Origin of the sequence: Streptoverticillium olivoreticuli subsp. olivoreticuli (genome assembly GCF_003391135.1) — a bacterium.
Lineage (GTDB): Bacteria > Actinomycetota > Actinomycetes > Streptomycetales > Streptomycetaceae > Streptomyces > Streptomyces blastmyceticus.
This window is the reverse complement of record NZ_CP031455.1, coordinates 1,256,875-1,313,314: the sequence shown is the minus strand read 5'-3', so window position 1 is coordinate 1,313,314 and position 56,440 is coordinate 1,256,875. Positions and strand designations below refer to the sequence as shown.

Here is a 56,440-nt window from a genome sequence, read left to right as displayed (position 1 = left end):
GGGACGTCACCTTCGACCTCCACCCCCAGGTGCTCCAGGCGGCGGGGCTCGCGGCCGCGCTGGAGGCCGTCGGCGAGCGCCTCGCCCGCCGGGGCGGCTTCACCGTCCACTACGACCTGCGGCTGACCGGCCGGGTACCGGGCGAGGCCCTGCTCTACTCGACCGCGCGGGAGCTCCTGAACAACGTGGTGAAACACGCCGGGGCGAAGCACGTCTGGGTGTCCCTGGCACGCGAGGAGAACGACACCGTGCTGATCGTGCGCGACGACGGCAAGGGCTTCGACAAGGAGATCATCCAGCAGCGGCTGCGCGCCGGACACATCGGTCTGGCCAGCCACTACGTACGGGTCGAGAGCGCCGGAGGCCGCTTCTCGGTGGACAGCGCGCCGGGCCGCTCGACCACGGTGGAGGTGCGGCTGCCGTACGCCCATGTGGACCGGTGACGGCCCGCCGTCACGTCGCGGTGGAATCCTCTGCCGCCCCGCCCGTGGCTCCCCGCGTATGGCCGCCGCCGCTGCATGCCTGGTCGAACTCGGCCGTGTCGTACCTGATGCCGGTGAGCCAGGCTTCGAGGTCGGCGACGAGCAGCACGGCGGAGGCGGGGGTGTCCGTGGTGTGCCGGGTGACGGCACTCAACGGACCTGATTCATCAGCCCGGTAGGGGCCCGGGTCCCCGGGCGCGACTGCTCCGCCACGGCGGACGGACTCGGCCGAACGCCGGCAGCCTTCCGCCACGCGTTCGGCCAGGGCGGCCAGTCGGGCCGTGGCCTCCGCGGGCAGGGGAGTGGTGTCGCGGCTGTGACCGGAGAGCAGGAGTTCTCCTCCGCCGATGGTGCTGTAGCCCGGTGCCATCGCCAGTTCCCAGGGTGGTTCGGGCGTCTGCGGGGAGGCTCGCTCGGTGCGGTGCTGGGCGTAGGCCGCCTGGGCCAGCTGCATCGCGCGCCGGGCCGGGTCGAGCGTGGTGGTGCCGTCGGCGCGGCGGTGGCTCAGCCCGTCGGTGACGGCGCTGACGCCCTGCGCGCTGAGGTCCATGAAGTCGGCGACCGAGCGCCGCAGTTCGCCCTGGGCGCCCCGGGGCCAGGCGAGCAGGCTGGCGGCCGCGCCGAGGGAACCTCCGATGACGACGTCCAGGAACCGCCAGGTGGGGATCTGCAGGTCCGGCGGCTCGATCTGGGCGAAGACCACGACGAGGGTGATGGTCAGCGCGCCCTGCACCCAGGCGGGGCCGAGCACAGGGCCCACGCCGAAGCCGAGGACGAGGACGACGGGGGCCACCGCGATGTAGAAGGCGGGGACATCGCCGACGGCGACGACCAGCACTGCCGCGACGGCCGCGCCCAGGGCCGTTCCGAGGAAGGCGGGCAGGAGCGCGCCCCGTGTGTCCGACGCGGAGGTGCGCAGCAGGCTCAGGGTCGCGAGCAGTACCCAGAAGCCGTGCGGCAGGTCGAGGGCGCCGACGACCAGCCGGGCGCCGGCCAGGGCGACGGCGCTGCGCAGGGCGTTCTGCAGGAGCACCGAGCGCGGTGTCAGATGGACCCGCAACCGCCGCCACCAGCGGGCGGGCGCGCTCATCGTCGCGTACCGGAACGGTCCGCCGGGGCGGCGCCACCGGGCGCCGAGCGGCGCGCCGAAGGCGATCCGGGCGCCTTCGCCGACGAGCCGGGTGGCTTCGGCCGTGCCGATGGCGATGGCGTGCTGCCGCAGCTGCAGTGCCGAGGCGTCGGCGGCGATCCGGGTGCGCTCCGCGGCGAAGACGTCCAGTGCCTCGGCCAGGGGGTCGGCCGCGGTGGGCGCCGGGTCCTCCGTACGCAGGGTCTGCGCGGCCTGCCGCAGCGCCGTCGCGGTCCGCTCCAGCAGCCGCGCAGTGGCGGGATCCGGGCTGTGGGCTCGCGCGGCCAGCCGGTCCAGCTGGTTGCCGACGTGCCGCAGGGTCGCGCGGGTGTCGTAGAGGGCGCGGGCGCGCAGCGACGCCGCGGTTGGCCGCTCGGGCGGCGCCACGTGGGACATCCGGGTCGCGACCAGCGTTTGCGCCACCCGCTCCTGGTCGTGCGACATGTCGGCGGCATCCCCGGCGGTGAGGCGCCCCACCGCGGCGCAGTAGCCGGCCATCGCCTCCACCGCGTCGGCGAGCAGGAGCCGGTACGAGGCCGGTCGCGGGCCCGCCCACAGCAGCCGGTCGACGAGGGCGCTCAGCAGGATGCCGACGGCCAGCCCGGTCAGCCGGTGGCCGAGCGTCTCGGGGGCGTACGGCGGGAAGCAGGGGAGCAGGTAGTAGAGCTGGAAGGACGTGGCCAGTCCGCCAAGGCCCGGGCCGCCGACGCCGAGGTAGGAGGTCACGAAGGCCACGGCGAACATGCCGCAGGCGGCGCTCCAGGAGTGCGCGGCGAGCAGGGTCCCGGCGGTGACGAGGACCAGGCCGACCGGCAGCACCGCGAGGAGCGCGCGGGTGCGCTGCCGGGCGGTGCCCGGAATCTGTGAGAACAAGGTCAGGGGGATGGCGCCGAACAGGGCGTAGAGCGCCATGTCCCGCTGCCCGAACCCGTACCGCAGCGCGTAGAAGGCCCCGAGTCCGGCCAGGGTGCCCCAGAGCGCGCGCCGCAGGTATTGCGGGCCGTCGGGCTGCCGCAGCAGCCACCTCAGCGGGTTGCCGATCGTCATCACGGGATCCGGGGAGGACGCCATGCCGCACACGGTTGGGATGTGATCACTTGATCACTCTAAGTGATGTCCGGGTGGTCGCAACCCGGATCCACGACAGCGCGACGCCCCGCGGGGCACGCCGCGCGGGGCTGGGGCGAGTGGCGCTCACATGGGGCTCACCTGCTGTCGTGCTCGCGGTTCCGGCGGGCGGTCACGAGGATCGCTCCCGCCATGGCGGCGGCACCGGCCGCGCCGACACCCGCGAGGGCCACGTCCTCGTTCAATTCGCTCGTGCCGGACTCGCCGGTGCGGGGAGCTCCCTTCGGGACCGTGCCCTGGTGCTGGGAGGGTGTGGTGGCGGGGGTGTTGTCGCCCGCTGAGGCGCCTCCGCCGTGGCGGTGATGCGCCGGTGCGGCGTCCACCTTGAGTGTTGTGGCGGCCTTGCCGTTGCTGCACACCAGATTCACCTGGTACGTGCCCGCTCCCGCGGTGATGTGCAGTCGGCCCCGGATGTGCTGGGGGTCGTGGTCGGTGAGTGTCACCTCGCCCGCCTGTGAGGCGACCGACTTCACGGTCGCTCCCGGGTAGGGCGCGCAGGAGCCGCTGATCTGCACGGTCTGCCCGGTGCGTGCCTCGCTGGGGTTCACGCTGATCCGGGCTGCGCCCACGACGGGCGCCGGGCTGCTGCTGTGGGTGAGGGAGGGTGAGCCGCCCGGGCCGGGAGTGGAGGCGAAGGCGACGGGTGTCAGGGCCACGGCGCCGCACAGGGCGAGCGCGGGGCCGGCGACGAGGAGAGCGTTGCGCATGGGGATCGACATCCTTCGTTCGACATCGGGGAGTTGGTCTTCCACTTCAACCCTGGGCGAGGACGCGCGGTAACGGTGTCGGGCGGGTGGGGGACGGGTGAGGTGTCGTGCCGTCCCCCGACCGGTGGTCCGCTGTCACCGGTCGGCCCGGTGGCCGGTCAGGGCGGCGTACACGACGATGTTGTCGCGGTAGCCGTGGTCGGCGTCGCGCGGTCCACCGCAGGTGACCAGGCGCAACTCCGGTACGCCGGAGCCCCGGTAGACCTTGTCGGCCGGGAAGTCGGCCTTGGCGTACTCGCGCACCTCGCGCACGGTGAACTCCGCCGTGCTGCCGTCGGCCCGGGTCACGTCGACGTGGGCGCCGGGCTCCAGCCGGCCGGCGTCGAAGAGCACGCCCTTGCCGAACCGGCCGACGGTGGAGTGGCCGAGGACGACCGACGCGCCGGCCTCGCCGGGCGTCGGCGATCCGCTGTACCAGCCCGCCGGGGCGTCGCGTTCGATCGGCGGCACCTCGACGGTGCCGTCCGCCTCCAGGCCGAGCGACACGACGGGCGCCGAGACGCCGAGTGAGGGGATGACCAGCCGCACCGGCTCGGAGCGGCCCATGGGGGCGGCGGCCGGGCCGGGCGAGGAAGGCGCCGAGGCGGCGGAGGCGGGGCCGGGGGGTGGCGGAGAGGGCGAGGGCGTCGCGCAGGTGCCGAGCAGGATCAGGCCGATCCCGAGCAGGAAGAGGGCCAGGCAGACCCCGCCCCACGTGTTCCGCGGCAGAGGCGGGCGCCACGCACGCATCACAGGTGATGAATGCTGTGCAGGGGGCCGTCGGACCAGGCCCGCTTCAGCCACGCTCCCCGGGGTGCCGTCCTGTCGTCCGGCGAGCCGACGGAGGCGGTCGGTGCCGCGGTCCGCTCGGGGCCGTGACCGGCGGAGTCCTCCGGAGGTATGACCAGCACCGGCCCGGGGGCGTGCCGCAGGCAGTAGCGGCTCACCGAGCCCATCAGGAAGCGGTGCACCGCGCTCTGCGAGCCACCGCCCACCACGAGCAGGTCGCCGTCCTCGGCCGCGGCCTCCACCAGCAGCGGGCCCACCTGCCCACGGGCCACCACCGGGTCACAGGGCACGTCGTCCGGCAGACCGCCCGCGCGCTCGCAGGCGCACATCAGGTCGTCGTGTGCCTTGTGTGCCAGTTCCCGCGCCATCTCCGGGTCCGGCGGCCACATCATGTCGATGTAGTCACCTTGAGGGGAGGAGTAGACGAGGACCGGGCGCAGTTCGGCGTGGTGGCGGCGGGCTTCTCCCGCGGCCTGCCGCAGCGCGGAGACGCTGCCTGCCGAACCGTCGACCCCGACTACGACACGACGTACTGAGTTCTGCATTTCCTTATTCCTTTCCGATCCCGTGCGGTCCCGCCGCAGCGGGTGAGTCTGACGTTTTCCACGCTAGGCGCGCGGTTCCCCGTGGTGGATCCCTCGGTCGGTCCACCCGGTGGTGGACGGCCTGTCCACCGATCGGAGGGCCGTACGTCGTCCGCCCCTTCGGCCGTCCGGACCCGCACGCCCCCGAATCCCCGGTGCAGCATGGGATGAGAGCGGCGCCGGCGTCATCGGACCCGTCGGCGCCGCCGTGCGCCCTCTGCCGCCGCCCATCGGGCGTGAGCGGCACATCCTCCGCGCATCCGCATTCTCTGACGCAGTGTCACCTTGACTGAAATCACTGGGAGTTGTCTGTGCTCGGCTCGTACCGCGACCTCTTCGCCACGCCCGGAGCCAAGCCGCTCGCCGCGGCCGGCCTGCTCGCCCGCGCGCCCCGGGCGATGATCGGCCTGGGGATCGTGGGCATGCTCTCCCAGCGGACCGGCGACTACGCGCTCGCCGGCGCCGTCTGCGCCGTCTTCTCGGTGTCCATCGCCGTGCTCGGCCCGATGGTGGCCAGGTGCGTCGACCGCCACGGCCAGCGCCGGGCCGCGCACCCCGCCCTGGCGGTGGCGCTGCTCGGCCTCACCGGGCTCGTGGTGTGCAGCGGTACGGGCAGCACGCCGTGGGCGGACTTCCCGTGTGTGATCGCCGCCGGGGCGATACCCAACATCGGCGCCATGCTCCGCGCGCGGTGGACCGCGATGTACCGGGACGGCCCGAGGCTCCACACCGCCTTCTCCGTCGAGTCGGTGGCCGACGAGGTGACCTTCGTGATCGGTCCGATCCTCGCCCTCACCCTGGCCACGGCCGTCCTCCCCGAGGCGGGGGTGCTGTGCGCCATGGCCTTCGCCCTGGTGGGCACGGTCGCCGTTACCTCGCAGCGCCGCACCGAACCGGCCCCGGCCGAGCGGGACGACGCTCACGGCCCGTCGGTGCTCGGGAACCCGGGCCTGCGGACCCTGACCCTCACCTTCGCCGCCCTGGGCTGCGTCTTCGGCGGCTTCGACCTCACCTGCGTCGCCTTCGCCGCCGAGCACGGGCACAAGGCCGAGGCGTCCGTCGCCCTCGCCTGCCTCGCCGCCACCAGCTGCCTGGCCGGACTGGTGACGGGTGCCGTACGGCTCAACTCCCGTCTGCCGGTGCGGATGCTGGCAGGCATGGGCGCGCTGGCGCTGTGCACGGTGCCGCTGCTGTTCGTCCGCAGCCTGCTCGAACTCGCCGCCGTGCTGATGGTGGTGGGCATGTTCGTCTCACCCAGCATGATCACCGCGAACAGCCTGGTGGAGCGGCTGGTCCCGGCGGCACGGCTCAACGAGGGCTTGACATGGCTGCTGTCCGGGCTCAGCGTCGGGATGTCCTTGGGGGCCCTGCTGGCCGGGTGGGCCGTCGACCGGCTCGGTGCGCACGCCGCCTTCGTGGTGCCCGTCGGCTGCGCGGGCTGCGCCGTCCTGATCGTGCTGTCCGGCCTGCGCCGACTGGGCGCGGTGCGCCAGGAGGAACCCCACCGGGTCGGGGAGCCCGCGCTGAGCGGGGGCGCGGCGGCCGGGCGATGAGCGGTACGGCCTGCGGCCGCCGATCGCCCGAGGCCTGTTGGCCGTCGAACGGGCGCGGCCGGACGCAGCGTGTTGGTCGACAACTGCGTCCGGACCGGCTGGTGTTCCAGGGCGCGGGGTGTTCTGCTCGGGATGCGGTTCACCTCACTGCTTCTTGTTGTTCTCCTCCTGCGCGGGCGGGGTGTCGTTCGTGCCCGGGGTGGGCTTGCCCGGAGCGTCGTGAGGCGCCTTGTCCTGCTTCGGGACCTCCACCTTGGCCGGGGAGAGGAAAACCTTCCCGTTCTGGGCGCCGCACGACGCCTTTTCGGCGTCGGTCATCGGCCGGGTCTTGATGACCACGGCGCTCTTGACGCCGTCCGTGTCATTGGGCGCAGGGCTGGTGACGGTGTCGTCCCAGTACCAGTTGTAGTGGCCCCAGTGCGTGTGCTTGTACCAGAGATCCCACCGACCCTTGACGTCCTGCATGACCTGGGCCCGGGAAATCCAGCCGACCTCACCGGGCTTGACGGTCATGCCCATGTTTCCGCCGTCCGAATGCTCCGTGGTCCAGGAATGCCCGTACTTCGCGGTGACACTGAGGTCGACAAGTCCGGCGATCTTTCCGCCGGCTGTGATCGAGACCTCCGCCGAGTCGGTCGTCCCCACCTTGTCGGACCAGCTCAGGCCCTGCGTGGCATCCGAAGTACTGCAGTTGTAGAGCGTGTCCGACACCTGGTGGAAATTCCCCAGATACGCCTTCTGGATCTCCGGGTTGGTGAAATTGCAGCTGCTGACGTCGTCGCCGCTGGCGCAGGACGCCATGACATCGGCCACGGTGGGGCCGTCAGCAGCCGATGCGGGGAGGGTGGTGGCGCCTATCGCCGTGGCCGCCGCTGCGGCCACCAGCAGAACGCGCCCTCTCTTTCCCATCCGGAAGTTCGCCATATCGTCACCTCTGGCCTTTCAATCGGTCTGGAATGCGGTTCCTTATTCCGCACAGCCACAGTGCCGTGCGCGCTGCTGAAAGGAACACAAAGACCCGGCAAAGGGGTGCGGTTGGTGGTGATTTTCTACAGGGAAATAGAATTCCCCTATCCCGACGTCGGTGCCGGGGAGCAGGCGGGGCAGGTCTCCGGCCGCGTTCCGGGCAGTGATAGCTTCGGGACGTCCGACCTACTGCGTCACGCAACCCGGGTCGGGGTGGCTGTGCCTCGATTACCCCGCCGCCCACCGCCCTTCGACGGCTGTGGGACCCGGCACGACGGCCAGGGCCACCAGGTTCTCCCCGCAAGGTTCCGCATCATGGATCCCGTCCTCGACAGGACCGCGCACGCATCCCCGCCGGATCCCGGCTCCCCCTCGCACCCCGGCGGACTCCCGGTCCCGCACCGCCCGACCTTCGCGGCCCGAGTGGCCGCGTTCGTCGCGCTGACCAAACCGCGGATCATCGAGTTGCTGCTGGTGACCACCATCCCCGTGATGTTCCTGGCCGCCCAGGGCGTCCCCGACCTGGCGCTGGTACTGGCCACTTGCACCGGCGGCTACCTGTCCGCGGGCAGCGCCTGTGCGTTCAACATGTACCTCGACCGGGACATCGACGCGCGGATGGACCGCACCGCGGGCCGACCCCTGGTCACCGGGGTGGTCTCCCCGCGCGAGTGCCTGATCTTCGCCGGCTCGCTCGCCCTCGCCTCGGTCGGCTGGCTCTGGTTCCTGGTCAACCCGCTCTCGGCGCTGCTCGCGTTCGGCGCGCTGCTCTTCTACACGGTGATCTACACCATGCTGCTCAAGCGGCGCACCTCGCAGAACATCGTCTGGGGCGGCATCGCGGGTGGCATGCCGGTCCTGATCGGCTGGTCGGCCGTGACGGACTCGGTGTCCTGGACGGCGGTGGCACTCTGCCTGGTGGTCTTCTTCTGGACCCCGCCGCACTACTGGCCGCTGTCCATGAAGACCCGGGCCGACTACGAGCGCGTGGGTGTACCGATGCTGCCGGTGGTGGCCGGCACCACCGTGGTGACCCGGCAGATCGTGGTGTACAGCTGGCTGATGGTCGCCATGTCGCTCTCGCTGTGGCCGCTCGGCCGGGTGGGCTGGTTCTACACCTGCGTGGCGGTCGGGCTCGGCGGTTGCTGGCTCCGAGAAGCCCACGCGCTCCACGCCCGGGCCGAAGTCGGCCTCCGTGGCGCGAAGTTGAAGGAGATGCGCCTGTTCCACTGGTCGATCAGCTACATCTCCCTGCTGTTCACCGCCGTCGCCGTCGATCCCTTCCTCCGCTGACCGACCGGTGCCCGGCCTTCCACGCCGCGATCAACTCCTGCTGCTTCCGGAACGCCGGAGTGCTGAGAGGCGTGTGACGGCAGGGCCCCGGCGGCGAGTGCCTCGGAGCAGGCGGCCGCGTCGGCGGGCGGGTGCGGAGCGGTGTAGACCGTGATCTCCCGCAGCAGCCGCGGGACCAGAGGGACGGCCGACCGGCGCTGCTCCGCATCGAGCACGTCCCGCGGTACGAGCGCGAGCCCGACGCCCTGTGCCGCGGGTGCCACGGCGGCCTCCGCCTGTGCCACCTCCAAGGCGACCCGCGGCCGGAACCGGCGGCCGCCGCACGCGTCGGCCAGTACGTCCCCCAGGCTCCGGCCGACGCCGCCGTAGCCGATCCACCGCCGGTCGGCCAGGTCCTCCAAGCGGGCCTCGCCCTCGCGCAGCGGGTCGTCGTCGGCGCACACGAGCACGTACTCCTCGGTGCAGAGGGTGTGGATCGTCCCCGTCCAGCCGACCGGGCGCGGCCCGACCCCGAGGTCCACCGTGCCCGCGGCCACGGACTCCTGGAGCGACCGGCTGTCGCCGAACGGACGCAGGGCCAGTGATGTGCCCGGCCGGGACGCCACCCACTGGCGGACCCCCGGCAGCAGCACCCCGGGCAGCCCCGCGCGGACCGTCCCGATCCGCAGGGTCCGGCAGGTGCCCGAGGCGGCCGCGCGCGCCGCCGTGGCGGCCTCGTGGGCGCATCGCAGTGCCGACCGGGCGTACGGCAGGAACGCCTCGCCCGGTCCGGTCGGGCGGACGCCGTCCGGGTGCCGCTCCAGGAGAGGCGTGCCGATGGTCCGCTCAAGGGCCCGCAATTGCTGGGAGATGGTGGGTTCGGTCACGTGCAGCTTTTCGGCGGCCCGCGTCAACCGGCCCTCGCGGGCGACGGTCACCAGGTATTCCAGCTGGCGGAGGGACAGATTTCCCGCGCCGTGATTCGGCTCCATAGAACGTGCCTATCTCTCCTTGGACGAATTCTCCTTGAACTCGTTCTCGTACCGGGGTTGAGTCATTGAGCCAACGCGCGGCCATTTGAGGCCGCGGGCCGGATACGGCCTTTCACCGTGAGGGAAATCCATGAAGTTCTGCGCCCGACACCTGCTCGTACCTCTTCTCGTCACGGGAATCGCCGCCCCGCTGTCCGCGATACCGGCGGCGGCCGCCGGGCCGGGCCCGGCGGACCGGGTTCCACCGGCCCTGACGGCCGCGGACGGTCCGGCCGACAAGGGCGCCGTGACCGTCGTCCGCGGCGGGGCGGACGGCCCCGCCACCGCGGTACCGGTCGGCGACACCCGCCTGACGGGATACGACGAGGCGGGCGGCCACGCGGTCCTGTCCGCCGGCAAGGCGGCCAACGGCGGAGCGACCGCAGCGCAGTTGCGTCCCGGGGACGTCATCGCGAGCCCGGCCACCCCGGTGGCACCCCATGGCGCCCTGGTGAAGGTGGTGGCCACCCGGCCGGCCGCCGACGGCTCGGTGGCCGTGGACACCGCACCGGCGGACCTGGTCGACGCGCTCGGCGACGCCAAGGCCGACCTCCGCACCCCGCTGACCGCCGCCGACCTCAAGGTCAAGCCGCTCACCGAGGGCGGGAGGGCCACCGCCGGGCAAGCCGGCGGCCAGGGCATCCGGCTCGACGTGGACGTGCCTATGCCCGACGGCGTCAAGCCGACGCAGGGCAACTCCTCCGCGCTGTCCGCGTCGATGGAGCTGCACCCCGAGATGCTGTTCTCCTACGAGCGGGCCCACTGGTACGGCTACGCGCCGTCCAAGGCGGAGATCGGCGTGGCCGCGGACTACGGTGCCGGGGTCAAGGTCCACGCCGAGGGATCCGCCTCGTACGACACCGGCCACAAGCCGCTGCACATCCCGGCCGCCGAGGTCGACGTCGACAAGACCGTCTGGCTGGGACCTGTGCCGATCGTGCTCAACCTCAAGGTTGACTACTTCTACGACGTCTCGGCCGACGGGAAGATCACGGTCGACGCCGAGCAGCGCACCGACGGCCGACTGGAGGTCGGTGCCCGCTACGACGCCGACAAGGGCTGGTCCGCGCTGAAGAGCCCCGAACCGACCGCGCAGGGCACCCCGGCCCGGATCCAGGGCGCGGCCACCGCGAAGGCGGGCATCGGCAGCCACGCCCGGCTCGGCCTGTACGGCTCGGTCGGCGTGGAGGCCGACGCCATGCCCTATCTGAAGGCCACGGCCACCGGGTCCGCCGAGGGCACGCCCGGGAAGGACGTGAAGACCGACTGGGGGCTCTACGCGGGGCTGGAGTTGAACGGGTCGTTCTTCGCCCAGCTCCGCGTCTTCGGGGTCAAGGTGATCGACCACAGCTGGGCCTTTCCGGAGGTGAGATACGAGCGGAAGCTGGCGGGCGGCACCGGGCAGTGAGACCGGCGTTCTCGTCGGTCAGCGCTGGGAGTGCGCCGGGACAAGGCGAGGACGGGACTCCGTCCCGCTGTCCGGCACGGCCTCCCCGTCCGTCTCCTCGGAGTGGACGACGAGCACCGGGCAGTGGGCGTGCTTGAGGCAGTGCCGGCTCGCCGAGCCGTGGAAGAAGCGGTGTACGGGGCCGTGGCTGCCCGCCCCCATCACGAGCATGTCGTTCTCGTGGCGGGAACACGCCACCAGCGCCGGACCGGCCTCGGCGCGGACGATTCGGGGGTAGATCTTCAGGCGTCGGCGCGTGTCCGCGTCGAGCGCGTCTTCGCAGGTCTTCATCAGCCGGTTCCGGGCCGCGCGCTCCCAGTGGGCACGGACGTCCGAGGGGGCGGGGTTGACGGCGTCGGCCGCCTCACCGCCCGGCGGGGTCCAGGCGATCACCGGGCACAGGACGGCGTCGTGGCGGGCGGCCTCCTGCGCGGCCTGCCGGAGGGCCGCCACGCTGCCCGCCGAGCCGTTCACGCCGACGACGACGCGCTGCACGATCTCCGACATGTCCTTCACCTTTCTCGGGGCGCCCCTTGGGGTGCCATGGGGGTCTGTGCTCTCGACGCTACGGACCGTGTGTGCCCGTGGGGATCCGGTCGATGGGCGAGGGCCCGGGGGAAGCGCGGGAGCCGATCGGTGGAACGGTCCGGCCACGCCCGGCGGCTCGGATCCGTGCTCAGAGCCGGCTGATGTCCTGGCGTACGGCCGCGCAGGCGATCTCGTCGGCCTGCCTCCTGACCCAGCCGTTCCAGCGGCGAAGCCCCTTGCGGTACTCGCGGGCCAGCTCGGAGGGCGGCACCAGCAGGACCGGACACCGGGCGTGCCGGACGCAGTCGCGGGCCACAGAACCGCCGAACAGATGCGGGCGAAGGCCCGCTGCTCCCGTGCCGATCACCAGGACGTCGTCCTGCCGGTCGGCATGGTCCACCAGCACCCTGTCCGGCCGGCCGAGGGCCACGGCCGCGGTGAAGTCGACGCCGCCGAAGGAGTCGCCGAGGGCCGTCACACACGCCTGGTGGAGGGTGAGGGCCGCGGTCCGGCGCTCCTCGTCCGCCGCCCCGGGCCCGCCCATCCGGCATGGCCCGACGGCCGAGCCCTCGGGCACCCGGTAGGCGATCACGGCGTGCAGCTCCGCGCCGTACCGGCGGGCCTCGTCCAGGGCGCGTCGCAGCACCGGGAGGCTGTCCGGTGACCCCTTCACCCCGACGATCACTCGGCCTGCGGGATTCATCATGATGCTGCCGCCCTTCGGGTTCGGTATGTCGTGATTGCCGACAAAAACCCTAGAAACGACGGCCCTGTGGGGGAGTCCACCGGCCGGTGGACCCACCGGTGGAACGTCATCCGCCCACGGTGCACCGCTCATGTCATCGCTTGCTGACAAGCGTTCCTCCCGTGTGTCATCATTCGATGACATCAATTGATGACTTAGGAGGTGTGGCATGGGAACTCAACTGGCAGCGACCATGCGGCGGCCGCGGACACTGGTGGCCGCCCTGGTCTTCCTCGGCATGGCCGTGGCAGTGGTCAGCAGCCTCGGCGCGCCGCTGATCCCACGGATCGCCGCCGCCGACCACGTGTCGCTCTCCGACGCCCAGTGGTCGCTGACCATCACCCTGCTGGTCGGCGCCGTCGCCACGCCCACCATGGGCAGGCTCGGCGACGGACCCCGGCGGCGAGCGGTCATCCTGGGCGCCGCGGCCGTCATGCTGGCCGGCAGCGTGCTGGCCGCCCTGCCGCTCGGCTTCGGCTCCCTCATCGCGGGACGGGCGCTGCAAGGCGTGGGCGCCGGCCTCACACCGCTGGCCATCGCCACCGCCCGGGACGGCCTGCCGCCGGACCGTTCCCGGCCGGCGGTCGCACTGCTGTCGATCACCACCGTGGCCGGGGTCGGCCTCGGCTACCCACTGACCGGCCTGATAGCCCAGTCCCTCGGCCTTCACGCGGCCTTCTGGTTCGGAGCGGCCGTCAGCGCCGCCGCCCTGGCGGGCGCCGCATACGCGCTGCCGCCGACCCGCCACCTCACGCCGCACCCCCTGGACGTACTCGGCGCCGTGCTCTTCGGTGCCGCACTCGCCGGACTGCTGCTCGTGCTCGGCGAAGGGGGCGCCTGGGGCTGGACCTCGCCGCGCCTGCTCGGCCTGACCGCGGCCTCGCTCGCCGCGCTGGCCTGGTGGACGGTCCACGAACTGCGCACCGCGCACCCGTTGGTGGACCTCCGGCTCGTCAAGGACCGGACCGTACTCACCGCCGACGTGACCATCCTGATCGCCGGCATCGGGATGTACCTGCTGATGTCGCTGGTCACGCGCTTCGCCCAGACCCCCGCCACGGCCGGCTACGGTTTCGGCGCGTCGGTGGCCGTCACCGGCCTGATCCTCCTGCCCTTCTCGGCCGCCAGCATCGCCTCGAGCAAGGTGGTGCCGGTGCTCACGCGGCACACCTCCACCCGGCTCGTACTGCCACTGGGCTGCGCCGTGGCACTCGTTTCGATGCTGAGCTTCGCCTTCGCCCACAGCGGCCTCTGGGAGCTCTTCCTCGCCATGGGCATCGCCGGACTCGGCGTCGGCTGCACCTTCGCCGTCATACCCGGGCTCGTCGTCGGCTCCGTCCCCGCGCGCGAGACCGGCAGCGCCATCAGCTTCAACCAGGTCCTCCGCTGCGTCGGCTACTCCACCGGCAGCGCGCTGAGCGCGACGGTGCTCCAGGCGCACACCTCCGCCGGGCACACGCTCCCCTCCGGCGACGGTTACCTGATCGCCGCCCTCATCGGCTGCGCGATCTGGGCGACCGCGATGATGGTGGCCATCGTCCTGCCGCGACGGCGGGGCGTGGTGACGGACACCCGGACCAGGGACGAGGAGCCGATGGTGGAAGAGAGCAGCCGCGACGCGGCGGCAGCCGAGGCCGGAGCGCTCGCGCCCCGGCCGGTCCCGGGCGATCGGAGCGCACGGTGAAGGCGGAGCGGATCCCGGAGAAGACCACCGGTGCGCCGCCCGGACGCCGACGGGACGCCGGCCGCAGCCGCGAGCTGCTGCTCGACGCCGCGACCGAGCTCTTCGCCGAGCGGGGATTCGAGCGCACCACCACCCGGGACATCGGTGAACGCGCGGGCGTCGACGCGGCATTGATCGCCCGCTACTTCGGGGGCAAGACCCAGCTCTACATCGCGGTCATGCAGGCAGATTCCGGCGATAACGCGCCCGCCGACCTCCTCGACGAGGACAGGCAGCGCGCGCTGCTGGGCAGGACGCCACACCGGGGCCCCGGCCCGGTGGTCCGCGCCGCGCTGGTGCCCCACGACGACCCCGTGGTCCAGGACGCCTCCCGGGAACAGCTGTACGCGCGGCTGGTCACCCCGCTGAGCGAGCGCTTCGCCCGCGAAGGGGTGCCGAAGCCACAACTGCGGGCAGAAGTGGCGGTGGCGGCCTTCACCGGGATCCTCCTCGCACGCGGCTCCGGAGCGCTCACCGAGCTCGCGGCGGCCGACCCGGACGAACTGCTCGACGTCGTACGGGATCTGCTCGACGCCGCGGCCGCTCCCGGGTGAGGCACCGGCGGGTCCTCAGCCGGCGGCGGCCAGCGGCTGCTCGGCCCAGATGGTCTTGCCGTCCGGGGTGAACCGGGTGCCCCACCGCTCGGTGAGCTGCGCGACGAGGAGCAGGCCGCGGCCTCCCTCGTCGAGGATCCGGGCCCGCCGCATCCGCGGTGAGGTACTGCCGGCATCCGAGACCTCGCAGATCAGCGCGCCGCCGCCGCGGATCAGGCGCAGCCGGATCGGGGCGCGGCCGTACCGGATGGCGTTGGTCACCAGCTCGCTGACGACCAGCTCGGTGGTGAAGTCCAGCTCCTCCAGCCCCCAGACGGCCAGTTGCCCGGACGCGCGCCTGCGGGCGTCGGCGACCGCGGCACGGTCGGCGGGCAGTTCCCAGTCGGCGACGCGCGAGGCGTCCAGGACCCGCGTACGGGCGAGCAGCAGCGCGACATCGTCGACCGGCCGCCCGGCCCGGTCGGGCAGCAGCGCGTCGAGCACGGCGTCGCACGTCCGCCCAAGAGGCGCGGCGGGGCCCGAGAGGGCCGCGCTCAGCTTGTCCAGGCCGACGCCGATGTCGTGGTCGTCGCCGCCCTCGACGAGTCCGTCCGTGTAGAGGGCGAGGAGGCTGCCTTCCGGCAGCTCCAGCTCCGTGGCCTCGAAGGGCAGGCCGCCCACGCCGAGCGGCGGCCCGCTGGGCATGTCCAGGTAGCGGGCCGCGCCGTCGGGGGAGACGAGCACGGGGGCCGGATGCCCGGCACGGGCGAGGACACACGTCCGGGACACCGGGTCGTAGACCACGTACAGGCACGTCGCGCCCGTCTCGCGCACCGCCGCCCGCGCACCGTCCGCGCACTCGGCCGCCTGATCCTGTGCCAGCTGGATGACGAGGTCGTCGAGGTGGGTGAGGAGCTCGTCCGGCGGCAGTTCGAGGTCGGCGAGGGTGCGGACGGCCGCGCGGAGCCGGCCCATGACGGCGGACGCCTGGAGGCCGTGGCCCACGACGTCTCCGACGACGAGCGCGACCTGGGCACCGGACAGCGGGATGACGTCGAACCAGTCGCCCCCGACGCCCGCCTGGGCGCAGGCGGGCAGATACCGGGAAGTGACCTCCACCGCGTCCTGCTCCGGCAGCCTGCTGGGGAGCAGGCTGCGCTGGAGGGTGAGGGCGACCGCGCGCTCCTGTGTGTACCTCCGCGCGTTGTCGATGCACACACCGGCTCTGGCCGCGATCTCCCGGGCGGGCAACAGGTCGTTCGCGTCGAACAGCGGGGAGTCCCCCTGGCGTACGAACAGGGCCAGGCCCAGGGCGATACCGCGGGCGCTCAGCGGCACGGCGAGTACGGAGTGGACCCCGCGGGTGCGGACCCGGTCGGGGAGGGCCGGGGTGTCCTTCACCCACTGGCCGAAGCCCGGCTCGCCGATGCGGTGCAGCGACGGCACACCGGAGGCCAGGGCGCGGGCCGTCGGTGAGTGCGGCAGGTAGGAGTGCGTCCCGCCGGTTCCGTACGGCGGCCGGGGCGCGCCGTCGTGGGCGGCGGCCCGGTGGAGCGGGGCTGTGCCGTCGACCCGGCCCGGCTGCGGCTCCTCCCCCTGGACGACGCAGTCCAGCAGGTCGACGCTGACGAAGTCGGCGAACCGTCCGGCCGTGACGTCCACCAACTCCTGGGCGGTGCGGGTCATGTCCAAGGTGGTGCCTATCCGGGCCCCGGCGTCGTTCACCAGCGCCAGGCACTGCTGGGCCCGGTACTGCTCCGTGACGTCGAGAGCGGCGGTGGACACTCCCCGCACCCGCCCGTCCCGGTCCTTGAGCGGATTGAAGAAGGAGGCCCAGGCGCGTTTCCGGGCGTCGCCGGGCGACCGGAAAAAGGTGTCCGTACGCAGAGGTTCCCCGGTGCGCAGCACCTGGTCCATCAGGTCGGCGAAGGTGTCGAACGGGGGCCCGCGATGGATTTCCCCGATGCGCCGCCCCAGCATCTCTTCTTCCGTGATGCCGCCGGAGAGGCGGAGCATTTCGGCGTTGACGCTCGTCAGCCGGTTCTCGTGGTCATAGGTGGAGAGGGCGAACGGCGACTGGTCGTACGTCCATTCCTTGAGGGTCGAGCTCATCACGTCGTGCGGTCCGGCGTCGGCCGTGGCGGCACCCAGAAGAACCCACCGCACAGGGCCGTCTCCGGTCGTGCACGTCTCGATGGTGACGTGCACGGTGCTGCCGTCCTGGTGGCGGGCGGGTACGACGCCTCGCCACGGTGTGGATTCCATCAGCGAGCGCCGGGCCGGTTCGGGCAAGGGCGCGGCGAGCAGGCGGGCGGCGGGGCGTCCGACGATTTCGCCGGACGTGTAGCCGAGCAGTCGCCGGGCCGCGGGGCTCCAGAGAGCGACGGCCCCTTGCGCGTCGACGGCGGCGACAGGAACCGTCGCCGTACGGGGGAGCGTGTGGATATGCGCGTCCATCGGCGGTCATCTCATTCCGGGCGAGCGGTGCGGTGAATGCGCTCCGCCTTCGGTAATTCGGGACGTAGTAATTTTTCCCGGGCGAATTACTTCATAAGCCTTGAATTCGGGTCCTGTTGACTCCACCGATCGGTGGACCGGCCGACCGGCCGGGCAACCCCCTCGACGGGGGATGCCGCCGGCCTGCCCCGGAACCGCACCCTGGGGCGAGCACCCGCGCGCGAAGCGCGGATCCGGCCCCTGGGAGGCAGACGTGGTGAAGCACACCGAACAGCACACCGGTCGGCTCTGGACCGTGCGGATCACCTCGGACTGGTATCCGCGGCCCGGGCCCATGACGCTCCGGTGCTCCGAGCCCGGATGCCGCCCCCGACGGATCCCGCTGCCGTCACCCACGGCAGCCCGCACGGTCGCGGCGGGCCACCTCGCATCCCACGGACACGCGGCCGGGCCGGTGCCACCGGCGACCGAGTGCCGCTGCGGCGAGGAGAACTGCTCGTGGCACGCCTGGTCCATCCCCGGGTGCCAGGGGCGGGCGGTCCACCAAGTGATCACCCACACCTGCGCGGGCCGCGTATGGCGCCTCGCCGAGATGTGCGCGCACTGCGCCAAGGCCGTACCGGACGCCCGCGTGCTGCGCCCTCCGAACGGCCGGGCGGACACCCCGCCCGCCATGGAAGACACGGAGCCGGAAGCCCTGCCGGGAGTCCTGGTCCGGTCCCGGCCGACGCTGCCCACCGTACGGCTGACTCTCGGCGGCACTCCGGCCGAATACCTGCTGGAGGACCCCGAATCCTCCTTGGCGACGCCTCCTCCCGGCGCGCGGTACGACGGGCGCGTGCACGCGGCATGGGTCCTCGGCTGCGAGGGATTCTCCGCACAGTGGCTGGCCCGCACGCTGGACATGCCGTACGAGGACGCGGCTCGCATCCACAGCCGGGCGCATCCCGCACGGCCTCAATGACGCGGGGAATCCTCGGCCGGGGCGGGATCGGTTCCCGGGGCGGCCGGAGGCTCGGGGAAGAGGGCGGCCGCGCGGTCGGCTGTGCGCCGGGCCCAGGGCGTGGTGGCGCATACGCCGAGGAGGGCGACGACGGCGCCGCAGCCGGTCAGGATCCACCAGGCCGGGCGGCCGGCCTCGGCGAACGCGCCCACCGTGGTGTGGGTGGTGTGGTGCAGGCTCGCGGCCAGGACGGCACCGGTGACCGCGACGCCGAGTGACTGGCCGCAGAGACGACTGGTCATGGCGATGGCTCCGGCGACCCCCGCCCGGGCCGCCGGCATGCCGGAGACGATCATGTGGGTGATCGGCGCGGCGACCAGGCTGTAGCCGATGCCGATGAGTACGTATCCGGCGAGGAGCGGGAGGCCGGAGGAGGACTCGGCGTTCAGGACGGTGAACATCAGCCCGCCGGCCGCCGTCGCCACCCCGGCGAGCACGAGGGGCAGCCGCGGCCCGCGGCTGCCCGTGAGCCGCCCGGACAACGGGGCGAACACCATGGTCATGGCCGCCATCGGCAGCAGCCACAAGCCGGTCCGCAGGGCGGAGAACCCACGGGCGTCCTGGAGATAGAGCGTGCTGAGGAAGAGGAACCCCGCGCAGGCGCCCATCGCGCACAGGGCGATGACGGCCGCCATGCTGAAAGGCGCGCTGCGGAAGAACCGGAAGTCGAGCAGAGGCTCGGCACGGCGGCGCTCGTAGGCCACCAGCGCGAGGAGCGAGAGGGCTGCGACTGTGGCGGAGGCAAGGATCGCGGGGTCGCCCCAGCCGCGCCCCGGGGCCTCGATGATCGTGTAGACGAGCGGGGCGAGCAGCGTGACGACCAGCACCTGGCCGATCGGGTCCCCCGGCTGCGGGCGCAGGGCCCGCGACTCGGGTACGCAGCGGCTGGTGAGCACCAGGGCGGCCAGAGCGACGAGCGCGCTGAGCCAGAAGATCGACCGCCAGCCGGCACAGCCGACCAGCACACCGCCGAGCAGCGGCCCGGCGGCCAGGGCGATTCCGGCGACGCCGCTCCACACACCGATGGCACGGGCCCGTTCCCGGTCGTCGGGGAAGGTGTGCGTGATGATCGAGAGGGAGACGGGGCTCAGCACGGCCCCGCCGACGGCCTGGAGGACCCGGAAGGCCACGAGCCACTCCAGGGTGGGGGCCACCGCGCACAGCACCGATCCGACGCTGAAGATCCACAGTCCGGCCTGGAAGGTACGGCGGCGGCCGATCCGGTCACCGGTGGACCCGGCGACCATCTGCAACGAGGCCAGGACGAGCCCGTAGGCGGCGAGCGTCCACTGCAGTCCGGACACCGACGCGTGCAGTTCCCGCTGGACGGTGGGCAGGGCCACGTTCAGGGCGGTGAAGTCCAGCACGACGATCAGGATGCTCATCGAGCAACTGGCCAGCACCAGCCGCCGCTGCCGCCGACCGGGCCCGGCCACGGACCCGTGAGGGGAACTCTTCGGCACCACGTGCTCCTCCAGGCCCGCCCGACGGGCGACGACGACATCAAGGCTCTTGCAGGCCGGAGCCACTTCGCGGCGGCTGTGCGGGCCTGCTGCCAGTACAGCGCGGCAGCCCCCGCTGACGCCGTCCCGCCACCGGCCCGTCCGTCGGCCGGTCCCGCATCCCCCGACCGGGGGACACGGGACCGGCCGGATGAGCAGGAGGGCTCCGAGGCGCACGGGTACCGCCCCGGATGCGTTCTGCCAGGTCCGGACCGACGATGGAGAGGTGGCAGGACATCCGCGCATCGTCGTCCACCCGCCGACACCGTCGGGCGGGCGGCGGGTGACGGTCGGCGCGGAGAATCTCGGTGTGGCGTACGGAGTCGTCGACGTGATCGAGTTCCTGCGGCGGGCGGGGTCCGACCCGGACGAGGTCCGGCTGGACGACCCGTCGGCGATCGAATGGCTCGGTGGCGGCCCCGGCGTCTGGTCGTGATGACGGCTCGCCCCATACGGGAGCCATCCGCCATGAAATGACGCGAGCGGGGATACGAACCCCGCTCGCGTGGCGTTCTCCTCGCCGAATTGCACCTGCGCGCAGGGACGCGCTCGCCCTCACCCGAACAGCCTGCGTCAATTCCTCTGTCCGCCCAGCAGGCTTTGGGATGATGAAGAGTCAGTTGTTCAGCCGGGTGCCACATATGCGGAATCCATTCCGTGGCGCTGGAGACATGCCTCCGCTCAATCCGGCTCCGTCCCTCGAAGGAGCTGCCCTCCATGAGTCACCCGGCGAAAAAGGTGATGCTCGCCGCTGCCGCAATGCTGATGATTTCCACGCTCGGTGGGCCCGCCGGGGCGGCGCCCGTCATGGTCGCCCGTCCTCGCGCCGCAACCTGCTCGACCACACAGATGAGCCACCTGCGTGCCCTCCAAGGGCAGCTCGATCGACTCGCCGTCAACCGGCAGGCCGGCCAGGCGCAGTACTGGTACATCGACCCCGGCCAGTGCAAGGTCTCCATCGCGGTACTGCGCGGCGCTGGCGATGAGTTCACCCGGCAGTTCGTCACCGTCGCGGGGGCCAGCCCCGACCTGACCGCGATCGCCGAGGTCGATCACGCGGTGTCGTCCTGGGTGGCCAGGGTCCCCGCCCCCACATCCACCCCGGAAGGCCGTGCGGCCACAACGTTCCACGGCGGCAGCCCGATTCTCAGCGGTACCGCGGGCAGCGTCTACGAATGCACGGCAGGCTTCAACAACTATCACGCCGGTACGGTGACAACCGCCGGACATTGCGGCGCAGCCGCGCCCATCTGGTACGACGCGGAAGGCACTTTGCTCGGCACCGTCAGCGATCACAGATTCCCCGGATCCGACTGGACCGTCATCACTCCAGCGCCCGGCTGGACCCTGGCCGGCGACGTGGCCGACGGCAGCGGAGGCACCATCCCGATCACCGGCTTCGCCCAACCCCAGCAGGGCCAGTCGGTCTGTGGCACCGGAGCCACCAGTGGCATGCAATGCGGGATGATCCTCGCCACCAACGTCACCGTCAACTACCCGGAAGGCGCCGTCATGGGCCTCGCCGAGAGCAGCCAGAACGGCAACGGCGGCGACTCCGGCGGCCCGGTCTACGCCCCTGCCACCACCACCTCCACCGCCACCGGCGTCGGCCTCATCAGCGGCGGCCCGGCGGGCGGCGGCTCTCCTACTTTTGTCCAGCCACTGAACTTCTGACGGCGCGCGCAGGGTCCATTCGTGACATGGACTGCCCGCTCGCTCGGGGATGCCCCCTTCCCGCTGCTGCTCCACATCGGGCACGAGTGCGACGCCGAGGCGGTGGCCGTGCTCCGGTCGGCGAAACGCGTCGTCGTTGACCTCCAGATCAACTGTGGCTGCCGCCCGACTGCTGCGCAGGCGGCACCGCCAACTGTGCGGGTACGCCGCCTGTTGGTTCACCTCCGCCTGCGCGGAGCGGACGGAGGAACACGGCGGGCGGGCGGGGCCGACGATGGTTCACCTCCGCCTGCGCGGAGCGGACGGTTCGCCACGGCTGAGGAGCTGCTGCAGCAGCGGTTCACCTCCGCCTGCGCGGAGCGGACGCCGGAGCAGTTACGGCACTGCGCCCGAACCGCGGTTCACCTCCGCCTGCGCGGAGCGGACTGTCGAAGGCGTGGCCGTACCCAACACGATCCTGGTTCACCTCCGCCTGCGCGGAGCGGACCGCTTTAGAAGGGGGAGAGCGGTAGAAATTAGCGGTTCACCTCCGCCTGCGCGGAGCGGACCTGCCCGTCGCGCACCGCAGCGCCCTGATCGTCGGTTCACCTCCGCCTGCGCGGAGCGGACGATCCAGATGGCGGCCATGCTGGAAGAGGCGGGGGTTCACCTCCGCCTGCGCGGAGCGGACCACACGTGGCCGCTGGCCGGGTTCACGATCACCGGTTCACCTCCGCCTGCGCGGAGCGGACCGTACGAACTGCACGGGAACGTGGAGGATGAACGGTTCACCTCCGCCTGCGCGGAGCGGACACCATCGTCGAGCTGGCGGCGTTGGCCTGGGCCGGTTCACCTCCGCCTGCGCGGAGCGGACCCTTCGCGACCTGCGGTGTTAGAAGGGGTTTGCCATTTCTTTATCGCTCTCGTCAGGCGGTGGTGGAGCTCTGAAAGCGACCAGGGTGAGGCCGTCGAAGTCGACAGGGGTGCGGCGGTGTCGGCCAGCAGTTCTGAGCATGAATCCTTGTTCGTTGGCTGCTGGGTAGGTGAGTACTGCCACGCCGTCGTCGATGCATGCGCGGACCGCGTCCCAGAGTTCATCGCGTACTTTCGCCGAGACTGTGCCGACGTACAGCTCCGGGGTGACTTCCAGGAGCCAGCGGGTGAGTGCCCCGCGCACGTGGTCCGGTACGGCTGTCGCGGCGAGGGTGATCATTGAGGGCACGGTGTTCCTCCGCGGTCCGTTGTCACAGTTCCCCCGCCCCGTAGTTGACTCCGCCGGGCAGGGCTCCGGAGACGGGGTCCCACAGGTCTACGAGCTGCTCCTCAAGGTCGACCTCGTCGATGTCTGCGGTGGGTTCCAGAAGCTGTTGGACGTCGTTGACGATGCGTGGCATGAGGCGGAAGAGCCGTAGTCCCTCGCGGAAGTTGCGTCTGGCCGCCTGCTCGGGGTGTGTGGAGTTATGGAGGGAGAAGGCCAGTGGGAGGGTCAGCTCTGCTTTGTAGAGGTCGGCCACGTCGTAGACGAAGGCCTGTTGGTTGCCGCTGTGGACGAAGCCGAGGGCGGGGGAGCAGCCCATGGCGAGCAGGGCTGCGTGGACGATGCCGTAAAGGCAGGTGTTGGCGGAGGAGAGGGCGAGGTTGACGGGGTCCTGGGTGTCCCAGGAGTCGGGGTCGTAGGCCCGTTTGAAGCGGCCGATGCGGTATTGCTGGGCAAGGAGTTTGTAGAGGGCTTTGACGCGTTGTCCTTCGAGGCCGCGGAGCTGGGTGAGACTGGTTCCTGGGGCGACGGTGCCCTGGCCGAAGCGTTGTTCGTACATGCGGGTGGCGACGGCGAGGCGTTCGTTGTCGTCGGCCCAGGAGCGGGCTTGGCGTTCCAGCCAGCGGGTGCTGAGGGAGTCGGGTGTCATGGCGGCGTAGGCGCGTACACCGCCGGAGCCCGCTGTGACGACGGTGGTGCCGTGGCGGGCGAGGGTGCTCATGGCGCGGGCGGTGATGCTGGTGCCGGGGCCCAGCAGGACGCAGCTGAGGGCTGCGGTGGGGAGGTAGACGAGTTCGGTGCCGCGTTTTTCGGAGGTGACGACGGCGCAGACGCCGGTGTCGTCCTGCTGGACGCGGACGATGTCCAGGTAGAGGAAGGACAGGGAGTCTCCGATGCGGGGCAGCATGGCAACGGTCGGTGCGGCGAGCTTGCGGCGGGCCGAGGAGTAGGTGCTCATGGTGCCTGCCGGGTGGCGGGCGCGATGCTGAGGAGTCCGCAGCCGTATGCCTTGCCGCGTCCTATGCCGGTCAGGAGGCAGGTTCGGAGGGCGTGGACGTCGGTGATGACGGCGGTGCCTTCGAAGCGGGTGCGGGTGTGTCTGATGCGGGTTTTGTCCTGGCCGCGTTCGCCGCGAGCGGCGTCCAGAGGGGTGGCGTGTGCGCTGATCAGTTTCAGGCCGGCTTTCTCTTCGGCCTGGCGTTGCCACCACTGGTCGGCGGCTGTGCCGGTCAGGGTGATGATGGGGCTGGCTCCCGCCGCGCGGGTGGTGGGGCCGGACTTGCGTACGGCGCTGGCCGCAATGCGGTAGTGGACGGTGAGGCCGTCGCGTAAGACGTCCAGGAGCGGGGCGAGTTCCCGGGTGACGGTGCTGCCGTATCCGGCGGGGAGGCGGTCCGTATCCGGGCGTACCTGGCTCTGGAGCAGGACCTGGGGTGTACGCGGTCCGTGGTGTGCAGCGTCCTCGAGGCGGAAGAGCACCCCCATTTCCCTGCGTGCGGCGTCTTCCGTGCTGTCGGGGAAGAGCATCATCAGCCGGTGGTGCATGCCGACCGCGCTGGCGAGGTCCCGGCGTGCGTCGCGGTGTCGCAGGTCGGGCCGGATAAGGGTGAGCCAGACGCTCATGCGGCAGCTCCTTCGGGGGTGTGGCTGGTCAGGTAGGTGGAGAGGGCGCTGAGGTAGTCGGTGCCGAGGCCGCCGCTCCGTTCCGCGGGCAGGGAGAGGGAGCGTCTGAACAGGGGGCGGGCGCGGTAGGTGCGGCGGTGTGGTGAGAGGTCGACGGGGTCGTCGGTGATCTCACTGGTCGGTGCGGCGCCGTTCATCGTGTCGGGGCCGTGCGGTTCGGGCTCGGCACCGGGGAGCCGGTCCAGGGGTGCGTCGCCGTGGAAGTCCACGCTGAGGGGGTGCGGACCATGCTTCCGCGCGAGCGGAAGGCGGACGAGGTGGTGCAGCGGGTGCGGGAGCAGCCCGATGAGCAGAGGGCCCTCGGGCGGGCAGGAGCGTCGGCCGAGGTAGGGCGGCCAGATGGGGGAGCGGAGGGCCTGGGCACACTGGGAGAGGAGTTCGTGGTCCTCTCCGGTGAGGGCGGCGGTGAAGGCGGCGTCGGCGAGGTAGTAGCGGTGGGAGAGCAGCGTGCCTTGCGCGGGCGGGCGTTTTTTGCCTTCGGCGGTGGTGACCGTGCCTTTGGCTGGTAAGCCGCCGCCGACGGTGTGCAGGTCGCGCAGGAGGGTGCCGGGCCGGTCGGTGCGGGTGGTCAGGGAGAGGCGGGCGAGGTCGTCCAGGGGTTCACCGCGGCGACGTCCGAGGCAGGCGGCGAGCAGTCCGATCACGCCGGAGCGGGTGGGGAAACGGGCGGTGTCGCGCTCGTTGAACCGGCTGTGGGTACCCCAGGACTGCAGTGGTCCGGCGAGGTGCAGCAGCAGGCCCGGTGCGGTGGTGTCGGCCGGGCTCATGCCGCGCTGCCCTCGCCCAGTGCGGTCGTGACGGCTGTGCTGATCAGGTCGTCGAAGGAGTCCATGCGCTCGCCGAGGCCGGGCAGGTCTTTGTCTTCCAGGCTCGCCCAGCCCGAGGTGAGTACGCCGCGTTCGCCCAGGAGCCGGGTCGCGGCGGTGGCGTAGCCGGACAGCGCGTGGCGTGAGGGCTGTGCGTAGCCGCCGCTGCGGTCGGCGCTGACGGGCTTCTCGAAAGCGGCCGCGTACGAGAGCGGCCGGTCGGAGCGTACGGAGAGGTGGACGAGGTCGGGGATGGTGTGGGGGGCGGTCGCGGTCTTCTTCGCCTCGGGCAGGGACAGGACGAAGGCCTCGGCGAAGCCGGTGGCCAGGGTGCGGGCCGCTGCGCGGTCGCCGCCGAGGTTGCGGAGCAGGTCGTCGAGGTCGATGGTGGCGTAGCGGTAGAAGACGCCGGCGCTGAACTCGGCACTGCCCATGTGGGCGCTGCCGGTGGTGTCCTGCCAGTTCGCGGTGATGTCGTCGACGGCGGCGAAGTAGTCGATCTCCACGTCTGTGCTGTGGGTGGTGAGTGCGTGGGCGACCTGTACGGCTCCGTCGACGCCTGCTTCGTCGATTTCGGCGAGCATGCGGCCGAAGAGGTTGATGACGCCGTTGCGTGAACGCAGGACCGCGTCGATCTGCTGCTGGGGCAGGATGCTCTTGCCGCCCTTCTTCATGTCCTTGGCGCCTTCGAGTTTCTCCCGCTGTGCCTCGGCGATGTCGGCCAGTTCCCCTACAGCGGTGGCCGGGACGTAGACCATGGCGTTGGTGCTCCACGCGGGATCGTCGTCCGAGGGCGGGTCGGCCTTGATGCTGCTGCCGGTGGCGATGTGCTGTCCAGCGCGGCGGGCCAGGTCCTGGGGCCATTCCCGCTCGGTGACCAGGAGCTTCTCGACGGCTTCGCCGATCCTGCGGGTGCGCAGTGCCTCCTGGCCGATCGTGCGCTGGAAGTAGCGGCGTACGGCGCGCTTCCAGCACTGGCTGCTGACGCGGGTGCGTTCGCGGTCGCCGTACTGGACGGTCTTCACGGAGTTGGTGTCGTCGCGGTTGAGATTGGCGTAGGGGACGCTCTGCAGGATGTGCAGGTCGATGAAGCGGCCCGGTGCCGATGCGGCGGGAGCTGTGGGTGAGGACGTCATGGCGGTGTTTCTCCTTGAACGTGCGGTGACAACGGGGGTGGTGGGCGAGGCCGGCTGGGCTCGTCAGGGCGTGGGCGTGTTCCTTGCGGGGAGCGCGGAGGCGTCGTCCGTGGCGCGTGCGGCGTCGAGTTCTGCCTGGCGTCGGGCGCGGTAGAAGTCCTGGAGCCATCGGCGGGCGATGTGTTTGCGGTCGCGTGGCCAGGCCCGCAGGTCGACCAGAAGCTTTGCCCAGTCCGGTGGGGTGTTCTTGTCGCACAGCTGCCTTACGGCGGCCGGGAGATGGCGGTGCAGGCCGGAGGCGCTCTGCCGGGTGAGGAGGTTCAGGCGGGTCTCGGCCGCGCTCTCCCGGATACCGTTGCGTGTGCCGCGTGCGACGGCAGCGGCATAGGCGAGACCCAGACTCTCGCCGTACAGGTGACGGCGCTGGGCGGCTGTTGCGGCCGGCATGGGGGAGTGGTCGTCCGTGGTGGTGTCGGCGGCCGGGGGAGTGGCGGGTTCGGGGGAGTGGCCGGTGGTGTCCGGGGGCGTGTCGTCGGGAAGGCCGGCTGTGCCGGCCCCATCCGGTGACCGGCCGGCGCCGGGCTTCTGCGAGGCGAGGAGCGCTGCCACGGTGTAGAAGGCGCGCTGTGCGTCGTCGTCTCCCAGCGCGTGCGTCGGGATCAGGGGAGCGACGATCCGGTGCATCCGGGGGATGTCGTCGAGGCCTTTGCCCAGCCCGCTGCGTAAGGCCGCCCGTGCTCCTGGGTCCCGTGTGCTGATGCGGTCGATGGTGTTCACGAAGTGACGGGCTTCGGCCAGCCAGGCTGAGGGACGTGGTGGCGCCGTGGCTTGTTCGGGAAGTGGGGCCAGGGGATTCGTCATCACTCTTCCGTCTCTGTGCTGTTGTTCCGGCCCGTGGACTTTGCCCCGGCCGGGGTTTTCCGGCGCCCGCCGTACAGTTCGATCCGGGCGTTCTCGCGGGCCCGTGCGCCGCGCATGCTCCCGGCGGCGGTGTCGGTGACCTGGTCGTAGACATGCTCGGCGAGCGTCCGGAAGGCCCGGGCGGCTCCGTCGAAGCGACGGTCCTCCAGACGCCGCCAGAACTCGACTTCCGCTGCGGGCCAGTACCGGGCGGCGGCTTCCGCCGACCAGGCACAGTCCTCGGACCTGCGGGCATTGCTGAACGACGCCCACGCCTGCTTCGTGGCCCGTGCCAGTCGCCCGCCCGCGATCTCGCCACTGAGCCGTAACAGGCCGATCAGACGGGCACGTTCGGGGTCCCGCTCCTGCGCGAGATGCAGTACGGGTGGGGTGGAGGAGGACACCAGCTGGGTGTCCTTGGCCTGGCCCTCCTGGTGGATGCCCAGCGCCTGCACCCGCAGAGGCTTCTCCGAGAGCTCCACGGCGGTGCGGAAGACCGGCGGGCGGGTGGATTCCTGGCCAGGCGGATCGTCCAGAAGCAGCGCGTCCAGGTCCCGCCACAGGGCCCGCTGGGAGTCCGCGTACCGTGCGTAGGCATTGCCCGCCTGGCTGACCTGCCAGATCAGGTAGTCGTCCTCCCGCGGGATCCGCTCCCGGAAGGCCCAAGTGATGTAGGCGTCCCGGACCATCGTTCCGGTGTCGTCGGGAACCAGGAATACCGCGTGCTGGGTACGGGCGGTCAGGCTGGAGAGCGGGCCGGTCACCACGCCCTTCACGGACAGCGGATCCGGCAGTTCGTCGCGCTCCCACGGGCAGAGGTCCGTGTCCGGGTCATAGATGCGGGACGGATCCGGTTCGGCCAGCCCTGCCAGGAGGGTCTCGAAAAGGTTCTCGCCCAGCGGGTGGTACGACAGTGCGGTGCGCAGCGGCCCCGCGGTGGAGTTCGCCTCCTTCACCCCACGGACGCTGCGGGAGGAGCAGCGGCCGGAGGGTCCGTAATAGCGCCACACCAGCAGGTGAAGGAATGCCTCGGCGGGTTCGACCGGGGCGGGGCGGGCGTCTGCCGCGTGCTGGAACCACGAGTGATTTGACCCGGAGGGCCGGGTGGTCACCAACTTGTTCACCCCGGCCGATTTGTCGCACTCGGTGGCGAGACGGGGGTCCTGGAGAAAGGGGCGGTCGGGGTCGAAGAGACGGAACCGGCCTGCCCTGCTGCCGCTGTCGAAGTACGAGCTGACGTCCTGCGGGCTGAACCGGCCCGTGTCGAGAATCGCGTAGCGGTCCTCGTGCCAGTCGTCGGACCTGTCCAGGCGGGTGATCCGCGCGGTCAGGGCGTACAGGACCCGATACAGCGCGGAGAGAGCGGGGGGTAAGGGGATGGCGAGCGCGCTGATGTCGTGGGCGCGCGCAAACAGCTCCCGTAACCCGACGGCGTCGGGCCGCGCGTCCTCGGGGACATGATCGGCCCAACGGACCGGGAAGACCGGCTGGACGAGAAGGTCGTAGGGGTCTGGAGAAGACATGGCACCTCACGGCAGAGACATGGGTAGGCTCGACGAGCGCCCCGCTGAGCGGGGGTGAGCCGAGCGGGGTGGGGGTACTTCCCGAACGGCCGGATTCCTCGCGTAGGCGAGGTACGCGTCCTTCCGCGTGCGGCAACACGCGGAAGGACGGGCTCAATGTAATGAAGAGTGGCGTGGGCGTGTCCTACAAGCGGAAGAATCCGAGGTCGGAGATCGAAATTGATTGATCCCCAACCTGGCATGACCATTCCGTGTCGCTGTCTGCGCGCATCATCCGGAGCACCACCAGCTCCGCAAGCACCGGACGGTCCGCCCAAGCCGGCCACGGCGCATGCTCATCGCCGCGTTGCGCAAGCCAACGCCCGGGCAGCGGAACGCTCTTGTGCATCACCGCCCGCACATTCGCCTCGGACATCCGGCCTTCGTCGCCGCCCGTTCCCGGTACGGGGATCGTGCCCTCAGGATCCAAGGTGACGGCCTCCGCGCCCAGGCCATCGGGACCGCACGGCTGCACGTACACGCACACCGCCCGCATCGAATCCGCACCCAGGCGCGTCGTCACCAGTGCCTCGTCCACCAGCGTGCCACCGTCGTTGCTCAGCTGGGCGAGATCCACCATCCCCACCGGGGGCTTCACCGCCACCATCCGGGCCAGCGACTCCTCCGCCATCACCGCCCCCGCACGCTCGGCATCGAAGCGCTGCAACTCCTCACGCTCGGCAGCCGTGGACAGACGCTCCCCGAAGTCCTCCGCATACACGGCATCAACCAGCCGCTGCACGTCCCCCGGAATCGCGATGCCGTCTGCCGCGCACTCGTGCAGCAGAGCACTGGTACGGCGCAGCAGAGCCGTGTCATAGACCGTCCCCCACGTCCGGGGCGGCTCGACCGCACCGTCCGTACGTACCGGCTCCAGCACCACCAGCCGCGGCTCGTCACCCACCCAGGCCGGGCGACCGCCCTCCTCGGCGGACAGCCCCTTCCGGTCATGCCGCATACAGCGGCCCGCTCGCTGAAGCAACTGCGCCAGGGGAGCCAGATCACTGATGACCAGATCGAAATCCAGGTCCAGTGACTGCTCCACCACCTGCGTCGCCACCAGCACCGACACCGGCGGCCGCGGCTTCCGCACCTCTGGTGGATCACCCGGCCGACCCGGTCTGCCGAAGTCCCGCTCGCACGCATCCGTGATCGCGGCACGCCGGTCGGCCGGATACCGCGAGTGCAGCAGCCGCAGTCCGCCCGGGGTCTCGGCCAGCTCCGGAAACGCCCGCTGCACGAAGCGGTAGGTCCGCTGCGCCTCGGCCACCGTCGTACAGCACACCAGCACGCAGCCGCCCTTGCGTACGAACGGCGCCAGGTGCTCCTTCAACGCCGCGTAACGCCCTCCCGCCTGCGGCCGCGCTCCTGTACCTGCCGGACCCTCCGACACAACAGGCACGGGCTGGACGCGTAGCGTACGTGGCCGGCCACTGGTCACGGGACGGGGGACGGAGACCTCGCCCGTCGCTCCGCTGACGAACAGCCATCCCGGATACACCGGCCGCACCGACGACGGCGCGCGGAAACCGCAGCCCCGTCGGTACGCCTCGACCAGAGAACCAGCCGTACGCCCCGTCAGCGTGGCCGACAGCAGCACCACCGGGGCTCCCATCGCCCCGAGCCACTCCAGCAGACGCACCAGAAGGCTGTGCATCCACGGCCCGTAGGCATGCGCTTCGTCCAGCACCAGAACCTTGCGGGACAGCCCCAGCAGACGCAGCACGTTGTAACGCACCGGCAGCACACCCGTCAGAGCCTGATCGATGGTTCCTGTCGACAACGGTGCCAGCAGGCCACGCTTGCTCCCACGCAGCCACCGCCCGGCCGCGGTGCTCGACACGTGGTCCGTCACCGTACGGCTCGAAGACGCGGGCCCGGCACCGGCAGCCACGCCGTAGTGCTCATTCAGCCACGCCATGCTGTGCAACAGCGTCAGCGATCTGTCGCCCTCCACATTCCGCTCCGCGAACTCCTGCACCCTCAGATGCATGGCATCAGCCGTGGCCATCGTCGGCAGCGCGAAATAGAGACCGGAAGCCCCCGCAGCCCGTGCCATGAGCCCTGCCGCGTGCAGGCCGGCCTCGGTCTTGCCGTCCCCTGTCGGGGCCGTCACCAGCAGCAGCCCCGGACCGTCCAGGAGAGCCGGTAACTCTCCAGCCAGCGACGCCTGCAGATCATTGGGCGGGAAGGGGAACTGCTCGGTGAACGGCAACGACGGGAATCGCGCCTCGCCCAGGCCTGCCTCTGCCACGATCTGCGATGCCTCGGCGACCGCCTTGTCCCAATGGCCCCGCAGCCCGGCATCATCTGCCCGCCACCCTGGCCCGGGCAGGCGAGCCTCGATGACGTGCTCCTGGCTCGCCAGCCAGTCCGCCACCACGATCAGCCCCAACAACTGAACCGCGACATGAGCGGGCAGCGGCCCGCCCGGAACCTCCACACCACCTGTCAGACGGCGTACCACCGCGGCATGGGCAGCCCGCTGAACCGCCCACCCCCGCCCACCAAGCGCCGGAACCCACCCTTCCGTATCCCTCAGCTGATTCTTCGGTAACGCACGATGGAAACACCCGTGGTGACCGCCGAGCATCTGCGCGACCTGGTGGTGCGCGGCACCCGTCCACCGACGCGACGACGGATACCCCCACTCAGCAAACAGCCCTGTCAACGCCCAGTGCCCGGCACTGTCGTGACGCAGCCGCTCCCGCTCCGCACCTGGCTGGTGCGCGTAGGCGAGATCACCGGAAATCTCCCGGTAGGCAGCTGGAAGTTGAGCCTGAAACGGCGGAGTGATCTTCCCGATGTCGTGCAACCCTGCCCACAGACCTAGCAGACGCCGACACCCCTCCAGAGACAGCCCCAGCTCCTTCGCCACCCGCTCCCGCGCTTGACCGCTCAGCATCCGGTCCCACAGCGCACCGGCGATGGCGGCGGTATCCAGGAGGTGGCAAATCACCGGGTAAGGGTGACTCAGATCCCGTTGCTTGCCCCAGAAACGTAAGTCGACAGCGTCATTACTCACGGAGCCTCCATGTGTCGGCGCGGAGATACAGATGTAGCATCCGCCACTGACAATGGGCGGTGGCGTGCCCAGTTGGCACCTTGCAGCGGCCCACCCCGCGTGCGCGGAGCGGACGCGGTAGTCCACGGGGATCAGTGCCTGTGCCGCGGCTCACCTCCGCCTGCGCGGAGCGGACGACTGGGGCGCGCTCAACCCCGTGATCGCCCACGGCTCACCTCCGCCTGCGCGGAGCGGACAGAAGCACCGGATTGCGCAGCAGCACGGAGACCGGCTTACCTCCGCCTGCGCGGAGCGGACGACTGGGGCGCGCTCAACCCCGTGTTTGTGACAGGTTTCAGTGGCCCCACTCCGACAGGTTGGTCTGGCCCCAGCTTGATCGACATTTGAATTGGCCCCACCTGTCCTGGTGAGAGGCGACGTGCCCTCGTCCGAGTGAATGGTGTGAGCTGTCTGCCCGATCCCGTCAGGGTGTGTCCGTCGTTCACGGTCATGTCGGAGGCCGTGTCGTTGGTCATGGCCGTGTCGGGAGGCCGGGGTGCGTCTGTCGCGTGTCGAGCTGTTCGAAAACATCCGTCGGGACGTACGTCTCGATCCGTCGCTCTCACATCGAGCTCTGGCAGCGAAATACGGCGTCCACCGCCGGACTGTCCGCCAGGCCATGGCCTCCGCGATCCCGCCTCAGCGCAAGGCGGTGAGACGGAAGTTCCGCGTCCTGGACCCGGCCGCGGAGTGGATCGACGCGATGCTGCGGGCCGATCTGAGGGCCCCGCGGAAGCAGAAGCACACCGTCGAACGGATCCAGAAACGCCTGGCTGAGGAGCACGGCTTCGACCAGGTTTCGTACTCCACGCTGCGGGACTACGTCCGCAAACGGCGGCCGGAGATCGTGGCGGAGGACCGTGAGGGCCGCCAGCACCTGGAGGGAATGGTGCCGCAGGACCACCTGCCCGGCGAGGAAGCCGAGGTCGACTTCGCGGATGTGTGGGTGCGGGTGGCCGGCGAGGCGGTCAAGTGCCACCTGTTCACGCTGCGGCTGTCGCATTCGGGCAAGGCCGTCCACCGCGTGTTCGCCTCGCAGGCCCAGGAGTCGTTCATGGAGGGCCACGCGGAGGCATTCCGGGTGCTGGGCGGGGTCCCGACCAGGCACATCCGATACGACAACCTCAAGCCCGCGGTCCGTCAGGTCTGCACCGGCCGCAACCGGGTGGAATCCGAGCGGTGGACCACCTTCCGCTCGCACTACGGCTTCGACGCCTTCTACTGCATCCCCGGTGAGGAAGGCGCTCACGAGAAAGGCGGGGTCGAGCAGGAAGGCGGGCGCTTCCGCCGGGCCCACCTGGTCCCTGTTCCCGACGTTCCCTCGCTGGAGGAGCTCAATGCCCGGATCGCCATCATCGATGAGGCGGAGGACGAGCGGATCCTGCGCGGGAAGCTGACCTCGATCGGCTTCAACTTCCGCATCGAAGCCGAGGCCCTGGCCCCGCTGCCGACCGAGGACTTCGAGTGCGGCCTCACCTTGACGCCGAAGGTCGACCGGACCAGCCGGATCAGCGTCCGCCAGTGCCACTACTCAGTGCCCGCCCGCTTCATCGGAGAACGCGTACGCATTCTGCTGCGAGGCAACGAGCTGCTGGTCCTCGAACGCCGGAACGTCGTCGCCCGGCACCCGCGGCTGACGAAACGATACGGATACCGCGACGTGCTCGACCACTACCTGGAGATCCTGCTGATCAAGCCCGGGGCCATGGCCGGGTCGACCGCGCTGGCCGCCGCGCGGGCCGAGGGGTCCTTCACGGCCGTCCATGAGGCGTTCTGGGCCGCTGCCCTCAAAGCCCACGGGGACGCGGCCGGCACCCGCGCGCTGATCGAGGTCCTGCTGCTGCACCGGCGAATGCCCGCCGAGGCGGTCCAGGCCGGGATGGCGGCCGCGATCAAGGCCGGGTCGATCAGCACGGATGTGGTGGCCATCGAGGCCCGCAAGGCCGAGTCCGCCGCCCGGGACCCCGAGCCGGAGGACGACGAAAACGATCCTCCGCCCTGGGTGGACATCCCCGGCGGACAGCTGCTGGCGCTGCCCGCCCGCCGGACCGAACTGCCCCAGGACAACCGTCCTCCGCCGTCGGTGGACGTCTATGACCAGCTGCTGACCCGCCATCCGAAAGGTTCCGCATGAACGACACCACCACCCTCTTCGACGTCGGTGAGCGAGTCCCGGGGCCCCGCAAGGACGCCTCGGCCGCCGGAGCCGTCGAGACCGTGATCGATGAAGCCTGCCGGGCCCTGCACCTGCCGACGATCCGTTCGCGCTTCGAGGACATCGCGGCAACCGCGCTCAAGGAGCGGGCCAGCTACAAGGATTTTCTGGCTGATCTGCTGGAAGCCGAATGCCTCCAGCGGGAGGAGCGGAAGAAGAACCGGCTGGTCAGGGAAGCGAACTTCCCCCGCCCCAAGCGGCTGGAGGACTTCGAGTTCGAGAAGAACCCGAACATCACCCCCGAGCAGGTCAGCACTCTGGCGGACCCGGCCTGGGTGAAGGCGGGCCTGCCGCTCTGCCTGATCGGCGACTCCGGCACCGGCAAGTCGCACCTGCTGATCGGCACCGCGATCGCCGAGGCCGGCATGCGGGTCCGCTACACGACCACGGCGAACCTCGTGAACGAGCTTGCCGAGGCCGCCGACGAGAAGAAGCTCAGCCGGACCCTCGCCCGCTACGGACGCGTTGACCTGCTCTGTCTGGACGAGTTCGGCTATCTCGACCTGGACAAGCCCGGCGCGAAGCTGCTGTTCCAGGTTTTCACCGAACGCGAGGAACGACGGGCGATCGCCATCGCCTCGAACGCGCCGTTCTCGGAGTGGAAGCAGACGTTCACCGATCCCCGGCTCTGCTCGGCGATCGTGGACCGGGTGACCTTCAACGCGCACATCGTCGAGACCGGCACCGACAGCTTCCGCTTCAAGAAGACCCAGGAGAAGCACCGCAAGCCCAAGCCCTGAACCATCCCCGCCTCAAGAACCGAGGCCGGCGCCCCTTACAGGGGCACCGGCCTCGGCCCGGTTGGGCCCGAACCGTTCTCCGCCGGTCGCGCCAATGCCCGCGCTCGTCGGCCACCGCGGATCGGAGAATCCAGCGGTCCCTATCGAACACGGGTCGAGATCCTGTGGTCCGGCGGGGTGTCGGGGCCCGTCGTCCAGTCCGGATCCGATGTCCTTCACGCTACCGCTCCGACCCCGCCCCCCGACCAGGGAACCCACTCGTTCGGGGTGGGGCCAAAACAACTTGTCGATGCCAGGTTGACGACCCTCACCCGAGCCCCGTCACACCCTCAGTGGGGCCAACTTCAATGTCGGAGTGGGGCCAACAGAACCTGTCACAAACAACCCCGTGATCGCCCACGGCTCACCTCCGCCTGCGCGGAGCGGACAGAAGCACCGGATTGCGCAGCAGCACGGAGACCGGCTTACCTCCGCCTGCGCGGAGCGGACCCGTCCTTCGGCGCGTGGAGCGGAGACACACGCGGCTCACCTCCGCCTGCGCGGAGCGGACGCCGCCCGCATCTGCGCGTGGACCGCCTACGACGGCTCACCTCCGCCTGCGCGGAGCGGACGACATCGAGAAGGCCGTCAAGCTCGCGTCCGTCGGCTCACCTCCGCCTGCGCGGAGCGGACCCCGACGGACGTGCACTCGCCGGAACCGTCACCGGCTCACCTCCGCCTGCGCGGAGCGGACATTTTCGCCAGGAGGTCCGTCGCCCCTTTGCCCGGCTCACCTCCGCCTGCGCGGAGCGGACACAGGAGACCTCACAGCCGATGAGCAGGAACGCGGCTCACCTCCGCCTGCGCGGAGCGGACGGCTGGGTGGCGTTCACGGGCTGTTCCTCCCCCGGCTCACCTCCGCCTGCGCGGAGCGGACGCGCTTTTGCCATGGTGGCATGGAGCGCGGATCGGCTCACCTCCGCCTGCGCGGAGCGGACGGCTGCGGGGCCGAGCGGCTCAACGAGCTCCGCGGCTCACCTCCGCCTGCGCGGAGCGGACGGGTCGGGATGCAGGGTGTTGCCCACGAGCGTCGGCTCACCTCCGCCTGCGCGGAGCGGACGGGAACGTCGTAGGCGGCGCTGCGCTCGGCCGCGGCTCACCTCCGCCTGCGCGGAGCGGACCCGCGCGCCGTCTCACCCGCCAACGCGAAGGGCGGCTCACCTCCGCCTGCGCGGAGCGGACGCCTGCCGGGTGGGGCCGTAGATCCGCCACCGCGGCTCACCTCCGCCTGCGCGGAGCGGACTGCGGCAATATGGATCAGATCGTCTGCGATGCCGGCTCACCTCCGCCTGCGCGGAGCGGACCTCTGAAGCCGCTTTTCTTCAGCCGCCTGGGTCGGCTCACCTCCGCCTGCGCGGAGCGGACGCGCGCTTCGCCCGGGGTCAGGCGGGTCACGACGGCTCACCTCCGCCTGCGCGGAGCGGACGTCCACGGTTCCGCCAGTGAAGCGGCCTATGCCGGCTCACCTCCGCCTGCGCGGAGCGGACTGCTCAAAGCGCTGCTCTGACCCGCCTATATACGGCTCACCTCCGCCTGCGCGGAGCGGACCCTTCGCGACCTGCGTCGTTTGAAAGGCTTTGCCACTTCGTTATCATCCCGGCAGCCCTGAAGGAGGGCTGTGGACAGCTCAGGCGGCAGCTGGCGCACCGGTCAGTTGATGGGCTCGACATCGATGCGGGCATCGATGCGTTTGTACGTATCCGGGTTGTGGGTCAGGACCGGCAGGCCGGAGCCGAGGGCCAGGTGTGCCGTGTGGCCGGTGGCGATGTCGGTTGCGCGCTCGTGGGCGATCTGGGCCGCTGCCCAGCACGAGGCCTCCTCCAAGGGGCGGAAGATGAAGCAAGGTGCGCTCAGTGCGTCGTGGAGCTGCTGTCCGACCTCGGAGAGTGTGCTGTCGGCGAGGCCTTGGGCGAAGGCGGTCGCGGGTACATACAGGGGCTGTACCACTTGCACGGAACGGAACACCCGGGCGGCCATGTAGATGTTGCCGTGAGCGAGAGCGCGTACCGCGGTGTGGTCCAGGACGTATCCGCTGCTCACGCGGCGTGCTTCCCCTCGGCGCGGGTGAATCCGTGGCGCTCGTCGGCTGCCTTCACGGCGGCGAGTGCCGCATCCCATTCGCCCGGGTTCTCGGTCTGCGCCCGGTCGACCAGCCAGTCCAGGGCGCGCTGGGCGCGCTCGGCCTGGGCCAGTTTGGCGGTGACGGCGTCCTCGATCCACGCGGACGTGGACGCGGCCTCGTCCCGGCTGCTCGCGGAGACGAGACGCTCGACCTCGGCGACCTTGTGTTCGTCCAGCGTGATGGTGATCTTCTTCTTCGCCATACGGCCACCATACTCATGCCATACCGGGCGGGGAGGGGCTTTGCGCAATGTCGCGTACAGGGATCTTGAGGACGTCCGGTGGCCGGGGCATTCGCCCGGCTGCACGAGGGCGGGCTGCGCTGATCGCTCGTCTCTGACCCGAGGAGGAGGAATTGGCCAACCAGTGGGTTCCGCCTGAGCAGTACGTCAAGACGCTGCCTACGCCTGCCTGTTCTTCACCGACACCGAAGGGCGCCCGCCGCAGCTGCACTCGTCGCTCGCGCAGCATCCCGGGCGGTGGCAATGGCCGGTCGCGAAGATCGGGTTCGCGTTCGACGGCGGCCGGCTCACCGCCGACGATATCGCCCGGATCACGCTGGACCCGGACGAGCACGACGAGTTCGCGGTGCGATCGATGGCCGAGTGGGCCGAGACGCTGGACAAGCGGACCTGGGAACGCCTGGTCGCCGTGAACAATGCCCGGCGACATCGCACAGTGGCCTGTCTGGAGATGAGGCCCGATGGCGTCCACTGACCAGTTCTTCGCCGGCTCTGAGGCCTCGCGGCCCCCGGCCCCGGCCGGGATTCTGGTTGGCGGGCTTGGAGTTGCCGTTGCGGCAGCTTCTACCGTCTTGGACCGGGCCGGAGACACCGGTGCCGGCGCGGGCCTGCCGACGGTCGGCGGGCATTCAAGGCGCGGTCCGGAACCCCGAACGGGGGCCGCCAAGGGCTCACTTCCCGAGGGGCTGGGTGAAGCGCAAGAGGTTGCCGGCAGGGTCGCGGAACGCGCAGTCGCGGACGCCGTAGGGCTGGTCCATCGGCTCCTGCAGCACCTCGCCGCCCGCGGTGCTGATCCGTTCGAAGGTGGCGTCGCAGTCGCCCGTCGCGAAGATGACGCCGCGCAGCAGGCCCTTGGCCATCAGCTCCGCCATGGCCTGTTTGTCGGCCGGTGAGGCGTTCGGGTCGGCGACGGGCGGTTCCAGGACGATGTTCACGTCCGGCTGCGAGGGCGCCCCGACGGTCACCCAGCGCATCCCCTCGAACCCGACGTCGTTGCGTACCTCAAGGCCGAGCACATCGCGGTAGAAGGCGATCGCCTTGTCGTGGTCGTCGACGGCGATGAAGCATTGGGAAAGGGTGATGTCCATGCAGGTCACGCTACGGCCGAGCGGCGCGGTCCGCTTCTCCGTTCCTGACCGGCCGTGTGTGGATCTTGGCCATGCACGCGGGGATGGCGGCGCCGTGGTCATGGCTCCGGGACCGGTAGGCGCTCGGGCTCTCGCCGACCAGCTGGGTGAAGCGCGAGCTGAACGACCCCAGCGACGTACAGCCGACCGCGAAGCAGACCTCGGTCACCGTGAGGTCGCCGCGCCGCAGCAGCGCCTTGGCCCGCTCGATGCGGCGGGTCATCAGATAGCTGTACGGCGTCTCGCCGAAAGCGGCGCGGAAGCTGCGGGAGAAATGGCCCGACGACATGAGGGCGTCACGCGCCAGCGCCGGGACGTCGAGCGGCTCGGCGTAGTCGCGGTCCATCCGGTCGCGGGCCCGCCGCAGCCGGACGAGGTCGTCGAGGTTCTGCCGTCTCACCCGACCAGTTTCCCACAGTGCCCGGGCCGGTGATCAGCTCGTCCTCGTCCTCGGCCGGCTCCCGGACGGTCCGCCCGGCGACGGCGGCCGCGACGGCCGCGGTCAGGTGCCGACGTAGGCCGCGAGGTGCTCGCCGGTCAGGGTGGAGCGGGCCGCGACGAGATCGCCGGGCGTGCCCTCGAAGACGATCCGGCCGCCGTCGTGGCCCGCGCCGGGGCCGAGGTCGACGATCCAGTCGGCGTGCGCCATGACCGCCTGGTGGTGCTCGATGACGATGACCGACTTGCCGGAGTCGACGAGCCGGTCGAGCAGGCCGAGCAACTGCTCGACGTCGGCGAGGTGGAGGCCGGTGGTCGGCTCGTCGAGGACGTAGACGCCGCCCTTCTCGGCCATGTGGGTGGCCAGTTTGAGCCGCTGCCGCTCGCCGCCGGACAGCGTGGTGAGCGGCTGGCCGATGGTGAGGTAGCCGAGCCCGACGTCGGCGAGCCGGGTCAGGATCTTGTGCGCGGCCGGAATGCGCGCCTCGCCGTCGGCGAAGAACTCCTCGGCCTCGGTCACCGGCATCGCGAGCACCTCGCTGATGTCGCGGCCGCCGAGACGGTACTCGAGCACCGATGCCTCGAACCGCTTCCCCTCGCAGTCCTCGCAGGTGGTCTCGGCGCCGGCCATGATCCCCAGGTCGGTGTAGACGACGCCGACGCCGTTGCAGGTGGGGCAGGCGCCCTCGGAGTTGGAGCTGAACAGCGCGGGCTTCACCCCGTTGGCCTTCGCGAACGCCTTGCGGATCGGGTCGAGCAGCCCGGTGTACGTGGCCGGGTTGCTGCGCCGCGAGCCTCGGATGGGCGCCTGGTCGACCGACACGACGCCCTCGGAGGCGGGGACGGAGCCGTGGATCAGCGAGCTCTTGCCGGAGCCGGCGACGCCGGTGACGACACAGAGGACGCCGAGCGGGATGTCGACGTCGACGCCCCGGAGGTTGTGGCGGGTGGCGCCGCGGATCGCGAGCCGGCCGGTGGGCGTCCGCACCTTCTCCTTGAGGGCGGCCCGGTCGTCGAGGTGGCGGCCGGTGAGGGTGCCGCCGGTCCGCAGCTCCTCGAAGGTGCCCTCGAAGCAGATGGTGCCGCCCCCCGTGCCCGCGCCGGGGCCGAGGTCGACGACGTGGTCGGCGATCGCGATCGTCTCCGGCTTGTGCTCCACGACGAGCACCGTGTTGCCCTTGTCCCGCAGCCGGAGAAGCAGCTCGTTCATCCGCTGGATGTCATGAGGGTGCAGGCCGATGGTGGGCTCGTCGAAGACGTAGGTGACGTCGGTGAGCGCGGAGCCCAGGTGGCGGATCATCTTGACGCGCTGCGCCTCGCCGCCCGACAGTGTGCCCGCGGGCCGCTCCAGCGACAGATATCCGAGCCCGATCTCGACGAACGAGTCGAGGGTGTGCAGGAGCCTGCCGAGCAGCGGCGCCACCGACGGCTCGTCGAGACCGCGGACCCACGCGGCGAGGTCGCTGATCTGCATCGCGCAGGCGTCGGCGATGTTGATCCTCTTGATCTTCGAGGACCGGGCCTCCTCGGCGAGCCGGCTGCCACCGCAGTCGGGGCAGGAGGTGAACGTCATCGCCCGCTCCACGAACGCGCGCACGTGCGGCTGCAGCGCGTCGATGTCCTTGGACAGCATCGACTTCCGGATCTTCGGGATCAAGCCCTCGTACGTCAGGTTGATCCCGTCGACCTTGATCTTGGTCGGCTCCTTGTGGAGGAGATCGTGCAGCTCCTTCTTGGTGAACTTGCGGATCGGCTTGTCCGGGTCGAAGAAGCCGCAGCCGCCGAAGATGCGGCCGTACCAGCCGTCCATGCTGTAGCCGGGGATCGTGAGCGCACCCTCGTTGAGCGACTTGCCGGCGTCGTAGAGCTGGGTGAGGTCGATGTCGGAGACCGTGCCCCGGCCTTCGCAGCGCGGACACATGCCGCCGTGGTAGACGGCCTTGCGAACCGTGATCCGCTCGCCCTTGCCCTTGTCGACGGTCATGGACCCGCTCGCCGTCCGCTTCGGGACATTGAACGCGAAGGCGGTGGGCGGGCCGATGTACGGCTTCCCGAGCCGGCTGAAGAGGATGCGCAGCATCGCGTTGGCGTCGGTGGCGGTGCCGACCGTGGAGCGGGGGTCGGCCCCCATCCGCTGCTGGTCGACGATGATCGCGGTGGTCAGCCCGTCGAGTACGTCGACCTCCGGCCGCGCGAGCGTCGGCATGAAGCCCTGGAGGAAGGCGCTGTAGGTCTCGTTGATCAGGCGCTGCGACTCCGCCGCGATCGTGTCGAACACCAGCGAGCTCTTGCCCGAGCCGGAGACGCCGGTGAACACCGTCAGCCGGCGCTTCGGGATCTCGATGCTGACGTCCTTGAGGTTGTTCACGCGCGCGCCGTGCACGCGGATCAGGTCGTGGCTGTCGGCGGCGTGCGGCGCAGGCGACTGCGTCTTCGTCCTCTTGACCGTGCTCATCGCGTCTCCATCTGTTGGGCGGGGCCGCCTGCGTGGCCTTCGTCGGCGTCGCCCGGCTCGATCCGACCGGCCTCGCACTGTAGTACGTCCGGTTCTCCGCTCATCGGTCCTGGAGCAGCCCGAGGACGTTGCCGTCGGGGTCGGTGACGGTGGCCACCAGGCGGCCGCCGCCCACGTCGTGCGCGGGCTCCTTCACGGTGGCGCCCGCGGCGGTCACCTCGGCCAGCTTCGCCGCGATGTCCGGCACGTGCCAGTAGGCCACCGGCGAGGTCATGCCCTGCGGTCCACCGTCCGGCACCAGCCCGATGTGCTGGCCCTCGGCCTCGAAGCCGACGTAGTAGGACTCGTCGGTCTGCGGCGGGACACCGAGCAGGGTGGCGTACACCGCCTTGGCCGTCGCCAGGTCGGAAACGGGATGCAGCACGGTCTTGATTCCCCGGGTGGAAGAGCCGGTCATGGTCACTCCTGAAGTCGTGGGTCCTGACGTGATCGCCCGGTCCATGGCAGCCACGCTAGGCGCGGCTCGGGGGCCGGCGCTTCTCGAATCCTGATCGATCTCCGCGGACCCGTCGCCCGTGCCCGCGTCGGCGTCCTCATCCGATCCCGCCAGGGCGCAGACCCGTGGTGAATGCGCCGGTGCCGGAGCGAGGTCCTGGCGCGCGCCGTCCTGTTCGCGCACGACACGACTCGTGCGCGGGTTCACGCCCTGATGGTGTTCTTCCGGTTCCCCGCAGACTGGGGCCGACGCCGGTCCGGGGAGGGCCGTGGGCGGTCTCACTGCCAAGTCTCACTGCCAAGGAGGGTTCCTTGCCGGTTCCGCTTGATCTTCCGCGCGGTGCCCGGGAGGGCAGGGATGTGCAGGTGGTGGTGGTCGGCGCGGGGTTCTCCGGCATCGGTGCCGCGATCCGGCTGCGCATGGGGGGATTCCGCGATCTGCTGGTGCTGGAGAAGGCGCCGCAGCTCGGGGGCACCTGGCGGGACAACACCTATCCGGGCTGCGCGTGTGACGTCCCGTCCTCGCTGTACTCCTATTCGTTCACCCCGAGTCCAGGGTGGAGCAGGACTTTCGCCGGACAGCGGGAGATCCACGACTACCTGCGGGCGACCGCCGACCGGTACGGGGTCGGTGCGGTGCTGCGGTGCGGTGTCGCCGTCCTGCGGGCCCGCTGGGACCGGAGCGCGGGGCGCTGGCGCCTGGAGACCACCGACGGCGAGTACACCGCCACGGCACTGATCCTGGCCACCGGGCCGTGGCACGAGCCGCGGCGGCCCGACCTGCCGGGGCTCGACGAGTTCCCCGGACCGGTGTTCCACACCGCCGAGTGGGACCACTCCGTCGACCTCGCCGGCCGACGGGTGGCGGTGATCGGCAGCGGCGCTTCCGCCGTGCAGGTCGTCCCGGCCGTCCAGGACCGTGCCGCGGCCGTGCACCTCTTCCAGCGCACCGCCCAGTGGGTGCTGCCCAAGCCCGACCTCCCGGTCCCCGCGGCACTCAACTGGTGCCTGTCCCACGCTCCGGGCGTGCAGCGCGCCATGCGGGCTGGTCAGTACACCCTGCAGGAGTGCTTCGGCTACGCGTTCCGCCACCCACGTCTCATAGGCCCGGTACAGGCCGCGGCCCGCGCCCATCTGCGCCTCGCCGTCCGTGACAAGGAGCTGCGCCGGGCACTGACGCCCCATTACCGACTGGGCTGCAAACGGCTGCTGACCTCGAGCACGTTCTACCCGGCGCTGACCTTGCCCCACGTCCGTCTCCACCCCACCGCCGTCCGCGCCGTACGCGGCCGGCACCTCATCGGTGCCGACGGCACCGGGACCGAGGCCGACGTGGTGATCACGGCCACGGGCTTCCGCATCGGTGAGCTGCCGCTGGCCCGGAGCACACACGGCACGGACGGCCGTACGCTGCACGAGACCTGGGCCAAGGACGGCCCCGAGGCCTACCTCGGCACCAGCGTCAGCGGGTTCCCCAACCTCTTCCTCCTCCTGGGGCCCAACCTCCTCGGCGGCTCCACCTCCGCCATCAGCGTCCTCGAGGCCCAGATCTCCTACGTCTGCGCCGCGCTGACCCACCTGCGCCGCCACGGCTCCACGTCCATGGACGTGCGGGCGGCCGTCCAGGCCGACCACAACGCCGCGGTGCAGGAAGCGCTCCGGAGCACCGTGTACAACTCCGGCGGCTGCTCCAGCTACTACGTCGGTCCCAGCGGACGGAACACCTTCTGCTGGCCCTGGTCCACCGGCCGCCTCGTCCGCCGGCTCAACCGCTTCGACCCCGCCGCCTACACATACCGCGCACCCTCCGCCCCCGCGCCCCGGGTGCCCGCGGACCACGGCCGACCGACGGACGAGGGAGGAACCACCACATGACGCGGCGACGCCGGCGCCCACGCCCGTACGACCGTGAGCTCCAGAGCCTGCGCCTCCACGTCGGTCACGAGCGGCAGGGACCCGTCCCCGTCGGCTGGTACTTCGCACGTTTCAGCCGCCACCTACGGTGCGGCGAGGTGGTCCCGGTGATGTACATGGCGCAGCAGTACGCGTTGTTCCGGACGCGTGGCGGACAGGTCGGCATGATCGACAGCCAGTGCTGTCACATGGGCGCCGACCTCGGCCGGTGCGGCCGGGTGAGCGAGGAGAGGCTGGTCTGTGGCTTCCACGCCTGGGAGTTCGACAAGGACGGGACGTGCCGGAAGATCCCCGGCGCCGACCGGATCCCCTCCCGGGCCGCGCAGCGCAGTGTCCCCGTGACCGAGCTGGGCGGCATCATCTGGTTCTGGCACGGCTCACCGACCCCGGAGCCCCTGGGCGAGCTGGGCTTCGCGCAGGACCGTCGCCGCCATCTGTACCTGGCCGGCGAAGTGCTCGTGTGCCACGCGGATCTGCTGCCGATCGGCGAGCATGTGACCGACGCCTCCCACTGGGCCTACACCCATAGCCCGGGACGTCCGATGACCTCCGTCCAACTGCGCGACGAGGGCCGCCACTTCTCGTTCCGGATCCAGCCCGCCGACGCGGACGGCACCCGCATCCACCACTTCCGCCCGTACACCCTGATCTCGATGGCGAGCCCGACGACGGCGGTGGCCACTCCGCAACCGGGTCCGCGGCCGGACGGGAAACCGCCCCGTATGGCCTTCATCGCCGCCGTGAGCCCCGTACGGCCCGGTGTCACCCTCGCGACATGGAGCCTGGTCGTCCGCAAGTTCGGCCCCGACTGGCTTCTCTGGCCGGTCAACCGCCTCTGGGCGGCCTTCCTGTGGCGCTTGGTCAGGCGCAATCATCATGCCGACTTCGACATCCTGCGCTGGATGCGCCCGGTGGCCAAGGACCTCTGGTCGGCCGCCGACGGACCCACGGTACGTGCCTACCGGCGCTTCTACCGGCGCAACCTTCCTCCCGCCACGGCGGAATCCACAGATGAACGTGTACCCGGGATGAGCTGACCGCCGGCGTTCACTCAGACGGACAGGCGGAAGTGCCGGTCCCCGAACGCGATCTGGTCGCCCGGCTGAACGCGCACCGTACCGGCGATACGCAGTCCGTTGACGTACGTGCCGTTGCGCGAGCCGAGGTCGGACAGGCGCCAGTGGTCGTCCACGTAGCGCAGCTCGGCGTGCCGCCGGGAGACCGTGTCGTCGTCGAGGCGCAAGTCGGACAGCGGCGAGCGCCCTATGTTCAGCGCGTCCGCTCCCGGCTCGGGAAGCCGCAGCCCCGGCAGCCGTGCCCCATGCCAGGCTCTCCGCATGCGCACGGTCAGCGTCGCCACGCGGGTCACCGTGCGCACGAGGAACTCCGAGATCCGTCCATGCGCCCGGAGGTCGGCCATGGCGTGGTCGATCTCGGCCCGGTTACGAGCCGTCAGGACGATGTTCATGCGGCGCATGAACGTGTCATGGGAGAGCCTGCCGTCACCGGCCCCGTCCCTCAGCACGACCAGCGCCTGATCCCTTTCGGCCTCGGAGGGCCGGGTCACGCGCGTACGGAAGTCAGGTGTGGTCATGAAGAGGATTCTCGGTCCGACAAGGACTCGATGTCCATGCCGAAGTCTTCCGGGGCGAGCCCTTTCCGCGAAGGGGAGCGGCGCCCTGCCCCAACTTGCGTCATGAGGCTGCTCCGTTGGCCATGAAGCGAGGGCCGGACCCCGCCGCGAGGCCCAAGATCACACGGGTGCAGAATGACCTGTATGTCGATAACGAACACGCCGAAATCAGCAACGATCGACGACGCTCCGTCGGTCGGTCGCACCTTGGCCCGCGCCTTCGACGACGACCCGATGATGCGGTGGTTCTTCCCCGACGACGCCTCGCGTGGGGCAGGGTTGGAACGCTACTTCACCACGATCTTCACCCGGCAGTACGTCCACCACAGCGTGTGTGAGCGCACCGAGGCGGCGGCCGCCTTCTGGGTGCCGCCACAGGCGCAGGCCAAGGCCGTTCCCGACGCGGAGACCATCCAGGAGCTCCAGGACATCCTCGGCGACCGGGCTCCATTGCTGAAGGACGCCGTCGAGGCGGCCGCCGGGCACGCACCCCGGGAACCGCACTGGTACCTGGCGGTGATCGGCGCCGACCCGGCCGGGCAGGGCCGGGGGCACGGGGCGGCTCTGCTGCGCTCGGGGCTGGCCAAGGCCGACGCGGCGGGCCTGCCCGCCTACCTGGAGTCCTCCAAGCCGTCCAACCTGCCCTTCTACGAGCACTTCGGCTTCACCGTGCAGGACGAGCTGCGGCTGCCGGGGGACGGGCCGACGCTGTGGCCGATGCGGCGCGAACCGCGCCGCCCGGCAGACGCTTAGAAGGCGCTGGTCGCAGTCACTCGTCGATGACCGCGACCAGCACCGTCGAACCCCACTGTCACCCCGGTGCGTCAGGGCGCGCCGACCTTCTCCAGGAAGTCGTGGAGATTGCCGCGGAGCCGCTCGATCTGCTCTTCGACGGTGAGCGATTCCTCGTAGCGCAGCCCCATCCCGGTCTTCTTCTTCCCCCGGACGTAGAGCGAGCAGGCGAGGTCCGCGCACAGGTAAGCGCCGACGGTGTTGCCCTGGCGCCCGGAGGCGCCGACCTTCGGTGCGGCGAGCAGGGCAACTCCCGTACCAGGGTGGCCGGTTGTGCATATGGTGCAGATGTTGGTCTTGGTGAAGCTGCGGCGGACACCCTGCGGGGCCCGCAGGGTGACGCCCACCAGCTTGCCGTCCCGCTCGACGACCAGATAGCCGCGGTCCGGGGCGCCCGGGTCGCGCCAGCCGAGGAAGTCGAGATCGGCCCAGTCGCGCTCGGCCAGATCCCGGGGGACGCTGATCCTGCGGGCCTCGCCCTTCGAGCAGTTGACGAAAGAGGAGCGGATGTCCTCTTCGGTGAGTGGTTCCATGATGGATGAAACTAACACCCGCTCTGCGGCGCGTCGCATGATTATTCCCGCGAGCCCGGAGGCGGCGCGCTACGCCTTGGCCTGCGCATAGCACTCCACCACGGCCGTGGTGAACGGGAACCGCGTGGGCGTGTCACCGAAGGCGATGCACCCGGCGCGATTCCCGGCCGTGCGGATGGCTTCCGCCACCGCTTCCGCCTCCTCCCGCGGGCAGTGCACCACCACCTCATCGTGCTGAAAAAATACGAGTTCGGCACGGAGGCCCTCGATCGCCTGCCGCAGGGTGGCGAGGACGATCAGCGCCCAGTCGGCGGCGCTGCCCTGGACCACGAAGTTGCGGGTGAAGCGGCCCCGGGCCCGGGCGCTCGCCGTACTGCCGCGGGTGGGGGGCTCTTCCTCCTGGGGGATGCCCGCCTCGTCGTCGACGGTGGTGGACGCGGGCGGACAGGTCCGCCCCAGCCAGGTCCGCACCAGTCGGCCTTCCTCGCCCGCGCGTGCCGCGTCGTCCACGTAGGCGACGGCCCGGGGGAAGCGGCGGCGCAGGTCGGCCATGTGCTTCAGGCCGTCCCCGGAGGTCTGCCCGTAGATCGCCCCGAGCATCGCGAGCTTGGCCCGGTCGCGGTCGCCGGAGAAGGCGCGCTCGGCCAGGTCCGCGTACAGATCGCGGCCGCTGCCCGCGACGTCCATCAGCCCCGGGTCGCGCGAGATCGCCGCCAGCACGCGGGGCTCCAGCTGGTCGGCGTCCGCCACGACCAGCCGCCACCCGGGATCGGCGATCACCGCCCGCCGGACCACCCGGGGGATCTGCAGCGCCCCGCCACCGTTGGTGGTCCACCGCCCCGAGACCGCGCCTGCGGGCAGGTACTCGGGGCGGAACCGACCGTCGTGGACCCAGGACTGCAACCACGACCAGCCGTGGGCCGTGTGCAGACGGTAGAGCTTCTTGTACTCCAGCAGGGCCGGGACGGCCGGGTGGCCGATCTTCCGGAGCTCCCAGGCCCGCGTGGACGACAGGGCGACGCCCGCGCGGGCGAAGGCCCTGATGACGTCGGCGGGCAGATCGGGCCGTACGGGCTCCCCGAACGCCTCCGACACCGTCTGCGCCAGCTCGGCCAGTCTCCGGGTCTCCTGACCGCCCGGGTACCGTTCCCCCAGCAGCTCGTCGAGCAGCTCTCGGTGCACGTCGGCACGCCACGGCACCCCGGCCCGGCGCATCTCGGCCGCGACCAGCGTGCCCGCCGACTCGGCGGCGACCAGCAGCCGCGTCCGTCCCGGGTGCTCGGTGCGTTCGGTGCGGGCCAGCTGCTCCGCGTACACCTCCAGCAGCGCCTCCAGCTCCTCGACCCCGGGCGGCAGCGGCACCGGGCCCGGTGCGAACAGCGACGGCTGTGTCTCCGCCGCCTGCAACGGCGGATCCGCCGGCACCGGCAGCCGCCGCAGCCGGGCCCACGCCGCGGCCAGCGAACGCGGCTGGCCCGACTGCCCCTCCTCGTGGCCGATCAGCAGCGCCTCGGCGGCCTCGACGTCATAGCACCGCTCCACGTGCACACCGGCCGTGAGCAGCTCGCCGTACGACCGCGCGGTGGACCGCCACACCCACCGCTCGACCTCCGGCCGCGCCCGCACGGCCTCGGCCAGGCTCGTCTCGGCCACCACCGGCCCGGCCGCCTGCCCGTCACTGTCGAGCGGACAGAGCCGAACGCCCTCGCCGCCTGTTCCCTCAGCCACTGCCCATCTCACGCCGGAAGTGTCGCACCGGGGTCTGACAACGCCCTGCCTGCGACGATGCCGAAGCCTGTGCCGGTCATGTGCGTACTGCCCACGCACCTCGGCCGGGGCCGGTTCCCGGTCAGGGGTTCCACACCCCCGTGGGCGCTGTCGACCTCGCGTACTCCTCGAAGGAGCGCGGAGCGCGGCCGAGTGCCTCCTGTACACCGGTGCTGACGTAGTCGTCCTCGCCGCGACGTATGCCGTCCAGGAAGGAGGCGAGTGCCTCGGCGAAGGAGAGCGCCCGGGGGCCGGACAGTTCGTAGGTCCTGCCCGCATGACCGTCGTCCGTGAGGGCGGCCACCGCCACCTCGGCGAACGGTTCACGGCCGTCCCCGGCGGGAGTCGCGAGGTCGCCCGCGAGGACCGTCGGCAGGAAGAAGTCCGGCGCGGCGAAGTCCTGCGAGAACCGGCAGGGCCGCAGCCGGACCACCCGGACAGCAGGCCACGCGTACTCGTCGACGGTGACGACCGCTGCACCCTCGTCGGCGATCCCGCGGAACCGGGGCACAACTGGCGAGTGACCGGCCGCACCGTCGGGGACGCGGCGGACAGCGCGACGGACCTTCTGGTCACCGCCGGGTACAGAGTCGGAGGCGACCTGTGCCGGCCACTGCTCGACGCGCTGCCCCCGATCGCGATCGTGCGCCCGGATCCGGGTCTGTCCGCGCTCCTCGACCTGATCGCCGCCGAGGTCGAGCACGACGAGCCGGGTCGGCAGGTCGTCCTGGATCGCTTCCTGGACCTGCTGCTCGTCCGGGCCCTGCGCGCGTGGTTCGCCCACCCGGACGCCACCCCGCCCCCCGGCTACCGGGCCCTCGCCGACCCGGACATGGGGCACGTGCTGCGCCGGCTGCACGAGGAGCCGGCCCGGCCGTGGACGGTCGCCTCGCTCGCGGACGAGGCGGGCATGTCCCGTACCGCGTTCGCCCGCGGGTTCTCGGCACTGGTCGGCAGGCCGCCCCTGGCCTACCTCACCGACTGGCGGATGACCCTGGCCGCCGACCGGCTCCGTGGGCCGGGGGCCACGGTCGCGGCAGTGGCCAAGGAGGTCGGGTACGCGGACGGCTTCGCGTTCAGCGCGGCCGTCAAACGCGTACGCGGCATCAGCCCGTCCGCCCACCGCGCCGGCACGCCGCGCCCCTGAGAGCGGCGCGGGCCCCGGCTACGGCGACTGACGGCCGTCGCAGGAGGATTCCTGGTGCGGCACCGTCTGGACGGTCGGCACGGTCGGTGGCGGAAGAGGGGTCGCCTCCTGCTGTTCGCGTGCGTAGAGCGGTGCCGGGTCGGGGAGCCGGGGGAAGGACGGGTCGCGATGGCCCAGGCGCAGTGCCGACGTCATGTCCCCCACGGTCCTGCGGCGCCAGGCGCTGATGTTGGGTTCGCGCACGCCGAACCGTCGCTCCAGGAATTTGAGGGTGGAGGTGTGGTCGAAGAGCTCGCTGCACACCCGGCCGCCACGGCTCCACGGAGAGATCACCAGGGCCGGCACCCGGAAGCCCAGTCCGACGGGGCCGGCGATACCCGACGCGCCGCTGGGCAGTGGGGAGACGGTGACCCATTCCCCGGGTGTCCCTTCCGGCGCGGTGGGCGGTGGTACGTGGTCGAAGCGGCCGTCGTTCTCGTCGTAGTTGATGACGAAGACGGTCTTGGCCCACACGTCGGGGCGGGAGCCCAGGGCGTCGAGGACGGTGTACATGTACAAGGCGCCCGCCGCGGGGAAGTTGGGGGGCTCTTCGGACGCCTCCGGGAGTCCGTAGACCGACGGGAGGTACTGGGCGTCCAGCCAGGTGACCGACGGCAGCTGGTCGCGGCGGATGATGTCGGCCACCTGGGACGGTGAGTGGGGCACCATGGCGTTCTCGTACAAGGGGTCGCCCGGCCGGGCGTCCTGGAACGCCTTGAACCAGCCGAGGTCGGTGTCCTGCGGGTTGGCGGTGCAGTAGCGCCAGCTGATCCCGGCTGCCTGGAGCCGCTCGGGGTAGGTGGTCCACCGGAACGCCGTGGAGTGGTTGTCCACGACCGGGCCGCCTCGCGTGCCGTCCGGGTCGATGGTGCCGCTGATCGCCATGACCCGGTTGGGGTGGGTCGGGCCGAGGACCGAGCAGAAGTAGTTGTCGCAGACCGTGAAGGCGTCGGCGAGCGCGTAGTGGAACGGCAGGTCGTCCCTTGTGTAGTAGCCCATCGTGAACGGGCCCTTGACGGGGCCGTCCGCCGCACGGTGCGTCGGCACCCAGTTGTCCATCCGGCCGTCGTTCCACGACAGGTGCTGCGACTGCCACGAGTGACTCGTGCCGTAGGCGCGTGCGGCGTTGGTGGTCCTGGTGTCGTTGTGGAACGGCAGCAGGTAGCCGTCGGGGTGCTGCGGGTCCGGCTGGTAGAACACCGGGCGCCCGGAGGGCAGGGTGACGGCGTCCGGGTCGTCGAAGCCGCGCACGCCCTCGAGCGTGCCGAAGTAGTGGTCGAACGACCGGTTCTCCTGCATCAGGAAGATGACGTGCTCGATCTGGTCGAGCGAGCGCAGCGTGCGCTCCGGCTCCGCGAGCGCCTTCCGCATCGAAGTGGGCAGCGCCGACAGTCCTGTCGCCCCGGCCGTCGCCGAGGCCGCGGTTCCCAGGACGCGGCGCCGGGTGATGCCGTGGACCGGGTCTTCGTGCATTGCCTCACTCCTCGGACCGTGGTGGGGCGCGTACACGGAAGCGGCGGAACCGACCCCACCGCACATCGATGGTACGGCGCGCCTGGAGAGCGCACGCAAGGCAGTTGAGGCAACGGGCAGGTTACGGGTCGGCCCCCGGGCCCTTGGAGGCGGACGTAAAAGGAAGGGGGCCGGGTGCCGATCGCGGGACCAGCTTCGCCAAAGCCGTCCTCCCGCCCGGCGCGGCCGTTTGTCGGCCTCCTGCCGGGCCGGTCATCGCTTCCTGTAGGCGAGGCGCAGATTCTGCAGCCCGCGGTGGGCCCGGAGGAGTGCGAACCCGTTGTCCCGGGCCCGGAGGGCGAGCACGGACGTGCGGCAGCGGCGCCGCATCAGGGGGCGCCACAGGAACAGCACGAGCTGCCCTCCCGGGCGCAACACCCGCTCGGCTTCCGCCAGCGCCGCGTGCTGGTCGGGCATCTCCTCCAGGCTGTAGCTGTACAACAGGGCGTCGAGGCTCGCGGACGCGAAGGGCAGGGCACAGCCGTCGCCTGCGACGTGGACGGTCGTGGCACCCGGCCCCACGCCGCGCCGGGCGCGCGGGTCGTGGGCGGCGGGGTCCAGGGCCACGAGGAGACTGCCGCGCCCCAGGCGGGCGGCCAGGGCGGCGGTGTAGTAGCCACCGCCGCTGCCGATCTCGGCACAGCGCATGCCGGGGGCCGGGGCGATCCAGCGGACGTCGTGGGGCGGCCGGTCGCCCAGGGCGGCTCTGAGGAGGCGGTGGCTGATGAAGGCGTAGCAGCACGCGGGGGTTCTGGGCATGGAGGATCTTTCCCACGCGCCACACCCTGCCGTAACGCTGAATGGGCGAACAGGGGCAGGGACTACCGGAGCCGCGATCGGGGCGCCACGGCTCCGGTGGGTCCCCACGACCCGTCGGACGCGCGCTCAGGGCCGAGTACGCGCCGTACGCCTCTCCCGCAGGACGCCCGCGATCCGTACGCACCAGTCCCGGTGGCCCTGTTCGAAGGCCAGGCCGCGCAGGCAGGTCAGGTACGGGCCGATCCGTTCGCCCCGGCGCAGGAACTCCTCCTCGTCCGCCTCGCCCCGCATCTGCCGCAGCAGCTCACCGAAGAGCTCGACCTTCGCTCCGGCCGCGGCCGCCCGCTCCTCGAGCTGCTCGATCACCGGGCCGGTGTCGATGCGGTCGGCGGCCTGCACCTTCACGAGCAGATCGTCGCGGATGAACGAGGGCTTCGAGACCGCCGCCGCGAACTGCTCCAGCTCGGCGAGGCCGGCGTCCGTCACCCGGAACAGGCGCTTGTTGGGCCGGGTCTCCTGGACCACCTGACGGCCCGATACCAGCCCTTCCCGCTCCAGCTTGGCCAGCTCGGCGTACAGCTGCTGAGGCAGGGCGTGCCAGAAGTTCGCGACGCCGACGTCGAACGCCTTGGCCAGCTGGTATCCGCTGTACTCGCCGTCCAGCAGCGCTGCCAGCACCGCATGTCGCAAGGCCATCGAAGCTGCACCTCTTCCTTTTCCCCGTCGGACCGTGCAGCATACTCAAGAAAATGACTAGTCAGATCCTTGAGTATCAGGAGAAGCCATGGAGACCGCCGCACGCTTCCGCGCCGCCATCGAGGCAGACGATCTCGCCGCGCTGGAAGACCTGTTCACCGAGGACGTCCGCTTCTACAGCCCGGTGAAGTTCACCCCCTTCGAGGGCAGGCCGATGTTGCTCGGACTCCTCAACGTCCTGCTGCGCACCTTCGAGGACTTCCGCTACGTCGGACACTTCGAGGGCGCGGCCGAGACCGGCGCCGACGGCGAGGAGGCCCCGTCGGCGATCCTCCCCTTCCGGGCCGCCGTGGACGGAAAGCAGATCTACGGCATCGACCTGCTCCAGTTCGACGAGGCGGGCCGGGTCAAGGAGTTCACCGTGATGGTCCGCCCGCAGTCCGCGGTGCACGCCCTGGGCGAGGCGGTGTTCGCCGGCCTGGTCGCCGACGGCCTCGTCCCCGAGCCGGTCGGCGACTGACCGGGGGAGCGGGCCTGTCGGCAGGACCCTTGGGGCTCGACCCCAACTGTCCTGATACCCCATGGTGTCGACCGGGGCGGGGGCATACGTTACGCCGCGTGATCCCGACCTCTGGAGGCGCACCATGAGAAGGCACATCCTCACCGGCGCGACAGCCGCCGCCTGCCTGCTCGTACCGTTCCAGGCCCACGCGGTGAGCGGGCCGGCCCCGGCGCCGCAACTGTCGGCGGCAGTGTGGGACAAGTGTGAGGCCGCGCTCGACTCGCCGCACGAGTCGCACACCAATCCGGACGTCATCAACGTCCATGCCGACCTCAAGGGCTGCAAGCAGAAGATGCCCGAATACTCGATCTCCGTCACCCTCTACAAAGAAGGCCAGCAGGTCGCGCACAACACCGGGTCCGGAAAGAACAAGTTCAAGGCGCGCGTCGTGGCCAACTGGCCGCCCCCGAAGGGGCAGTGTCACGATTACTCGGCCAGCGCGACGTTCACTGTCACGGCTGACGGGAAGGCGCACTCCACCACTCTGACGAACCATAGCCAGGGCAAGATCTGCATCAAGTAGGAGCGCACCGTGGCCGGTCCGGCCATGGGCGGCGGTCCGGCCACACCTCCTCTACCGTCAGGGTGAACAGCGTGAACCGGTACAGCATCTTTCTCGCGGTCACCGACCGGACCGACCGTCCCGACCCGGCCTTCGCCGTCACCACGTTCGTCGTGGAGACCGGACGCGTCGGGGAAGCCGACGAGCGCGCGGCATCCGCGCTGGACGGCCTCGCCCCCGATGCCACCTGGCCGGGTCTGGAGCCGGCTGTCCGGCGGGAGGTGGTCTCCCGGGTACGCGCGGTGCCCCATCACATGGCCGACCACACCGAGCACGACCGCGCACCCGCACGATCGGCCTCCCCTTTGGGCGACTGCTTGCACAGCCTCGCCACCGACGGCTCCTTCGCCGACATCGTCACGCAGCCGTACACCGTGTACGTCGCCGGCGGATACCCCATCGACGCCGCTGCCCCGATCCCCTTCTTGACCGACGCCTCGGCGGTACATCCCGATGCCGAAGCGCACTACCCCGCACTCGCCCGCCTCACCACCCTCCTCGCCTCGGCCGCGGCGTTCTCGATCGACGCTGCCGCCCCCGACGAGGAAGACCTGTACGACGCCTTCGACCGGTACACGCTCGGCGGCCTGGCCTGAGCGATTTGGGTCGCGATCCCCGCGGCAGCGGAGACGTAAAGGCATCCTGAGCTTCAGGACGTGGCCGATAGTCGTATGTCCGGCCTGGCCCGGCCGCTCTACGGTGACTGTCGGCCCCGGACCCCGGCAGTACGTGCCTCTATCCGTCGACGGAAGTCGTGCACGCAGCCGAGGTGAAGAATGCAACAGCAGGACGGGGAGCCGCCCCCCTCTGCTCATTCAGCCATGGACGGCCCTTTGGACTGGGCCATCGAACTGAAACGGAAGCCGGGCAGCGAAGACGTTGCCGTACAACTCCTTGACGGCGTCCTCGATGCCCTCGGCGCCGACCGGGCCCTCGCCGACACGGTCCGGCACATCACCGCACGGGCTTGCCGGTTCGTCGCAGAGCACAGCACCCGGCCGTACTACGCACTTCTCGTCACCCTCACGACGGCACACTGCACATTGACCTGCTCCGACCACCAGGACCCCATGCACACTCGACTCCGCCCGCAACCGTCCTTCATGGCGCCCCCCGACGAGATCGCGCTGCTCCGCGAACTGACGGCAAAAGGCCCCGGAATCGCAATTCCCGACCTCCTGATACAGAAGGCGCCATACGTAGCCGTACATGTCTCCTGCCGGACCGGTTCCCGCGCACAGCCGTCACGAGCGGTTCACGCTGCGGCAAGTTCGTGAACCACTGTCATGTCGTCGAAGGGGAGCAGGCGGTCGCCGACGATCTGGTGGGGTTCGCTGCCCTTGCCCGCGACGAGCACGATGTCGTCCGGTTCCGCGGCGGCCAGCGCGTACCGGATCGCTTCGCGGCGGTCGGCCACCCGGTGGAAGGGGGTGCCGGAGAGGGCGAGGCCCGGAGCGATCTGGTCGAGGATGGCTTCGGGGTCTTCGTCGCGCGGGTTGTCCGAGGTGACGACGCACAGGTCGGAGTAGTTCCCCGCGATCGCGCCCATCGGGGCGCGCTTGGTGGTGTCCCGGTCGCCGCCGCAGCCGAAGACGGTGATCACCCGGCCGGTCGCGAAGCCGCGGATCGTGGCGAGGACCTTCTCCAGGGAATCGGGTGAGTGCGCGTAGTCCACGATCACATGGACGCCCCGTGGAGTGCGGTGGCGCTCGAACCGGCCGGGGGCGGGCGCCATCCGGTCCAGGGCGTCGACGAGAGCCGGGAGCCCGTGGCCGAGCAGGTGGCACGCCGCGAGGGCGGCCAGCGCGTTCGCGACGGAGAAGCGGCCGGGCACCGGGATCGCCGCGGGGTATTTGCGCCCGTCGTAGTGGAGGGTGAAGCGGCATCCCGCGGCGTCCACGGTGAGGTCGGTGGCCCGGTAGTCGGCGGGCGCGTCCAGGGCGTACGTGGTCGTCGTGCCGGGCATCAGGGCCAGGATCTCGGCGCCGACGGGGTCGTCGGCATTGACCACCGCGCGGCCGCACAGCCCGTCGAAGAGCCGCAGTTTGGCGTTCTTGTAGCTCTCCATGGTTCCGTGGTCGTCGAGGTGATCCGGGGTCAGGTTGGTGAAGACGCCGACGTCGACGAACACGCGGTCCAGCCGCCGCTCCAACAGCCCCATGGACGTGGCCTCCAGGACCACCGTGCCCGTGTGCCGGTCGCGCATGTGGCCGAGCAGATATTGCAGGTCCGGCGCGTTCGGGGTGGTCAGCACCGACCGCGGCATGACGATCCGCTCCCCGCCGATCCGGCTGCCCGAGGTGCCGATGACCCCGACCCGCGCGGTTTCGGCGGTCCGCAGGATCGACTCGACCATGTACGAGACGGACGTCTTGCCGTTGGTGCCCGTGATCGCGACGACGTCCATGGCCCGGCCCGGGTCGCCGTGATAGCGGGAAGCCGCGACCGCGGTGGCCGCCCGGATGTCCGCGACCCGCACCACGCACGGACCCCCGGGCAGCCCCGGCGGTGGGACGTCGCCGGCGATGAGCACGGCCACCGCTCCTCGTCGGACCGCCTGCTCGATGCGCCCGGGGCCGCCTTCCCCATGTCCTGGGACCGCGATGTACAGGGATCCGGGCATCACCCGGTGGGCGTCGAACGTCATGTCCGCGGTGATCGGAGTCTCCGGGTCGCCCTGGAGTACGCGGTGGTCGTGCCCGTCGAGCAGTGCGCTCAGTTTCACGGCTGTCCCCTCGGAAGCGGTCGGCGGCGCACTGCGCGTGTCCCGGCCTCGCGGCAGGGGTGACGGTGAACCGGAACCGCGTTGTCGACCACGGCCCGGCGGCGCCGGGGCCGTGCTGACCGGCCGGGTGCCGTCCTCTTCTGCGCGGTGCGGGGCACGTGCGGCAAGGGGCCGGGCGGTCGGCGGCGTTGTGCGGGCGAGCGGGCCCCACAGGGGGATATCTGCGTGCGAGCCGAAGGGCCGGACC

General features: G+C 71.0%; 50 protein-coding genes and 2 CRISPR repeat arrays (1 of these 52 cut by a window edge). Of the genes, 18 read left to right on the top strand and 32 right to left on the bottom strand.

The window, feature by feature from the left end:
• Positions 1-443 carry the final stretch of a sensor histidine kinase gene (locus DXZ73_RS05720; RefSeq protein WP_116209926.1) on the top strand. Its footprint begins 745 nt before the window's first position, so only the last 443 of its 1,188 coding nucleotides appear in the window; its start codon lies off the left edge, out of view; the stop codon is at positions 441-443.
• A gap of 10 nt (positions 444-453) precedes the next feature.
• Here DXZ73_RS05720 and DXZ73_RS40035 read toward each other — a convergent pair whose 3' ends face one another.
• The 4 genes from DXZ73_RS40035 to DXZ73_RS05700 form a co-directional block, all read right to left on the bottom strand.
• A complete protein-coding gene (locus DXZ73_RS40035) occupies positions 454-2,682 on the bottom strand; it encodes an FUSC family protein (protein ID WP_116209925.1) in 2,229 nt (742 codons plus the stop codon).
• A gap of 134 nt (positions 2,683-2,816) precedes the next feature.
• Positions 2,817-3,446, bottom strand: a complete 630-nt coding sequence (locus tag DXZ73_RS05710; protein WP_116209924.1) for a hypothetical protein — start codon at positions 3,444-3,446, stop codon at positions 2,817-2,819.
• Positions 3,447-3,581: 135 nt separating this feature from the next.
• Entirely contained in the window at positions 3,582-4,235 is a 654-nt protein-coding gene (locus tag DXZ73_RS05705) for a class F sortase (protein WP_116209923.1), read from the bottom strand.
• Positions 4,235-4,819, bottom strand: a complete 585-nt coding sequence (locus DXZ73_RS05700; RefSeq protein WP_116209922.1) for a universal stress protein — start codon at positions 4,817-4,819, stop codon at positions 4,235-4,237. The genes DXZ73_RS05705 and DXZ73_RS05700 overlap by 1 nt, the downstream gene beginning before the upstream one ends.
• Positions 4,820-5,169: 350 nt before the next feature.
• Between DXZ73_RS05700 and DXZ73_RS05695 the strand changes: the two genes are divergently transcribed.
• Positions 5,170-6,411, top strand: a complete 1,242-nt coding sequence (locus DXZ73_RS05695) for an MFS transporter (RefSeq protein ID WP_116209921.1) — start codon at positions 5,170-5,172, stop codon at positions 6,409-6,411.
• Between the two features lie 144 nt (positions 6,412-6,555).
• Here DXZ73_RS05695 and DXZ73_RS05690 read toward each other — a convergent pair whose 3' ends face one another.
• Positions 6,556-7,335, bottom strand: a complete 780-nt coding sequence (locus DXZ73_RS05690; RefSeq protein ID WP_205519116.1) for a hypothetical protein — start codon at positions 7,333-7,335, stop codon at positions 6,556-6,558.
• A 357-nt stretch (positions 7,336-7,692) separates the two neighbouring features.
• Between DXZ73_RS05690 and DXZ73_RS05685 the strand changes: the two genes are divergently transcribed.
• Entirely contained in the window at positions 7,693-8,670 is a 978-nt protein-coding gene (locus tag DXZ73_RS05685) for a heme o synthase (protein ID WP_116209920.1), read from the top strand.
• On the opposite strand, the gene DXZ73_RS05680 is transcribed toward DXZ73_RS05685, so the two are convergent.
• The gene (locus tag DXZ73_RS05680; protein WP_116209919.1) at positions 8,619-9,641 is read right to left on the bottom strand and encodes a LysR family transcriptional regulator; all 1,023 of its coding nucleotides are present in this window, start codon (positions 9,639-9,641) and stop codon (positions 8,619-8,621) included. The two genes, DXZ73_RS05685 and DXZ73_RS05680, sit on opposite strands and share 52 nt — an antisense overlap.
• Positions 9,642-9,771: 130 nt before the next feature.
• Here DXZ73_RS05680 and DXZ73_RS05675 point away from each other — a divergent pair, with 130 nt between their 5' ends.
• Positions 9,772-11,088 carry a hypothetical protein gene (locus DXZ73_RS05675; protein ID WP_116209918.1) on the top strand — a complete coding sequence of 439 codons (1,317 nt, stop codon included), beginning with the start codon at positions 9,772-9,774 and terminating at the stop codon, positions 11,086-11,088.
• An 18-nt stretch (positions 11,089-11,106) separates the two neighbouring features.
• Here DXZ73_RS05675 and DXZ73_RS05670 read toward each other — a convergent pair whose 3' ends face one another.
• Both DXZ73_RS05670 and DXZ73_RS05665 read right to left on the bottom strand, forming a co-directional pair.
• Complete coding sequence (locus DXZ73_RS05670; RefSeq protein ID WP_116209917.1) at positions 11,107-11,634, bottom strand: universal stress protein; 528 nt, start codon at positions 11,632-11,634, stop codon at positions 11,107-11,109.
• Positions 11,635-11,803: 169 nt separating this feature from the next.
• Positions 11,804-12,361 (bottom strand): universal stress protein, encoded by a 558-nt coding sequence (locus tag DXZ73_RS05665; RefSeq protein ID WP_162890057.1) that lies wholly within the window; start codon positions 12,359-12,361, stop codon positions 11,804-11,806.
• 208 nt (positions 12,362-12,569) lie between these two features.
• Here DXZ73_RS05665 and DXZ73_RS05660 point away from each other — a divergent pair, with 208 nt between their 5' ends.
• Together DXZ73_RS05660 and DXZ73_RS05655 are read left to right on the top strand one after the other, a co-directional pair.
• A complete protein-coding gene (locus DXZ73_RS05660; RefSeq protein ID WP_116209915.1) occupies positions 12,570-14,084 on the top strand; it encodes an MFS transporter in 1,515 nt (504 codons plus the stop codon).
• Positions 14,081-14,677 (top strand): TetR/AcrR family transcriptional regulator, encoded by a 597-nt coding sequence (locus tag DXZ73_RS05655; protein ID WP_240351211.1) that lies wholly within the window; start codon positions 14,081-14,083, stop codon positions 14,675-14,677. Before DXZ73_RS05660 ends, DXZ73_RS05655 begins: the two co-directional genes overlap by 4 nt.
• Positions 14,678-14,692: 15 nt before the next feature.
• Here the strand turns inward: DXZ73_RS05655 and DXZ73_RS05650 are convergent, their stop codons facing one another.
• Entirely contained in the window at positions 14,693-17,113 is a 2,421-nt protein-coding gene (locus tag DXZ73_RS05650) for a SpoIIE family protein phosphatase (protein ID WP_116209914.1), read from the bottom strand.
• 253 nt (positions 17,114-17,366) lie between these two features.
• Here DXZ73_RS05650 and DXZ73_RS39290 point away from each other — a divergent pair, with 253 nt between their 5' ends.
• The gene (locus tag DXZ73_RS39290) at positions 17,367-18,077 is read left to right on the top strand and encodes a hypothetical protein (protein WP_240351209.1); all 711 of its coding nucleotides are present in this window, start codon (positions 17,367-17,369) and stop codon (positions 18,075-18,077) included.
• Here DXZ73_RS39290 and DXZ73_RS05640 read toward each other — a convergent pair.
• On the bottom strand, positions 18,071-19,579 hold the full coding sequence (locus tag DXZ73_RS05640) for an MFS transporter (RefSeq protein ID WP_275898568.1): 1,509 nt from the start codon (positions 19,577-19,579) through the stop codon (positions 18,071-18,073). The two genes, DXZ73_RS39290 and DXZ73_RS05640, sit on opposite strands and share 7 nt — an antisense overlap.
• A gap of 265 nt (positions 19,580-19,844) precedes the next feature.
• Between DXZ73_RS05640 and DXZ73_RS05635 the strand changes: the two genes are divergently transcribed.
• Positions 19,845-20,054, top strand: coding sequence for a hypothetical protein (locus DXZ73_RS05635; protein ID WP_116209913.1), 210 nt, complete (start codon positions 19,845-19,847; stop codon positions 20,052-20,054).
• A gap of 221 nt (positions 20,055-20,275) precedes the next feature.
• Positions 20,276-21,292 (top strand): S1 family peptidase, encoded by a 1,017-nt coding sequence (locus DXZ73_RS05630; RefSeq protein ID WP_162890056.1) that lies wholly within the window; start codon positions 20,276-20,278, stop codon positions 21,290-21,292.
• A 214-nt stretch (positions 21,293-21,506) separates the two neighbouring features.
• Positions 21,507-22,145: a CRISPR direct-repeat array (repeat unit 29 nt; unit sequence CGGTTCACCTCCGCCTGCGCGGAGCGGAC).
• An 18-nt stretch (positions 22,146-22,163) separates the two neighbouring features.
• Here the strand turns inward: DXZ73_RS05630 and cas2e are convergent.
• The 8 genes from cas2e to DXZ73_RS05590 form a co-directional block, all read right to left on the bottom strand.
• The gene (gene cas2e / locus DXZ73_RS05625) at positions 22,164-22,493 is read right to left on the bottom strand and encodes a type I-E CRISPR-associated endoribonuclease Cas2e (protein WP_116209911.1); all 330 of its coding nucleotides are present in this window, start codon (positions 22,491-22,493) and stop codon (positions 22,164-22,166) included.
• Positions 22,494-22,515: 22 nt separating this feature from the next.
• A complete protein-coding gene (gene cas1e / locus DXZ73_RS05620; protein ID WP_240351207.1) occupies positions 22,516-23,487 on the bottom strand; it encodes a type I-E CRISPR-associated endonuclease Cas1e in 972 nt (323 codons plus the stop codon).
• Positions 23,484-24,152, bottom strand: coding sequence for a type I-E CRISPR-associated protein Cas6/Cse3/CasE (gene cas6e, locus DXZ73_RS05615; protein WP_116209910.1), 669 nt, complete (start codon positions 24,150-24,152; stop codon positions 23,484-23,486). Before cas6e ends, cas1e begins: the two co-directional genes overlap by 4 nt.
• The gene (gene cas5e / locus DXZ73_RS05610) at positions 24,149-24,979 is read right to left on the bottom strand and encodes a type I-E CRISPR-associated protein Cas5/CasD (protein WP_116209909.1); all 831 of its coding nucleotides are present in this window, start codon (positions 24,977-24,979) and stop codon (positions 24,149-24,151) included. The genes cas6e and cas5e overlap by 4 nt, the downstream gene beginning before the upstream one ends.
• A complete protein-coding gene (gene cas7e, locus DXZ73_RS05605; RefSeq protein ID WP_116209908.1) occupies positions 24,976-26,154 on the bottom strand; it encodes a type I-E CRISPR-associated protein Cas7/Cse4/CasC in 1,179 nt (392 codons plus the stop codon). The genes cas5e and cas7e overlap by 4 nt, the downstream gene beginning before the upstream one ends.
• A gap of 63 nt (positions 26,155-26,217) precedes the next feature.
• Complete coding sequence (gene casB, locus DXZ73_RS05600; protein WP_240351205.1) at positions 26,218-26,931, bottom strand: type I-E CRISPR-associated protein Cse2/CasB; 714 nt, start codon at positions 26,929-26,931, stop codon at positions 26,218-26,220.
• A gap of 83 nt (positions 26,932-27,014) precedes the next feature.
• On the bottom strand, positions 27,015-28,577 hold the full coding sequence (gene casA, locus DXZ73_RS05595; protein WP_116209906.1) for a type I-E CRISPR-associated protein Cse1/CasA: 1,563 nt from the start codon (positions 28,575-28,577) through the stop codon (positions 27,015-27,017).
• Between the two features lie 184 nt (positions 28,578-28,761).
• Positions 28,762-31,641 carry a CRISPR-associated endonuclease Cas3'' gene (locus tag DXZ73_RS05590; RefSeq protein WP_162890055.1) on the bottom strand — a complete coding sequence of 960 codons (2,880 nt, stop codon included), beginning with the start codon at positions 31,639-31,641 and terminating at the stop codon, positions 28,762-28,764.
• 535 nt (positions 31,642-32,176) lie between these two features.
• On the opposite strand from DXZ73_RS05590, the gene istA reads away from it, so the two are divergent.
• Entirely contained in the window at positions 32,177-33,814 is a 1,638-nt protein-coding gene (istA, locus tag DXZ73_RS05585; RefSeq protein WP_116209005.1) for an IS21 family transposase, read from the top strand.
• Entirely contained in the window at positions 33,811-34,635 is an 825-nt protein-coding gene (gene istB / locus DXZ73_RS05580; protein WP_116209007.1) for an IS21-like element helper ATPase IstB, read from the top strand. The genes istA and istB overlap by 4 nt, the downstream gene beginning before the upstream one ends.
• 399 nt (positions 34,636-35,034) lie before the next feature.
• Positions 35,035-36,222: a CRISPR direct-repeat array (repeat unit 29 nt; unit sequence CGGCTCACCTCCGCCTGCGCGGAGCGGAC).
• A 102-nt stretch (positions 36,223-36,324) separates the two neighbouring features.
• Here the strand turns inward: istB and DXZ73_RS05575 are convergent.
• The 6 genes from DXZ73_RS05575 to DXZ73_RS05545 form a co-directional block, all read right to left on the bottom strand.
• Positions 36,325-36,714 carry a hypothetical protein gene (locus DXZ73_RS05575; RefSeq protein ID WP_116209904.1) on the bottom strand — a complete coding sequence of 130 codons (390 nt, stop codon included), beginning with the start codon at positions 36,712-36,714 and terminating at the stop codon, positions 36,325-36,327.
• Positions 36,711-36,998 (bottom strand): hypothetical protein, encoded by a 288-nt coding sequence (locus DXZ73_RS05570; protein ID WP_116209903.1) that lies wholly within the window; start codon positions 36,996-36,998, stop codon positions 36,711-36,713. Before DXZ73_RS05570 ends, DXZ73_RS05575 begins: the two co-directional genes overlap by 4 nt.
• A 710-nt stretch (positions 36,999-37,708) precedes the next feature.
• Entirely contained in the window at positions 37,709-38,125 is a 417-nt protein-coding gene (locus tag DXZ73_RS05560; protein WP_116215431.1) for a VOC family protein, read from the bottom strand.
• Positions 38,126-38,135: 10 nt separating this feature from the next.
• Positions 38,136-38,510: a helix-turn-helix transcriptional regulator gene (locus DXZ73_RS05555; protein WP_116215430.1), complete on the bottom strand. Its 375-nt coding sequence runs from the start codon at positions 38,508-38,510 to the stop codon at positions 38,136-38,138.
• A 156-nt stretch (positions 38,511-38,666) separates the two neighbouring features.
• Positions 38,667-41,057 carry an ATP-binding cassette domain-containing protein gene (locus DXZ73_RS05550; protein WP_116209902.1) on the bottom strand — a complete coding sequence of 797 codons (2,391 nt, stop codon included), beginning with the start codon at positions 41,055-41,057 and terminating at the stop codon, positions 38,667-38,669.
• A 100-nt stretch (positions 41,058-41,157) separates the two neighbouring features.
• Positions 41,158-41,514: a VOC family protein gene (locus DXZ73_RS05545; protein ID WP_116209901.1), complete on the bottom strand. Its 357-nt coding sequence runs from the start codon at positions 41,512-41,514 to the stop codon at positions 41,158-41,160.
• Positions 41,515-41,864: 350 nt separating this feature from the next.
• On the opposite strand from DXZ73_RS05545, the gene DXZ73_RS05540 reads away from it, so the two are divergent.
• The gene (locus tag DXZ73_RS05540) at positions 41,865-43,427 is read left to right on the top strand and encodes a flavin-containing monooxygenase (protein ID WP_240351204.1); all 1,563 of its coding nucleotides are present in this window, start codon (positions 41,865-41,867) and stop codon (positions 43,425-43,427) included.
• Complete coding sequence (locus DXZ73_RS05535; RefSeq protein WP_116209900.1) at positions 43,424-44,503, top strand: Rieske 2Fe-2S domain-containing protein; 1,080 nt, start codon at positions 43,424-43,426, stop codon at positions 44,501-44,503. The genes DXZ73_RS05540 and DXZ73_RS05535 overlap by 4 nt, the downstream gene beginning before the upstream one ends.
• Positions 44,504-44,517: 14 nt before the next feature.
• Here DXZ73_RS05535 and DXZ73_RS05530 read toward each other — a convergent pair whose 3' ends face one another.
• The gene (locus tag DXZ73_RS05530; protein ID WP_116209899.1) at positions 44,518-45,060 is read right to left on the bottom strand and encodes a DUF1707 and FHA domain-containing protein; all 543 of its coding nucleotides are present in this window, start codon (positions 45,058-45,060) and stop codon (positions 44,518-44,520) included.
• Between the two features lie 174 nt (positions 45,061-45,234).
• Here DXZ73_RS05530 and DXZ73_RS05525 point away from each other — a divergent pair, with 174 nt between their 5' ends.
• Positions 45,235-45,852, top strand: coding sequence for a GNAT family N-acetyltransferase (locus DXZ73_RS05525; protein ID WP_116209898.1), 618 nt, complete (start codon positions 45,235-45,237; stop codon positions 45,850-45,852).
• Between the two features lie 71 nt (positions 45,853-45,923).
• On the opposite strand, the gene DXZ73_RS05520 is transcribed toward DXZ73_RS05525, so the two are convergent.
• From DXZ73_RS05520 to DXZ73_RS39280, 3 genes are all read right to left on the bottom strand, one after another.
• Complete coding sequence (locus DXZ73_RS05520) at positions 45,924-46,424, bottom strand: FBP domain-containing protein (protein WP_116209897.1); 501 nt, start codon at positions 46,422-46,424, stop codon at positions 45,924-45,926.
• A 69-nt stretch (positions 46,425-46,493) separates the two neighbouring features.
• Positions 46,494-48,152: a bifunctional 3'-5' exonuclease/DNA polymerase gene (locus tag DXZ73_RS05515; RefSeq protein ID WP_240351202.1), complete on the bottom strand. Its 1,659-nt coding sequence runs from the start codon at positions 48,150-48,152 to the stop codon at positions 46,494-46,496.
• Positions 48,153-48,273: 121 nt separating this feature from the next.
• The gene (locus DXZ73_RS39280) at positions 48,274-48,702 is read right to left on the bottom strand and encodes a hypothetical protein (RefSeq protein WP_162889875.1); all 429 of its coding nucleotides are present in this window, start codon (positions 48,700-48,702) and stop codon (positions 48,274-48,276) included.
• On the opposite strand from DXZ73_RS39280, the gene DXZ73_RS05510 reads away from it, so the two are divergent.
• Positions 48,592-49,338 carry a helix-turn-helix transcriptional regulator gene (locus DXZ73_RS05510; protein ID WP_116215428.1) on the top strand — a complete coding sequence of 249 codons (747 nt, stop codon included), beginning with the start codon at positions 48,592-48,594 and terminating at the stop codon, positions 49,336-49,338. The genes DXZ73_RS39280 and DXZ73_RS05510 overlap by 111 nt on opposite strands.
• Before the next feature lie 18 nt (positions 49,339-49,356).
• Here the strand turns inward: DXZ73_RS05510 and DXZ73_RS05505 are convergent, their stop codons facing one another.
• The 3 genes from DXZ73_RS05505 to DXZ73_RS05495 form a co-directional block, all read right to left on the bottom strand.
• Positions 49,357-50,850 (bottom strand): alkaline phosphatase family protein, encoded by a 1,494-nt coding sequence (locus DXZ73_RS05505; RefSeq protein WP_116209895.1) that lies wholly within the window; start codon positions 50,848-50,850, stop codon positions 49,357-49,359.
• A gap of 252 nt (positions 50,851-51,102) precedes the next feature.
• Complete coding sequence (locus DXZ73_RS05500) at positions 51,103-51,648, bottom strand: class I SAM-dependent methyltransferase (protein WP_116209894.1); 546 nt, start codon at positions 51,646-51,648, stop codon at positions 51,103-51,105.
• A 126-nt stretch (positions 51,649-51,774) separates the two neighbouring features.
• Positions 51,775-52,344 (bottom strand): PadR family transcriptional regulator, encoded by a 570-nt coding sequence (locus DXZ73_RS05495; protein WP_116209893.1) that lies wholly within the window; start codon positions 52,342-52,344, stop codon positions 51,775-51,777.
• An 88-nt stretch (positions 52,345-52,432) separates the two neighbouring features.
• Here DXZ73_RS05495 and DXZ73_RS05490 point away from each other — a divergent pair, with 88 nt between their 5' ends.
• The 3 genes from DXZ73_RS05490 (at position 52,433) to DXZ73_RS05480 (ending at position 54,064) form a co-directional block, all read left to right on the top strand.
• On the top strand, positions 52,433-52,864 hold the full coding sequence (locus tag DXZ73_RS05490; protein ID WP_116209892.1) for a nuclear transport factor 2 family protein: 432 nt from the start codon (positions 52,433-52,435) through the stop codon (positions 52,862-52,864).
• Between the two features lie 124 nt (positions 52,865-52,988).
• Complete coding sequence (locus DXZ73_RS05485; RefSeq protein ID WP_116209891.1) at positions 52,989-53,429, top strand: hypothetical protein; 441 nt, start codon at positions 52,989-52,991, stop codon at positions 53,427-53,429.
• Between the two features lie 71 nt (positions 53,430-53,500).
• Positions 53,501-54,064 carry a hypothetical protein gene (locus DXZ73_RS05480; protein WP_116209890.1) on the top strand — a complete coding sequence of 188 codons (564 nt, stop codon included), beginning with the start codon at positions 53,501-53,503 and terminating at the stop codon, positions 54,062-54,064.
• A 659-nt stretch (positions 54,065-54,723) separates the two neighbouring features.
• Here the strand turns inward: DXZ73_RS05480 and DXZ73_RS05475 are convergent.
• Positions 54,724-56,193, bottom strand: coding sequence for a UDP-N-acetylmuramoyl-L-alanyl-D-glutamate--2,6-diaminopimelate ligase (locus DXZ73_RS05475; RefSeq protein WP_116209889.1), 1,470 nt, complete (start codon positions 56,191-56,193; stop codon positions 54,724-54,726).
• Positions 56,194-56,440: the final 247 nt, after the last annotated feature.

Bases quoted from the DNA above. Each gene is read 5' to 3' on its own strand.
- DXZ73_RS40035 (WP_116209925.1), bottom strand. From the start codon at position 2,682: ATGGCGTCCTCCCCGGATCCCGTGATGACGATCGGCAACCCGCTGAGG.
- DXZ73_RS05710 (WP_116209924.1), bottom strand. From the start codon at position 3,446: ATGCGCAACGCTCTCCTCGTCGCCGGCCCCGCGCTCGCCCTGTGCGGC.
- DXZ73_RS05705 (WP_116209923.1), bottom strand. From the start codon at position 4,235: ATGCGTGCGTGGCGCCCGCCTCTGCCGCGGAACACGTGGGGCGGGGTC.
- DXZ73_RS05700 (WP_116209922.1), bottom strand. From the start codon at position 4,819: ATGCAGAACTCAGTACGTCGTGTCGTAGTCGGGGTCGACGGTTCGGCA.
- DXZ73_RS05690 (WP_205519116.1), bottom strand. From the start codon at position 7,335: ATGGCGAACTTCCGGATGGGAAAGAGAGGGCGCGTTCTGCTGGTGGCC.
- DXZ73_RS05685 (WP_116209920.1), top strand. From the start codon at position 7,693: ATGGATCCCGTCCTCGACAGGACCGCGCACGCATCCCCGCCGGATCCC.
- DXZ73_RS05680 (WP_116209919.1), bottom strand. From the start codon at position 9,641: ATGGAGCCGAATCACGGCGCGGGAAATCTGTCCCTCCGCCAGCTGGAA.
- DXZ73_RS05675 (WP_116209918.1), top strand. From the start codon at position 9,772: ATGAAGTTCTGCGCCCGACACCTGCTCGTACCTCTTCTCGTCACGGGA.
- DXZ73_RS05670 (WP_116209917.1), bottom strand. From the start codon at position 11,634: ATGTCGGAGATCGTGCAGCGCGTCGTCGTCGGCGTGAACGGCTCGGCG.
- DXZ73_RS05665 (WP_162890057.1), bottom strand. From the start codon at position 12,361: ATGATGAATCCCGCAGGCCGAGTGATCGTCGGGGTGAAGGGGTCACCG.
- DXZ73_RS05660 (WP_116209915.1), top strand. From the start codon at position 12,570: ATGGGAACTCAACTGGCAGCGACCATGCGGCGGCCGCGGACACTGGTG.
- DXZ73_RS05650 (WP_116209914.1), bottom strand. From the start codon at position 17,113: ATGGACGCGCATATCCACACGCTCCCCCGTACGGCGACGGTTCCTGTC.
- cas1e (WP_240351207.1), bottom strand. From the start codon at position 23,487: ATGAGCACCTACTCCTCGGCCCGCCGCAAGCTCGCCGCACCGACCGTT.
- cas6e (WP_116209910.1), bottom strand. From the start codon at position 24,152: ATGAGCGTCTGGCTCACCCTTATCCGGCCCGACCTGCGACACCGCGAC.
- cas5e (WP_116209909.1), bottom strand. From the start codon at position 24,979: ATGAGCCCGGCCGACACCACCGCACCGGGCCTGCTGCTGCACCTCGCC.
- cas7e (WP_116209908.1), bottom strand. From the start codon at position 26,154: ATGACGTCCTCACCCACAGCTCCCGCCGCATCGGCACCGGGCCGCTTC.
- casA (WP_116209906.1), bottom strand. From the start codon at position 28,577: ATGTCTTCTCCAGACCCCTACGACCTTCTCGTCCAGCCGGTCTTCCCG.
- istB (WP_116209007.1), top strand. From the start codon at position 33,811: ATGAACGACACCACCACCCTCTTCGACGTCGGTGAGCGAGTCCCGGGG.
- DXZ73_RS05570 (WP_116209903.1), bottom strand. From the start codon at position 36,998: ATGGCGAAGAAGAAGATCACCATCACGCTGGACGAACACAAGGTCGCC.
- DXZ73_RS05560 (WP_116215431.1), bottom strand. From the start codon at position 38,125: ATGGACATCACCCTTTCCCAATGCTTCATCGCCGTCGACGACCACGAC.
- DXZ73_RS05555 (WP_116215430.1), bottom strand. From the start codon at position 38,510: ATGGACCGCGACTACGCCGAGCCGCTCGACGTCCCGGCGCTGGCGCGT.
- DXZ73_RS05550 (WP_116209902.1), bottom strand. From the start codon at position 41,057: ATGAGCACGGTCAAGAGGACGAAGACGCAGTCGCCTGCGCCGCACGCC.
- DXZ73_RS05545 (WP_116209901.1), bottom strand. From the start codon at position 41,514: ATGACCGGCTCTTCCACCCGGGGAATCAAGACCGTGCTGCATCCCGTT.
- DXZ73_RS05535 (WP_116209900.1), top strand. From the start codon at position 43,424: ATGACGCGGCGACGCCGGCGCCCACGCCCGTACGACCGTGAGCTCCAG.
- DXZ73_RS05530 (WP_116209899.1), bottom strand. From the start codon at position 45,060: ATGACCACACCTGACTTCCGTACGCGCGTGACCCGGCCCTCCGAGGCC.
- DXZ73_RS05525 (WP_116209898.1), top strand. From the start codon at position 45,235: ATGACCTGTATGTCGATAACGAACACGCCGAAATCAGCAACGATCGAC.
- DXZ73_RS05520 (WP_116209897.1), bottom strand. From the start codon at position 46,424: ATGGAACCACTCACCGAAGAGGACATCCGCTCCTCTTTCGTCAACTGC.
- DXZ73_RS05505 (WP_116209895.1), bottom strand. From the start codon at position 50,850: ATGCACGAAGACCCGGTCCACGGCATCACCCGGCGCCGCGTCCTGGGA.
- DXZ73_RS05500 (WP_116209894.1), bottom strand. From the start codon at position 51,648: ATGCCCAGAACCCCCGCGTGCTGCTACGCCTTCATCAGCCACCGCCTC.
- DXZ73_RS05495 (WP_116209893.1), bottom strand. From the start codon at position 52,344: ATGGCCTTGCGACATGCGGTGCTGGCAGCGCTGCTGGACGGCGAGTAC.
- DXZ73_RS05490 (WP_116209892.1), top strand. From the start codon at position 52,433: ATGGAGACCGCCGCACGCTTCCGCGCCGCCATCGAGGCAGACGATCTC.
- DXZ73_RS05485 (WP_116209891.1), top strand. From the start codon at position 52,989: ATGAGAAGGCACATCCTCACCGGCGCGACAGCCGCCGCCTGCCTGCTC.